The sequence below is a fragment of the Amycolatopsis sp. genome, assembly GCF_025464955.1.
GTDB lineage: Bacteria > Actinomycetota > Actinomycetes > Mycobacteriales > Pseudonocardiaceae > Amycolatopsis.
Genome location: NZ_JAODNM010000052.1, coordinates 1 through 56,536 on the forward strand (window position 1 = coordinate 1; position 56,536 = coordinate 56,536).

Here is a 56,536-nt window from a genome sequence, read left to right on the forward strand (position 1 = left end):
GCAAAGCCGTCCAGCAGGCCTGGGCCCGCGTCTGGCTCAACGAACTGCGCGACCGCAAGATCCGGGTCAACGTCCTGACCCCCGGCCAGGTCGCCACCGCCAAACAGGAAGAACTGTTCGACGAGGCCACCAAGGCCGCATTCGAATCCCTGATCCCCCGCGGAAAGATGGGCCGCCCCGAAGAAATCGCCACCGTCGCCCTGTTCCTCGCCTCCGACGACTCCAGCTACGTCAACGGCCTGGAACTGGTCACCGACGGCGGCACCACCGCCATCTGACCACACACCGGAATACCGCGGGTACCCCCCCGCAACAACCCAGTCGCCACAAGGAACTGATCTCGAACGTGGACATCCGCAACACGCCGAAATGTTGCGCGGGCGCCCGAATTCGCGTGCTATCGATGATTCTTGGACACCGGTCGGTGTCTACTGGTGAAGCAGTGTCATTCGTGAAGCAAAGCTCTGGAGGAAATTCGTGATCGACCTATCGCCGGCCTGCCAACGCATGATCGATGTGCTGACTGGCATCACCGATGACCAACTGGGCGGCGCCACCCCGTGCGACGACTTCACCGTCGCCGATCGAATAACGATCATGGGATGCCCTCGTCCCGTGTCCATGGCCTGACTCTCTTTTTTGGAATAGCGGCAGGTTCACGAACCCAACCTACCGGCGGAAGATGAGCCGGAGGTGTCGGGAAAGGTGCGGCAGCTGGCCCGGTACGTCGCGGCCGACGCGCTGGGCCCGACCGGCACGAACGAGACACAGCAAAACCTCGAGAACAGGAAGAGAGCACACCTCATGGGCAACATCACCATCATCGGTACGGGGAACATGGCCCGTACCATCGGCACGCTGGCGGTAGCGGGCGGCAACACCGTCGAGGTCATGGGCCGCGATCAGTCCAAGGCCGATAACCTAGCCAAGGCTCTGGGCGGCGGCGCAACGACGGGCAGGTGGGGCGCCGTCCCGGCCGGGGACATCGTCATCACTGCCCTGTTGTACGACGCTGTCGTTCCGGTCGTCGTCGAGTACGGAGACGCCCTCTCGGACAAGGTCATCGTCGACATCAGCAACCCCTTCAACGCCACGTTCGACGGTCTGGCCCACAGCGAGGAGACCTCGATCGCGCAGGAAGTCGCCAAGGTGGCCCCGGCCAGCGCCAGCGTGGTGAAGGCATTCAACACCATCTTCCGTAATGTCCTGGAAAAGGGGCGGCCCAACGTCTTCATCGCTGGCGACAATGCGCAGGCCAAGGCGGGCGTGGCGGCATTCATCGAGAGCCTCGGGCTGCGCCCGCTGGACGTCGGCGGCCTGAAAATGGCGCACTGGCTGGAAGGAGTGGGCGTGGTCACGGTGGGCCTCGCCGGCAACGGGGTCGGCCACTGGGACTTCGCCCTCGGCGTCAACGAATTCACCGGCTGAGCCCCCGGGGCCGAGGAACCCGATTGGTCCCCGGGATGCTCCTACCGCTGTGATCGAAGTGCCCGCAACGCGGCCACCAGGCCGTGGTCCAACGCCAAGGTGCGGACGCTCGCCTCGGTCTTCGGCGGACACGCGACCACGGTCCTGGACCTGGTGTGATACCTGCAGCACTTTGGCGTCGACCGACCCGAGCGGCATGTGCTGGGGCTGGCTCCAGTGGGCATGCGACGGGGGAGGCGCTACCCTTCACTATGGATTGGACTTGATTGCCACAGTGCTTTACGGGATTTACAGCGCAGCTACTATGGTGTGAGCGGAGTGAATTGGTTCGGCAATCTATTTGGGCCCGCTGGTTGGGGAATAGGTCGTATTCTCAATCTTCCATTTGATATTCTTCAGCTGGCAGGTTGGCTCAAGGACCCCAAGGTCTATCTGCCGGGCTGTCATGATGGGAAGCTCGACTTTGTCTGGTAGGATCTGGCGGAGTTTGGGGTGACGTGTGGGCGGCGTTGGCAAATCTCGCTTCAATGAATGTGTGATACTAGGAGAAATACTTGCGGTCCAGGCTTGTGGTCAGCGCGATTCTGGTGCTTCTGTGTACTGCCATCACGTGTTCTTGTAGCGCGATTCGGAACTCTCGTTATCAGGATGGCGCAACGACTCAGATCCGCAACGATTCGCATGTTCCTGTCGTTCTCTCGCTGTGTGCAGACGATCACTGCCACGAGCAAGTTCCTGAAGTGCGTATCAACTTCGCTCCAGGTTATTCAACTGCAGTAAACGTATCCTTCGATGCCTCAGAAACATTTTTAGTTCGCACGGCGGGTTCAGCGCGTTGTTTGGCGGTTGCTGAGCATCTGTCCAATGTGCACCCGACCGTGTTGGTCTCGCAGTCGACGGACTGCGGTTAGGTCACCGCGCACGACCTGGTCGAGTCGGTTGCAGAATTTTGCTATCGGTGCTGGCGTGGTCCTTCAGGCTGAAACTCGAATTTCGTTGATCGGGCCGGTTCTTCTGTGCGCCCCCGAGTGTGCGGCAACGATGTTCGCCGAGCAGATCGATGGCCTGTCTGCTCGGTATCGCCGCCGCACGGTTGTGCTGCCGGCCATGCTGGAACAGGCACGGCGGGCCTTGGCGGGCCTTGGCGGGCCGGGCAGGCGCGCGACTGGCCGCGAAACTGGGAATCCGGGTCCACGGGAGCACCCTGTTGCGCCTGGTCCGCTCGTCGCCTGAACCTGGATTTTGTCGGTCGTGAGGTATCCGGAGAGTTCCAAGCCGGTGATGCCGTGGTGTGCGGACCAGCGGTGTCTGTTCCGGGCTGCGGGCACAGGGAAGAGCGTCGCCCCCACTGTCTATCGGGGGGACGACGCCCGGACCGCAGACGTGATCGGGTTACCAAGCGTGCACAGTGCGCCCTGCGAAATGGCCTCGGCGTCGGCACCCGCGGATCGGATGCGGAGGCAGGCCAACGGCGCACAGCCTTATCGCGGCGTACTCCGCGTGGGTGCCCGGTGCTGCTTCTGCTGGAACTCCGGCTGGGAGCCCGGACCTTATCTCCTGGTCCTGCCTTGGCCTGTCGATGCTCCTGCTCATAGGTCTACGCCGCGACACGCCGCGGCACAAGGGCAGTCGACCATCAGATGCTGCACCGTAGCGCGGTGAGCATGGACTCCCGTCATCGTTGAGGTCGCAAACGGCATCATGTCGCGCAGCGACCGTGTGTTGGTCCATGGCCGCCGCGGACTCGCCTTGTTTCGCCGAGGCACTTGCACCGCTGTATTCCACGCACCGCGACGGCATCGAAGGCTGCGCGGCCCAGATCTCCGGGCAAGACCGAGGACGTTCCCGGAACCGAACAGGAAAGTCAGACCTACTCTTCGCAGCGCTCACACCGAAACGCTGTCCAGTGCGAGTGTCGGCGTGTGGCGAAGCTGAGGTTCTGGCGCATCTCCAGCCGGATGTGGCAGCGGGCACCTAGCCGGTGCCGATTGGTGGTACGCCGTGGACAGGCATGCGCTGGCCAACCGTCGGCTCTGAAGATCGCCCGTGAGGGCAGGACGCAGCGAACGCTGGGATTTAGCGTTGCGGGGACTGGTAGTTCCTCCCCACCTCCAGGAGAACCACGCATGCCGAACTGGACACGACTCCGCCCTGCCCTCGCGCTGGCGTTACTCGGACTGCTGACCATCGCCCCCGCGACTCCGGCCGCGGCCAAGCCGCTGGAGCAGCACTGCAACTCCGACATCACCACCGGCAAGGTCGCCTGCTACCCGAGTTTCGCCGCGGAGATCGACGCGCTCAGCGGCGGCCGCGTCGCCGACGTCACTGATGCTCACACACTGACCCAGGCCCAGGTCGGCCGCATCGCGGCGGCCTCCCCGTTCATCCTCGGGGTGCTCTACGCCGACATCAACTACGGAGGCGGGACCTGGACCTTCACCTCCACCGCCGGCTGTGGGACGAACCATTTCCGGTACTTCGGCAGCGCCGAACTGAGAGGCACCTTTATCGACAACCAGACCACGTCGTTCAAAGGGTTCTCGAACTGCTCCCTGAAGATGTTCGAGGACGACACCCTGCTCATCGTCCAGTACCCCAACCTCGATCCGTCCGGCAGCTGCATGGTGTCGGCCTGCATGGGGCCGATTGGGTCGACGTCCGCGCTCACCGCGCTCAACGACCAGGTCTCCTACGTCGAGATCTACGGTCTGTGACTATCGTGATCGGCTGGTCGACGCGGTGCGCACGCTCTCGTAAATGACAGGCTGGGTCACTGCGGGTCGGGCTCGGTCGGAAGTGCGCTGACCCCTCGGACGGCGGCGATCACCGCGGCGATGCGGGGGGAGAGGTGTTCACCGTCGCGAACGATCACCACGTTGTGTCGCAAGGTGTCGAGCCCGTCGATCGGTAGCCGGACGAGCTTGGCCTCGGCGCCGGCGGGCGTCAGCTCCGGCGCGATTGTGACGCCCCAGCCGACCCCGACCAGCCCGATGGCGGTGCCGATGTCGTTCACGGTCGCTGTCACCCTTGGCTCGAAACCTGCCGTGATGCACAGACTCAGTGTGAGCTGGCCGAGTGTGCTATTCGGACACACGACCCATGACTCGTCGTGCAACTGCGCCATCGTGCAGCTGCGACGGTTCGCCAGCGGGTGGTCCGCTGGGACGCAGAGGCGCAGGGGATCGTGTCCGAGAACCCACTCGCGCAACCCCGGCGCGGTCCGGGGGTGCGCCGCGCCGTACCGGGACACGATCACCATGTCGAGTTGATCGCGGCGCACCGCGTCGGCGCCTGCCTCATCGGTGGTGGCGGCCAGTCTGATCTCCATTTCGGAGAATCGGTGACGGACCTCGGTCAGCGCGCGGCTCATGATGCGGGGGCCCTCGTGAAACGGCACGCCGACGCGCAACAGGCCGGTGAACCCCTCGGACTCAGTGGCCAGTGACGCCTCGGCGGAACGCAACTCGACGAGGATACGTTCGGCGTGTTCGACGAGGTTGTGTCCGGCGGGAGTCAGCGTGATGTGGTTCCCGGTGCGATCGACGAGCGCCGTACCCGTATCGCTTTCCAGTGCCGTGAGCTGCTGCGAGACCGCCGAACGGGTGTATTGCAGCACTCGCCCGGCCGCGGCGATGGATCCCTCGGCCGCTATCGCGCGCAACGTGATCAGCTTGCGAACATCGAGCATGTGTCAATTCCTCTAACGCTCGGGGTCATCGATCGTAACGTCAGTTTACTTGCTCCGGCCGCTCGGCGTGTCTGTACTTGTCACAGCGCGCGACCCGTTTCGGGGACCACGCCGAGTACACCGACAACGAGGTCGCCGAGGAGTTGCGCGATGAGTGACCACCGCTTGCCCCCGCACACACCCCTTCGAACGAGGTCCACCGGCCAGTCCGCCCACTTCCGCAGGAGTCGCGGCCTGGCCCGCGCGATCGCTATCGTGGCCGCGACGGCGACGACGCTCGCCGGCTGCTCCGCGACGGCGACGTCAGGCGGGTCGGGGTCCGGACCGCTCACGATCGGCATGTCATTGCCGCTCACCGGCGCGGCGGCCGACGTGGCGAAGTCCGGCTACCAGGGCTACAAACTGTGGGCGTCGCAGGTCAACGCCGCCGGCGGGCTGCTGGGCCGCAGTGTCCACCTCGACGTCCTCGACAACGGCTTCGATCCGAACCAGACGGGCACCGACTACACGCGCCTGATCAGCCAGAACAAGGACGACCTCCTCCTCGGCACGTTCTCGTCGCTGCTGAACGCGCCGGCCTCGGCGATCGCCGCGCGACAGCAGATGCTCTACGTCGAACCGTCCGGCGGTGCGGCCTCCCTGTTCACCCGGGGCTTCACGAACCTGTTCTTCGCACAACCGGGGACGACGGCGAGCCTGCCCGATCTGTTCGTCCAGTGGTTCGGTTCGTTGCCCGCGGACCAACGTCCGAAGACCGCCGCCTACCTCACCCAGGACGACCCGAGCGCGAGTCCCGCGATCGCGGTCTTCAAGACCAAGCTCCTGGCGCTCGGCGTCACCCAGGTCTACGACCAGACCTACGACCCGAGCACCTCGAACTTCGACTCCATCGCGGCCGGTGTCGCGCACGCCCAGCCGGACATGGTCATCCAGGGCGCGGTGAGCAACGACGGCGCGCCTTTCGTCCGGTCGCTGGAAAAGCTGAACTTCAGCCCGAAGATCCTCTTCCAGACCCGCGCGCCCGCCGACGACACCTACCCGGGCGCGATCGGTGCGAAGAACACCGAAGGCGTGTTCACCGCGGAGGCATGGAGCCCGAAGTCGACCTATACGGGCAATGCCGCTTTCGTCTCCGCGTACACGGGGATGTTCGGCAGCCCGCCCGACGAGGACGCGGCCAACTCCTACACCGCGGCGCAGGTGCTCGCCGCGGCCGTCAAGGCGGTGGGGCGGATCGACCAGAAGGCGCTCGCGGACTGGCTGCACACCCACACCGTCGACACCATCGTCGGGCCGTTGAAATGGGACTCCACCGGCGATCCGATCGGCACCGCGCTGCTCGCGCAATGGCAACAGGGCACGCTGCAGGTCGTCGCGCCGAAGTCGGCCGCAACCAGCACCACGGTCGTCTACCCGAAGCCGGGCTGGTCCAACTGATGAGCGAACTCGTTCAGACGCTCATCTTCGGGATCCTCATCGGCGGCGTCTACGCGCTGATGGCGACCGGGCTCACGCTCACCTTCGGCGTCATGAAGATCGTCAACATGGCGCAGGGCGCTTTCCTGATGGTGTCCACCTACCTGTGTTACGCCCTGTGGCAGCACTTCGGCCTCGACCCCATCCTCGCCGCGTTCCTGGTGATGTTCCCGATGGCCGCACTCGGGCTGGTGGTCTACAAACTCGTCATCGAGCGGCTGGAACGCATCGACCCCGGCCTGACCATCGTGGCCACGTTCGCGCTCGCGCTGATCACCGAGGCGTTCCTGGCGCTGCTGTGGGGACCCAACCAGCGGACGACCACCCCGGCGTACTTCAACCAGGCGATCCACCTGGGCACGCTGGTGGTCCCGCGCGCGCAGTTCTACGCGTGCTTGCTCGCGATCGCGATCACGGTGGTGCTGCAGGTCGCGATCAAACGGACCTGGCTGGGCCGCGCGATCACGGCCGCGTCGGAGAACCCAGAAGGCGCCCGGTTGATCGGGGTCGAACCCGCGCGGGTCGGGGCGTGGATCTTCGCCATCGCCACCGGATCGACCGCGTTCGGCGGCGCCGCGCTGAGCTTCCTCTACCAGTTCACCCCGGACACGCAAGACTTCTGGCTCGGACTGACCTTGAGCGTGGTGATCGTCGGCGGGCTGGGCAGCGTGCCTGGAGCGTTCGCCGCCGGGATGCTCCTCGGCCTCGCCGAGTCGCTGACCACGACGTACGTCTCGGTGCGCTGGGCGACCGCGGTCCCCACGGTGCTGATCCTGGTCGTACTGACCATCCGGCCGCAGGGGCTGTTCACCCGCGCGACACGACAGGACGCCGCCTCATGACTTCTCCTGTTCGGCTTCGCCACGCGTGGATCCCGGTCGCACTCGCCGCGCTGCTCGGGTTTCCCTTGGTATCGGGCGACATCTACTATCAGAACCTGCTGATCATGACGTTCCTGCTGGCCATCGGCGCGAGCGGCTGGAACATCATGGGCGGGTACGCGGGGTACCTGTCGCTGGGCAACAGCGCCTTCATCGGACTGGGTGCCTACACCACGGGCATCCTGGCCGCCAAAGCCGACGTCTCGCCGTTTCTGGGCTGCCTCGTCGGCGGCCTGACCTGTGCCATCGGCGCCGCACTGCTCAGCCTGGTCACGCGGCGCACCCGGGGCATGTACTTCGTGATCGTGACCTTCGCGACGATGCAGCTGCTCGGCGTGGTGGCCACGACCTGGTCCGGGCTGACTGGCGGTAGCCAGGGCCTGGCGTTGCCGCTGCCGATGTGGAGTCTGTCCTATCAGGACTGGCCGTTCTACTATCCGATGCTCGGCCTGCTCGTGGTGACTGTCGCCGTGTCGGCGTGGGTGCGGCGCAGCAAGCTGGGCCTCGGCCTGTTCGCGATCCGGGACGACGAGGACAAGGCCGCGGGGCTCGGGCTGCGGACCGCGGTGTACAAGATGATCGCCTTCGTACTCGGCGGGACCTTTGTCGGTATCGCGGGTGGTATCTACGCCTACTACGTGACGTTCCTGAATACGGCGGCCGTTTTCGACATCGTCACGAGCGTGCTCATCGTCCTCGCGGTGCTGCTTGGCGGCAGGGGCACCCTGTGGGGGCCTGTCCTCGGCGCGTTCATCGTCGCGCCGATCAGCAACTTCACCAGCACCGGCCTCGGCGGAGCCGACGCGGGCGCCATCCGGCTGCTGCTGTTCGGCGGTTTGCTCGGAGCCGTGGCCATCTTCCTGCCCCGTGGCGTCCTGCCGGTCATCGAGTCCTGGTTCCGCCGCCTGTTCGCGCGCGGCGTGGGGCACGCCCCGCCACACGCGCACCGTTCGCGGGTGGGCAGCGGCCCAGCGGTCGACCGCGGCGCCGACGCGTCGGAAGTGCTGGTGGTGCGCGGTCTGCGCAAATCGTTCGGCGGCCTCCGCGCGGTCGACGGTGTCGACCTGGACCTGGCGGGGGCACAGATCACCGGGCTCATCGGCCCCAACGGTTCGGGCAAGACGACGCTGTTCAATGTCATCGACGGAACCGTCCCCAGCCGGGACGGCACCATCACCGTCGGCGGTCGCCGGCTCGAACGGACGGGACGCCCCGGGCGCGCTCACGCCGGGCTCGCCCGTACCTACCAACTCCCCAGGCTGTTCGACGGGCTCACCGTGGTCGAGAACCTCGTCGTTCCCGAACGAAGGTTCGCCTTCGGCAGGCTGTGGACCAAGCGGGTCACCGCGGCCGAACGCGAACGGGCGCTGGCCGTCCTCGACGACCTCGGGCTCGCCGGTTACGCGGACGACAGTCCGGCCGGGCTGAGCTACGGACAGCGGAAACTGGTCGAGCTGGCCCAGGTCCTGTGGCTCGATCCGGTGCTGGTCATGCTGGACGAGCCCGCCGCGGGCATCAGCCCGGCCCTGTCCGCGCGGCTCGCGGACACGGTCCGGTCCCTGCGGCGGCGCGGGGTCGGCGTCCTGCTGGTCGAACACGACCTGGCGTTCATCGCCGGTCTCTGCGAACAGGTCTACGTCATGTCTCGCGGCGCCATCATCGCGCACGGCTCCGTCGCCGACGTCAGCGCGGAGCAAGCCGTTGTCGACGCCTATCTCGGCGACACACCCGTACCGGTACCAGCGGAGGGCCTCGCATGATCCACATCGAAGGACTGTGGGCAGGCTACGGCGGCCTGGACATCCTCCGCGGCGTCGACCTGCGTGTGGAGCGAGGCTCGGTCAACTGCATCGTCGGACCCAACGGGGCGGGCAAGTCGACCGTGCTGAAGACGATCAGCGGGCTGCTACGGCCTCGACGCGGATCGATCGTCATCGACGGCGCCGACCTCGGCGGCACCCCGCCGGCGACGGTCCTGCACGCCGGCGTGGTCCAGGTCCCGCAGAAGAACGCGCTGTTCGCGAAGCTGACCGTGCGGGACAACGTGTTGATGGGCGGTTACATCCACCGCCGTCGGAGTAAGGACCTCGAGCGGCGGTACGGGCAGTTGGCGGAACAGTTCCCGCTCCTGGGCGAGCGCCCGGACGCCCCGGCCGGTTCCCTGTCCGGCGGCCAGCGGCGCACGGTGGAATTCGCCCGCGCGTTGATGCTCGAGCCGAAGGTGGTGCTGCTGGACGAACCCACGCTAGGCCTCGACCCGCTGAGCCTCGGGATCGTCCGCGACAGCGTGCTTGCCCTGCACGCCGGCGGTGTCACCGTGCTGATGGTCGAACAGAACGTGCGGTTCGGGCTGGCGCTGGCCGACCGGGCCACCGTGATGAGCGCGGGCCGGGTCGTGCTCACCGGCACTGCCGCGGAGATCCGGGACAAGCCGGACCTGATGGACGTGTTCTTCGGCGCCGCGCGGCCCGGCGAGCGCGCCGTCCCCGAGCGAACCCCCTAGCCGGAATACCGGTTCACCGAACAGCCGTCCCCACTGGACTGAGGAGCACCCCGTGACCATTCGTGAAAGCCCGGAACTCGTCCGGCTGTTCACCACCTACACCGCCGATCCCGACAGCATCGGCCGGCACCTGACCCGGGCTGTCACCGCCCGTGGTCGCAACGACCCGCTGCTCGTCGCCACCGGCGCCGACATCGCGTTGTATCCCGGCGGCGGCAAACCACCGGTGGTCGAAGGGTTCCGAATCTCGACGAAGGGGTTCAAAGAGCTGAGCGGTATCTCCCACCTCGGTCCCGCGGTGGCCAGCCTGGTCAATCTCCGCGCGTTGCTCGGCGACGGCTCCTGGCGAGCCCACGCCGAGCGTCTGCTGGCCGAGGTCAAGAACACCCGCGCCGCGAACGGAGTCGAGCTCTGGCGGGACACCCTCGCGGTCGAGGCCTACCGGGGGCGCGAACAGGAGATTGCCGACCTGGTCGACTACTCCTGCGCGGTGACCGCCCGCTACCTCACCGCGGCGCTTGCCGACGAGGACTACCTCACCCCCGAGACACTCCGGTCCGACTTTCTCGCGGGCGGGGGTGATGTCGACCTTCCCGTGCCCGTGAACGACATGATGGTCGCGACGTTCTTCCTCGCCGGCCTGGACATCGGCTTCCGCATCACCCGCTGGCTGAGCGCCCAGGACATCGACTGGGAACGGGCCATGGTCGTCATCGCCGGCCAGCAGGGGCGTCCGACGGCCGGGGTCACCTGGAACACCAGCAGCGTGGCGACCTCGATCCTCGGTGCCTCGGGCGGTCGCCTTCCGCTGGAACGGATGTACCTCGCCCCGCACGCCCCGACCTTCCCCACTCCGGTCGACGGCGACCTCACCGGGGTGATCGCGCTGGAGGAGCGGTTGCGCGGCATCTGGTGTGGCACCAGGGCCACCGTCGAGCTCGGCGCGGTGATGTTCGACGGCTATCCGCGGTACACCCCGGCGGGGGTGCGCTTCCCCGATGTCAGCGATACCACCGTCACCGAGGTCAGTGAAATGCCCGTCATCCACTCGGCCGAGGACATGCGCGCCATGGTCACCAGGCTGCGAGTCGTCCTCGAAGACCCGCGGCAACTGCTGTCCGGCTGCGTCACCGACTTCGCCGTCGCGTCACTTGCGGCGGTCGGCAACGACCCGACCCGGGTGGTGGTGCCCGGGCTCACCGGCGTCCACTACCCGACCGACCTGTAGTGGGGACAAGATGGGGAATCCGTTCCTCGACCGCCTGCGCGCGCCCGACCGGCCACGACGCCGCCATGGTCGATCTGGAGCACAGCGCCATGTCGACCGATGTGGCCGCCACGCTGTGTGCCGCGGCAATGCCTGGAACTTATTAAGGGTGTCCGGCGGTTGGTCGGTTGAGGTGGTGGGTTCGGCATTACTGCAGCAAGGACCGGGGCGAGTTTGTGCACGCGCGGGGGTCTCCGAGGGCCTGTCGCGTCATGTCGGGTGACTGGCGGGGCTGATGTGGCTGATGTGCCTGGTGTGACGTGTCGTGAAGGCCACCTTCATGGCGTAAGGCGTACTCAACTAGGCCTTGACGACGTCTCTTCCCTGCCGAAAGTGCCTTCGAGTGCTGCTCTGGACCACCCCGACCCCCCTTAAGTTCCCAGGAATTGGTGCGCCGCGGCGGACAGCAGACGCTAAGGGGCCGGTGGGTGCTCGGCCAGTCGTGCGCGGAGGACGTCGGCGTCGGGGTGGTGCAGGTCGTCGAGGATGGCCAGGGCTCGCTGCCAGGAGTCGTTCGCGGCTGGGAAGTCACCCGCGGCCTGGTGGGTGTCGCCGAGGCGGGCGAGCGTGTCGGCCTGGGGATGGCGAGCACCCAGCTTCTGGAACAGCTCCAGGGCATTGCGGTAGCAGTCCTCGGCTTGCTGGTAGGCGCCGAGGTTGTGATGGGCGTAGCCGAGGCTGTCCCAAGTGTCCGCCTCGCCGTGCGTGTTGCCGACCGCTTGGTGCAGTTCGAGCGCTTGGGCGCAGTAGCGCAGCGCTTCGGTGTGTTGGCCCAGTTGGGTCTGCATCCAGCCGATCGCGTTCAGTGCTTCCGCCTGGCCCACCCGGTGCCCGGCCGCGTGGAACAACGCGTAGGCGGCTTTGCTCTGTTCCAGTGCCTCCGGGCGGGCGCCCTGCGCGTTGGACACGATGCCGAGGTTGGTGTAGCTGCGTGCCTGGCCGATCAGGTCGCCGAGCCGCTCGTCCAGCTCGAGCGCGAGCTGCAGGGTGGCCTGCGCGTCCGGATAACGACCGAGCCGGATGTACGCCCGGCCCAGTTCACGCAGGGACCATGCCTGGCCGTGCGGTTCACCCGCGCGTTCGGCTGCGGCGATCGCGGCGAGCTGGGTGGTGACCATTTGTGTCCAGTGCCCGGCCCGGATGCAGAAAGTTGCCACGCTCCAGGCGAGTTGCCAGGCGTGGGTGTCGAGGCCGGCGTCGGCGGCGCGGTCGATGGCGGCCGGGAACACCGGGCGCTCGGCCGTGAACCACTGCCGCGCCTGTTCGTCATCGGTGAGTTCGTCGATGGAGGCCCCGGGCTGGGGTCCGGCCAGTGACAGTCGGTCGTTGGTCGGGGTGAGCAGCAGCGTCGCGGCGTGCGCGGTGTGCAGGTAGTGATCGAGCATGCGGTGCAGCGCGGCGTGGCGCGCCTGCTCGGTCTCTTCACTGTGTGCCCGGTCTACCGAGTAGGCCCGCAGCAGGTCATGGTAGTTGAATCGGCCGGTGCTGGGTTCGGTGAGCAACTGCGCTTTGATCAGCTCGGACAGGGCCGCGCGGGCCGGACCGGGTGGGCTTCCGGCGAGGCTGGCGGCGGCGGACACCGAGATGACCGGGCCTGGGTGCAGGCTCAGCAGCCGGAACATGCGTGCTGCCGCGGCACTTAGCGTCTGGTAGGACCAGGAGAACACGGCACTGACGTTGACGCTGGTGTCACCGATGTCCAGGCCGTGCAGCCGATCGCGGACATCGCGTAGCTGTGTGGCCAGCTCGGTCAGCGACAGGGCAGGGGTGAGGGTGGCTCGTGCGGCGACGATACTCAGCGCCAGCGGCAGGTGTACGCACAACTCGATCAGGTCGCTGACGGCGTGCGGTTCGACGGCCAGTTGTTCCGGGCCCAGCCTGCTCGCCAGCAGGTCATGAGCTTCGGCGGTGGTCATCAGGTCCAGGGGGACGGCGCGCGCCCCCTCGTTGACGATCAGGCCGCCGAGGTGGTCACGGCTGGTGATGACGGTCAGGCACTGGGCCGAGCCCGGCAGCAGGGGCCGGACCTGGCTGGAGTCGCGGGCATTGTCCAGCACGACGAGTATCTGCCGGTCGGCCAGCTCGGATCGGTACAACGCCGCCTGCTCGGCCAGGCCGGCCGGTATCCGTTGGGCCGGTACTCCGAGCGCGTCGAGGAAACCGCGGATCGCCTCGGCGGGCTGGACAGGCTCACCGCTGGGGTCGAAACCTCGGAGGTTCACATACAGCTGCCCATCGGGAAATCGATCCGCGACCTGGTGCGACCAGTGCACTGCGAGAGCGGTCTTGCCGACGCCCGCGGTGCCGTTGATCACCACGGTGTCGTTCCGGTCCAGCAGGCCGGTGAGTTCTTTGAGCTGGAATGCCCGGCCGGTGAAGCCCGCCACCGCGCGGGGCAGCTGCCGCGGTACCGCGGCGCTCGACTGTGTGGCCGGCTGCGGGACCGGTTCTGGGGGCGGGATCAGTGCGACCGGGATGGCATCTTCGCGCGCCGCCGCGAGCAACTGTTCCCGGCGGCCCGGATCGAGTCCGAGGGCCTCGGCGAGCATGCTCACCGAGGAGAGCCGCGGCTGTCGCCGCCCCGCCTCCAGCACGCTGATCGAGTGGGCCGACACCCCTGACCGGCCGGCCAGTTCGTCCTGTGTCCAGCCGACCGAGAGCCGACAGTCGCGCAGAAGTTCCCCAAAGGCATTGCTGCCCATTCGCCCCCCTGGAAACGGTCGGCTGCCGAAACGGCACAGCCGGTCTGACCATTATCGGTCAGCCGGCTGTGCGGGTTCAACCGCCTTCTGGCCCAGTGGGGGCCGGGCGTGGTTCAGGGGGTGTCCTAGAGGTGGAGCATCCACTGGAAGTCGGCCTGGGCGCTGCTCACGTGGACGTGTGAGCGAGTGCCGTAGGCGAGCGGGTTGTTCCAGTTGTATTCTTCGACGTCGAACGAGCCGTCGGAGTAGACCGCGTTGACGTAGGCGACGTGGCCGACCTTGTGGACGTCGTTGACGGCGATGGCGCCGACGGTCGGGGTGGTGTTGACCGTGACGCCGACGCGGCGGGCGGCGTCGTCCCACGTGCCGGCGTTGCCCCAGGTGGTTCCGCCGTAGGAGTTGCTGAAGTTCGGGACGCCGAGCCTGCTGGCGATCCGGTATGCCGCGAAGGCGGTGCAGTTGTCCTGGGCGAAGCCGCGGGCGTTGCCGTCGTAGTCGTTGGTGGGGCTTTGTGAGCCGCCACCCCCGGTGAGGAACTGGTGGCCGGCGTTGTTGTTTTTCAGCGTGGCGTTGAGATTGCCCTTCGCGCCGGATGCGAAGTCCTGGCTCGCCCCGCTGTAGCCGCTGTTGAAGTAGACCCGCACGGTCTTCCCGGTGCGGTTCCACACCGATGCCGCGTTGTTCTTCACACACACGCCCTGGCCGGCGCCGGCGCTCTTGAAGTCGTAACAGGTCGGCTCGGTTGCTCCGAGGTCGCTGACCGAGCCGGTGAAGTCGGAGACCGAGCCGGCCTCGCCGCTGTTGTAGTAGTAGCAGAACTCTCCGCTGTCGCAGGCCCCGTCCCGGCCCGCGGCGAACGCGGGCGAGGCGGTGGCGGCCAGGACGGGGGCGACCAGGGCCAGTGTGGCCCCGGCGACGGTGAGCATCTTGCTTGCGTTTCTCACGGTTTCCCTTTTCGGTTAAGTGAAGTGTCAATGAGCGGAGGGTGGCGTCCGGGGCTTCTGGTCAGTGCGTGCGCTGGTAGGCCTCCCAGGTGACGATCGGGATCCGGGGCCCGTCGTCGGCGCCGTGGTTGGCGAGGCCGTTGAAGCCGAGGTAGTAGTCACCGGTCTGGTTCTGGGCCTGGGTGGACAGGTCGGTGTCGTTTATCGCCGCGGCGTGGATGTGCCACGGCCAGTTGCCCTGGGACGGGTTGCGGATCCAGGCGGCGAAGCCGACCTGGCGCAGTGCACGGGCGACGGCGGTGCGGGTGGCGGTGGACATGCTGTCGATGTTGATGTCCACGACGCCGCCACCGTCGTGGGTGCCGGCGGAGCTCGGGTCGCCGCCAGGGTTGTAGGAGCCCTGCGCCAGCACGAGGTGAAAGCCCAGCAGACGTTCGGTCTCGGTGAGCATCGCCTGGGTACGGTTGTTGACGGTGTACCCGTCACGCTGAACCTTCGCGCCCGGTCCGATCACGCGGGTGATGGTGAACCGGCCCTGCCCGAGCGCGGTCAACGAACTCGCGCCGGGCAGCCCGTTCGCGGCCAGACCGGTGTATCCGAGCGAGCGCTGGTAGGCCGCATACGCGGTGATGGTCGTGGTTCCGAAGTAGCCGTCGACCCAGCGGGCGTCCAGCAGACTGCGGGCCTGCAGTGCCTGCTCAACGGCCAGAACGGAGGCCTTGGCGCCCGGGGTCAGCGTGTTGTCGGCGCGCCGGGGATCGATCTGGGCGGCCAGGACGGTGGCCTCCATGTCAACGACGGGCAGCGCGGCAGAGGTCTGAGCCGGGGCCGACATCGGTCGTGGGGTTGCGGCTGAAGCCTGCGTCGCGCTCAACGCCAGGCAGCCCAGGACAGCGACGGTCGCGAGCAACCCCGTAAAGGCGCCCCGGGTCCTCATCATGGTCTTCATGCGGTGTTTCTTTCCGTTCGGTCGAAGATCTGGCCAGGGGTCAGCGGGTCAGCCACAGCGCTTGTCGGTTTTGCCGTCGGTCTCGTAAGAGCCGTAGAGCAGGGCGCCCTCGGCGTACGTGCACCTGCCACTGCCGGCGAAGCCGGGCGACCAGATCTCCGCCTGCCGGGTGTCGACGGCGCTATTGGCGACGGGGTTCGTCTCCACGCCGGAGGACTGAACCCAGATCTCGCCGATCGTCATGCTCCACGTTCCAGGGTGGCTGGTGCGGAAGGACTGCCACACGAAGGCGTACGCGAAGTTCTCGTGACAGCTCGGCGACCAGTACTGCTTGACGGACATGGCCGGTTGCTGGTGCTCGTCGTTCAGCACCTTGGTGCTGCCCACCTGGTACGCGTCGGAGCAGGACTTGATCGTGGACGCGGAGGCCGGTGCGGCCGCCACGATCATCGGGGTCACGGCGAGGGCGAGCGCGGTCAATGTGGCGGCGACGGACGGAATCGAACGCTGCATGGCTTCCTTCTGGTGGCGGGTGGGACAGGTGTCGGCGTGTTCTGTTCGGACGTGGCGGCTGCCCAGGCCAGGTCAGCAGCGGAGGTCGGTCAAGGCGATGGGGTCCCCGGGGTCGGGCCAGTCACCGGTGCCGTGCCATCCCAGGGCCTGGGTGCACTGCGACAGGGTGGAGGCGCCGAAAGACCAAATCTCGACGGTTTTGCTGCCGCCACAGTTCTCATCCTCGAGGGTGTGTCCGCCATTGGTGACGACGGACGTGCACGCCTGCCAGCTGCTGTGGGTGGAGCGGTAGCCGTCCCAGACGTACAGGTACGAGTAGTTCTTGCTGCAGCCCTTGTACTGCTTCACCGAGGCCATGGTCTGGCCGCCGACGGTGAGGTACGCGGTGCTGCCGATCTGGGTGACGCTGGAGCAGCCGGCCGGGGTGGAGGCCTGTGCGGTTCCGGCGACGCCTACGAGGACGGGCAGGGCGAGGGCCGCGACGGTGGCGATCTGAGCCATCTTGGCGATTTTGGACATGTGGCTACCTTCTTTCTGGGGGTTGGACGGTGTTCCCGGCTGCCGGTGGGGCACTCCGGGGTGGTTTTCGGGAGGTGTGCCACGGCCGGCTTTTTGCCGATGCACAGCAGACTTCTGCCGGCAAGCGGCGAGGGGTCCCTGTTCTCCCTGCCGTTGCACAACATCCTCTCCGCCCCGGGTCGGAATCGTCTATGACGGCAGCTTGACGTTCGCCTGGCGTTCGGATCGGGACCGGTACGGCACTGCTGCGGGACCGTGGTATTCACGGTGATGATGACCCGGAAAGCGGCAAGGTTCGTGGGAAATTTGCGCACTGGACAAGCCGGCTCCTCCCGAGTAGGTCTCGGCGGTCAGGCTGGTGGGGTGCGACGAATCGCCATTCGAGTTGTCGCGCACCACGGCGTGGCACTGGTTCAAGGGTTCGGGGTTCGAGTCCCCGATGGCGCAGGCAAAGGCCCAGGTCACCTGAGAAGGTGACCTGGGCCTTGGTGATTCCTGAGTTGGTTCTTCCGTCTCCTGACTATCCATTGTGGTCTCTGGCGAGCCCGAGAGGGTTGGGCGGCATCGCCTTCAGCTTGGATTCATCGCAGGGACCAGCCCGGGCTTTTCATGGGGTGTGATGTAAGTCTTGCCCTGAAATGCTCACGGATTTGGTCGCGGAGGGCAGGCTGCGTCCGAAGATCGGCTGGGCGAGCGATTGGACCGAGACACCCGCGGCGTTCGAGGCTCTGGCCGGGCGGAAGGTCCGCGGCAAGGCCGTGCTGACAGTCGGCGCGGTGACACCATGACGGCGGCCTGTTGCTGGACAACGGCGCAGCCCGAACGCGTAGATCGTCTTCATCAGGGCGGCTCCCGCGACGCTGGCAACGATCCTTTCTTGCCCCGCCCCCGAATCTGCGCCCACCCGATCATCAGCGGCGTCGAACAGCCCGTGCAACTCGTCGTAGGTCAACGCCCGCCGCGCCGGTTGCCCCTCGAACTCCGCCGCGCGCGTCACGGTGTTCCACTCGTGACAGAGCTGCGAGGAACCATCCCGAGCCGGGTCGTCTGTTGTCATGGTGGGGGGCGAGCCCCCCAACAGCGCGGTGATCCGCACCCCGGATCGACGTGGCATGGTCAGGGCTGCGTTTTGAGCAGGGAGCCGTCCGGGCTGAGGGGGAACCAGGCGGTGTCGATGCCTGTGCCGTTGACGTCGCCGGGCACGCTATCGCCGACGTAGTAGTACAGCGGCCAACCTTTGTAGGTCACCTGGGTGAGGCTGTCGCTTTCCTTGGCCTCACCGAGCAGGGACGCGGTCACGCCGTCGCCGGCGGCGGCCTTCCCTGCCATGACCGGCCACACCGCGACACAGTCCGCGTCGCACGCGGCCGGCTTGTCCTTGTCCTTGGTGAACGCGTAAAGCGTTCGCCCGGTCTGGTCGGCGAGTACCTGACCCACGGCCGTCTGGCTTACCTTCACCGTCGGAACGGTCGTCGTGGCCCCGTTCGTCGTGGCCTGCCCTGCGGTAGCGCCGCACGCGGCGAGCACAAGTCCCAGCAGTGGCAACGCAAACAGTGTGTGTCGAATACGCATGAGAACCTCGCTTTGTCGGTTTTCCGTCAGTGCTAGCGGTGACACGGCCGCCTCCGTGAACCGGTTCATGGAAGTGGCCTGCGTCACATGGCCGAACGGGGTGAACCGTCCCAGAGCGCGAGCCGTGTCGTTGGTGTCGGAAGGCGGCAGCTTCGAATGCGGCCGACCCGGCAAGCCAGGCGGGTACCTGGCGAAGTCAGATATCCAAGCCACGAAGGGGAATTCTCATGTCTATCTTGAAGTCTATTGTGGATGGTCGACGGTTTGCGGTGGCAGTGGCGCTCGGCGCTGCGAGCATCTTCGCCGCCGGGGTCGCGGCTCCCGCCTTGGCCTCGCCGATGACCGCCGACCCGATGCCCGGGATGGACCACGGCTCGATGGCGGGTATGCCGATGACCGGCGCCGCGGCGCCGTCGACCCCGGCGAAAGGCCCGGCGGTCTTCCTCACCGCCGAACTCTCCGGTGCGCAGGAGGTCCCGGTAGCCGGCGGCCCCGCTGTGGGCGCACCGAACGGCAAGGCGGATGCGCTGGTCGAGGTCAAGGGCGACCGCGTCACGTTCGCCTTTACCTGGCAGGGCATCTCCGCGCCGACGCTCGGTCACATCCACCAGGGCGCGCCTGGAGTGAACGGCCCGGTCAAGGTGCCCCTGTTCGGTACCGCGATGCCCGACACCGTCAGCGCGGCCGCCGGCCAGGTCACGGTGAGCGATCCGGCGCTCGCGACGACGCTGCGTACCGACCCGGCCGGGTTCTACGTCAACCTGCACACCAAGGAGTTCCCCGGCGGCGCGGTCCGCGGCCAGCTCAAGCCCTCGCACAAGCGCGGCAACGTGCTGTCGTTCATCCACGGCTCCGGTCTGCGGTCGCTCGACAGCGGCGGCCAGGAGGTTCCCGTCGCGAACGGTCCCAAGGTCGGCGATCCTGACGGCGCTGCTGCCGCGTTCGTCAACCCCCACGGCAGCACGGTCGGCTACTCATTCGCCTGGGTCAACATCGCCCCGCCCACTCTCGGGCACATCCACGAAGGACGCTTCGGCCAGAACGGCGCGGTCAAGGTCCCTCTGTTCGCCACGCCGATCCCGGCGAACATCTTCGCGATCTCCGGAGCCGCACAGCACGTCGACCCGGCACTGGTCACCCAGATCCGCCGCAACCCGCTCGGGTTCTACACCAACCTGCACACCACCGAGTTCCCCGGCGGCGCGGTCCGCGGCCAGCTCTTCTGACCCGTCGAAGAACCACCACAACGCCAATATCCTCTCAAGATCGCCAGAGCTGTCCGGTCGTCACGGTGCTGACGGCCGGACAGCTCTGCTTCGACCGGGCCCATGGTGAGCGACAACGAGAACTCGGCGAGCTGACGGTTGTCGATCGGCTCCAGCATGTACATCGCCCACGACACTAACGACATTCTTCGGTTGGATCCGTGGGTCCCCTGCGGCCGCCGGGGACCCACGGATACGACACAAGAGCCACTAACGAGATCACCCAGGTCCCGGGATTGCTCAACAGTGCGGATCTGACCGGTGTGGTGTGGTCACCGGCGTCGCACAAACACCACCGCGGCCGACCTGACGTGGCGACCGCGGCGGTCGTTGGTCGTTAACGGAGAAGGCGATCCAGGCCGGCTTGCCGGCCTGGATCGCCGTGGCGCTGCGTGCGCCGGGTAGTGAACATGGCTGAGGCGAGCCGCGCGAGGTGGACGCGCGGCTCGCCTCACGCATCCGCGGTGACGAATGTGTGGCCGGTGTCGGTCTGTACCTGGATGGAGCCGACCTGGTCAGGGTCGATCAGCGCCGACCCATCGAGGTTCACCCCGTTGGTGGCGAGATTGGGCGATACCAGCCAACTGCCGGCCACGACCTGCTGACCGGACCGGGACACCACGATGAGCTGGCAGCGCTGGCCGGCGGGAATACCCGCTACGGACGCGTTCACCCGAACCCAGCCCGCGGCCGGAGTGAGCGTCGCGGTCAGCCGTACTCCGTCCGAAATGCCTGAGATGGTCTTTGTGCCCGGCACGAATGTGGGTCCGCCCGTTGGCGCGGTCGGGGCCGGCTGAGGTGCTGCCGTGTTCTGGCCGGCACTGTCGTTCTCGCCCAGCAACACCCCGCCACCGATGGCGAGTACCACGGCGACGGCCGCGGCCGCGGTGCCGATCGCCCGACGGCCGCGGCCGGCTGAGCGCCTTTCTTCCCGCGCCCCGCGCAGGGTGCGCTGTAACAACAGGTCACCACCGTCCGGGGGCCCATCCAGGAATGCCTCGGGCGGAATCTCGCCGATGGTTTCCCGCATAGCGTTCACCGCCTCCAGTTCGCTGCTGCACTGGGCGCACTGCCCCAAGTGCTCGCGTACGTCGGCAGTCTCCTGCTCATCGAGTGCGCCGAGTGCGTAGGCGCCAAGAGCCTCGGTCTGATGTGGATCCAGCGCATTCATTCGGCCACCCCTTCCAGAACGGCCTGCCCAGGGCTGAGCAGTTCTCGCAGCCCTTTGATCGCATGGTGTGATCGCGATTTGACTGTGCCCGCCGGTATGCCCAGTTTCATCGCTGCCTCGGTCACCGTAGCCCCTCGGAAGTACAGCTCCACCAGGACTTCTCGGTGTGAGCCGGATAGTTTGTCCATCGCTCCCAAGACCACGGTCGTGTTGACGACCCGGTCGGAGTGATCACGTTCGATCGGCGGGCGGCCCGGTTGCTCGGCAACTTCAGCTGGTCGAGCCCCGCGCGCCCTCGCCTTGTCGATGACGATGTTGCGCGCGACAGTCAACAACCAGCCCCTCGTCGAGCCCTTGCCATTGACCAACACCTCTGGATGCTTCCAGGCTCGGAGCAGAGTCTCCTGCACCACATCCTCGGCAGCGGCACGATCATTGGTCAGCCTGGTCGCATAGGTGAGCAGCGCCCGGCCGTGCTCTTCGTATACTCCGCGGATGAGCGCCTCGTCGGCGTCCGCCTGTCGTCGGCGGGTCAACAGCGATGCCATCACGGTTCTCCGTCTTCCGCCACCATGGCTCCTTACAGTCGGCGCAGCATTTCGGAATCACCCGCTACACGGCTGGTCGCTGGGTTCGGTTCACATCCGAGTGCCGGGCCTGCAGATTGTATTGTTGATGCGATCGTTCGCGACGGCCGAAAGCAGGCCGTACCGTCCAGACACGCAAAATGCTAGCCGACACACGTCCGGTGCCCGAAGTCAACGTCAGCCGGGGAGGTCTGCGGGGGCACCGGAAGCGATCGGGGATGAGCCGTTGCTGCGATTGGCAATGGGATTGCGTGTACAACAATGAGCGTCGGCAGTCAGCGGTATCCGGCAACTCCAGAGCGAATCAGCAGTTACGACCGCTGTTGACGCACGCGACGATCTGCGCCTGCTCTTCGTCGGTCATCACGTCGATGTAGTCGGCGTGGTCGACCAACGGGCTGCGCAACTGATCCGGGAAGGTGTCGTTCGCGTACCGGGCGCCGAACGGCACGTCGTAAGTCAGCGTGATGCGCAGTTGCGCGATAGGGAACGTGCCCTGCTGACAGACCCCGCCGACGGTGGCCGGCACGACATGGGTGTAGTGATCGGCGCTGGACAGCGACGTCCCGTTCCAGCAGTTCGGAAACTCGAATATCCGCACTACCTGGCTGCCTTGAGGGCATACCGGATAGAGATCGGTGATTCGGTCGGTGTAGCCGGTGCAGGTCCATCGCGGCAGGGACGGTGCCCGCGGCTCGGTCAACTCCTTGGCATCACCCACGGTGGCCCGCAGAAACTCCGGCATTTCCACGACGTGCGTGACCGGGCTGCCGACGAACCGAATATCGACCTTTGCCGGCTCCAGAATGCGGCCCATGTTGCCGAACACCATGTCCTGGCCTTGCCCGTCCAGTATTCGCAGCACCGGCCAGTAAAACGTGGACCGGTCACCATTGGCACAGGTGGTACCAGCAGCAGCGAGACTGTCGTCGGTGGAGAACGCGTTCGTGGAAAGGTTGCCCACGTAGTCGTGCACATGCATGGCACCGTCGGAGATCCGAGGAGTGAAGATCACGTTGTCCGCGTTGCGATGGATCGTGCCGGGACCACCGCAGTGCTCGGTGTAGCTGCCGGTCGACGCGCCCGCTGTTCTCGTCGCCGCTGAGTGCGAGAGCGCCACCGTCGTGATGTCCACGTAATCCCTATTGCTTGGCCCCGAGCCGTCCGCTTGGTTGCCACTGGCCACCCGGTTGACCACGAAGGTCAGCACCGACACGCACACCAACACGGCGATGACGACCGCCAGCACGACTGAGCCTCGCCCGCCTCGTCCGGGCAAACTGGGCAATGAGATAACGAAAGGCATTCAAAAAATCCTTGTCATTCTGCCGGTTCGACTTTGAGTGGCAGCCACCAGACGAGCCACGGGAAGCTTGACACCCATTGCCGCACGAATTCAAGGCGGATGACACTTTTACTCAAGAATCCTGCCCGGAGCCACCCTATGTTGTGTGATGTTCATCTCACCTGCTCGCTGAACCGTTTTGCGGAGGCGCCCGTGTTTGCAGCGTCCGAAGCCACCGAGGCTTCGGAATACCACGTACTAGGAGCCTTCCCATGCTGCGTAAGACTTTGCTTTCCCTCGCTGCTCTCAGCGCCATCGCCGGTGGAGTGCTGGGCGGCGCCGGCGCTGCCGTCGCGGCGACGTCGCCCGTCGGCGCGAGTGGCATCCTCGATTCGGGTGTCAATTTCTCCGAGCCCGACGGTTCGCAAGGTATCAACGGCGACGCTGGGCAGTGCATCGCGGTAAGCCTGAGTAAGACCGGGTCGTTCGAGTTCGTTTCCGGCACCATGACCCTGTGGACCGGAGCCAACTGCAACACCGGTCAGGCGACGGTCATCAGCAGTGATGTCGCCGACCTGCCGGTGATCGGCTTCGGACAGACGCGATCCATCTTCGTCGGTGACAACGCCCCCAAGGTGTCGGCTGTCGGCGCGAGCGCGATCCTCGACTCTGGCATCAACTTCTCGGAGCCGGACGGTTCGCAGGGCATCGGTGGCAACGTCGGCGACGTCATCAACGTCGGAATCCCGGAAACCGGCTCCATCCAGTTCGTGTCGGGGACGCTGACGCTGTTCACGGGACAGAACGCGACCGGAAAATCCATCGTGATCAAGGCCGATGTAGCAAACCTCGGTACTCTCGGATTCGGTAACACAAAGTCCATCCGCATTGGGGCAGTCGCCTGACGCTCGCCCTTCCAACCGCATTCCAGTCCGACGACGACTCTCTGCGAGAGCGGCGTCGGACTGGAACGCCGAGGTATGTCCAGGGCGCCATCGTTGCGCCATTTCACGGGGAACAAGATTCAGAACCTGTTCCCGGGCCAGGTCGCGATTCAGAACGACTCATCGACCACGTTCAAGATCACCGGTTGAATCTCCAAACGCTGAGATCGGCTGACCTCCAACGGTAGCCTGCTGAATCACCGACGCCCCGTACCGAAACCGGTACGTGGCGCCAGTAGGCCGTGGTTATTGCGGTGGGGTCTCTGTCGCTGCCGGCGGGATGGACTTCATCATGTCGATGATGATTTTTCCGGCCATGCCCGGTGCGCCGTAAGTCGGGTCGCTCATGAGCTTGACGGCCTTCTCGAGCACTTCGGCATTTTTGCCGAACGTCTTGACCAACTCGGGCATCGGCATGCTGAACCAATAGTCGAATTTCTTCATCAGTTCCGGGGTCGCATCGGGCATCTGCCGGTATACGGTTTGGGTTTGGGCACCTTGATTTTGTCGAGGTTGCCATTGAGCGTCAGTTTGACGACCTCGTCGGCTTTTCCGCGCGTCTTGGCCAGAATTTTGAGCATCTCGACGAGCTTCTTGGCGACGTCGGCGATCTTTGTGGCGATCTTGCCGATCGCCACGCCGACCTCGACTATGGTGGAGGTGTCCGCCGCGATGATCGAGCCGCCGAAGGTGACGGGCGCCAGTGCTACCGCGACGATCGCGGCCTTGATGATGCCGGCCAAGGTCATGGCGATGATGTCGCGGACGATGTCGCGGACGGTGCCGATCAGGGCACCCGCGATCCCCATCTGCTTGCCGGCGAAGTCGACGTAGTCGGACAGTGCGTCGATCTGGGCGGTGACGCCCTCCATGTCGGCCCGGAACTGGTCGGTGGCCGAGCCGCTTTGGTGGGATCTCTCAGTTTCCAAGAGACCGCAAGTCGACGGCGAGTTGCGGTGGTCGAGTCCCCGACTTTTATCCGGTGTGCTCGCGCATTGCTTGCTCTACGCCGCGGAACAGCAGGACCGCGTGGCTGACGAGTTGCTCGCGGCTGACGTCGAATGACTTGGTCAGCCACTCCTCGAGCAGGCCATTGATGCCGGCGACGACCGCCGCGGCCAGTGCCTCGCGATTCAGGGACGCGTCGGGAGGCAACGGCGGTAGCAGTGCCGCCGTGGCGTCGGTGTACTGGTGAAGGGCCCGCCGTCGGTGCGTCTCGACAAGCGGTCCGGCACCGACAACCTCGATGAGCTTGACGCGCCCGGCACGCGGATCACGTTCCAGCTCCCGTGCGATCGTGTCGACCATCTGGCGCATCTGTTCGGCAGGCTCGGCCGTCCGGTCGACTGCCGCGGCCACGGCGGAGAACGTCGCGTTGTGGATCTCGTCATGCACTTCCGCCAGGAGTTCTTCCATCCCGGCGAAACTTTCCGTGAAATACCGATCGATCAGACCGGCCTGACGCAGGACCGCGCGAGCGGACGTCGCGGCGAACCCTTGGGCACCGAACAGTTCCAGGGCAGCCTCGATCAGCCGCGCACGCCGGTCGGCCCGGCGTTCCTCGGAGGTTTTGCCGCCATAGGTTCTCATTGATAGCTACGGTATGGCACCACCTCAGTGCGCAGCCAGGGAGTCCGGTCCGCCGATGGTGCCAAGCGTGGCCGGCGTTCCGTCCTGGTTGAACGGGTGGCGGAAGGTGAATGCCTGCGGCGCGGGCTCGTGGTCCTGGAGGTATTCCAGTTTCGGAACCGCGTCCTGCCAGGTCGGGACCGTGCCGTCGGCGACCCACCAGAACACGAGACCAGGGCGACCGGTCTTCTCGAACCAGTCATAACGCCTGTTCAATGCCGCGCGATGGAGACCGGTGTAAACGAAGTCGTAGGCGGATTGCAGGTCCGTCCAGAGGGAGAGGGTCGCCGCGAGAGCCGTGGTTTCGGCAGTGCGACCACTTTGGTACCAGGCTGGGGCGACGAACTCGCCCCAGCCTGCCCAGTCGCAGTCGAAGTGTGCACCTTTGCTGAGGTCTACCGGTGCGGCGTGGGCGACATACCCGGGGCACTGGTCGATCCTGTCGTAGATGGCTGTGACGCTTTGATGGAATTCCTGCGTGGGAAGCCCGGGATCGGCCAAGGGCATTTTCAAGACACCGAAGGTGTACAGAGCGAGGCGAGGCATGCGTTTCTCCGTGACTCGTTTCCTCGGAAGGGTGCTGAGCCGGCCGAGGAGTGTGCCGCTGGTCGTGGTGCCTGATGATCTGATGGTGACTGCCATCAGATGGCACTGTACCTCCCACAGCGTGGCTGTGTATACCGAATCCGCCAGGCGGCCGGTGCTGTGTGGTTGATGCCGGAACCGTTGTGGCCGGCCAGTTGGCGGTTCAGGTCCTCAAGCGTTAGGTACTGCCCAGTCGTGCGGCCGCTGTCCAGCCCGGCGATGTCTACGTCCGTGAACGTTGCGACGGCAGGCGGGGATGGCGAGTTTTCGGCTGGAACGGGATGTCGGCGAACTGCAGCGTCGCCTGCAGGGCCCGGACGGCACGGTCCAGCCTCAGCAGGGCTACTTGCGACAGGGTGAACAACTCGTCGACGTTCCATGCCCGGCCCGCGGCCGCGAGAACCACCGTGCGCGGGGTCGAGGTGATCTTCCGATCCGGTGCCGCTTTTTGTGCCAGCTGCTGCAGGGCCTCGGGTTCGTACGCCAAGGCGTCGGCGGAGACGAGGGCTTGGGTGTACAGGTGACTCGCCGCTGTAGCCCGGCCGAGCCATTTGACGTGAATGAGTTCGTTGTCCGGCCCGAGAAGGTCGCAGAGTTCGAACCGGGGGTGCATGGGCGTAGTGGCGAAGTTCCGGTCGAGACAGAGGTAGTCGTGCTTCGCCGCAACCTGCTTGCAGTAACGGTTTTCGTCGTCGGGGGTGCCGGTGGGTGTCCACGTCTCGGCGGGCCAGGTGAACCGCCGCGCCAGCAGTGCGGTGACCTGCTCGCGCATCTGCCGGACGTAGGTCTCGCCGATCCGGTACCAGCGGCCCTGATGGAACACGTACCGCGCATGGTCGATCGTGGTTTCGAACACGATCCACCGGGCGGCGGTGATCTGCGCGCCGAGTTCCTCCTCCCCAGCGTCGTCGGCGCATGCCGTGACTCGCCCGGATCGCAGTGCCTTCAGGCGCTTGTCGACGTCGATGGTGGCCAGCCGGTGCGTCAGATGTTCGAGTTCCAGCCGGGATTCCGCGACGAACGGGCCTCCCGGCCCCAGCCCGCTGATCCGGAACGATCCGGCGTGTTCGGCATCGTGGACGGCGGTGCCCGGCCAAGCCAGGCCGAGCGGGCCGTGCTCGGCGCCGCCGAGGGTGTCTGCCAGCCGTCGCTCGAGTTCGGGTACCAGGCGGTCGCGGTTGTCCAACGGCCGTGTCTGGGCGATGAAGCGCAACGCCGATGCGGAGTCCGACTCGTCGACCACCGCACCGATGGCGTCGAGGTCGGCGAGGAAGGCCTGCGGCTCGTCCGCCAGCGGCAGCCACACCGAGTTCCCGGCCCGGATCCGATGCCGCCGCCCGGTCACCCGGCCATAGGTGAGGTCGGTCAGGTCGGCGGTGCCGGCCAGCCGGTTGACGAGGTCGCCGTAGGGCTCGAGCCGGAACGCCGAAAGGTCGCCGCCACCGGGGATCGACGTCTGTGTCGCGCGTGCCGAGGCGTCCAGCGCCGCGCTGGCGATCAGCCCGAGTTCGAGCGGGTCGAGACGCCGGATTCCGAACAGCAGACCGAATCCCTGCTCGACGTGGTCGTCGTTCAGCACGAGATGTCCGGCGCCCCAACTGACCGCGTAGGTCCACGGCGGCCGCGGCACCAGCAGTACCGCGAACGGGAGCTCCGAGGACAAGGCCAGCTCGGTGCCCGTGAGTGACGAGGCGTGGGCGACCCACAAGGGAACTTCATTGCGGAAGCGGCCCGCGACGAGCCGTGCCCGCGTCCCGGCCAGTTCGACTTCGGTGTCCACCGTGACCTGCCCGGCGTTCAGCGGTACTAGCAGGTCTTCAGCGGCGGCGCGCCCGGCTAGGCGGAACAGGGACACCGGCTTGCTTGGAACGGATGCTGCGGCCATGCGATCACCAGCCTGGGAAACGGCGGAAAGCTTCATTGTTCGCCTTGGTCATGACGAGTAGGCCACGGATTGTTTTCGCGCCTGTGAAGCTCCGTTGAACAATGCCGTCAAGTGATGCGCAAGCACGTTAACGAGCTTCCCGAGACTCGCGCTATTCGGTACCGTACTACGGTGTCGTCGACCCCGCTATCGGGTATCCGGCCTGATCAGGAGTCCGGCAGGTGATCAGGTGGTGTCGCGGCGGATTACGGCTGACAACCGGTACAAGAATTGTCCAACGCCACTCCAATGGTCGAATTGCCGCGGTTTTCTGGTCTGATCGTGAGCGCGTGCGGTTATCTCCGAACTCTTGGTAACTGCCGTCCCAGCAGCGGCCGCCGAGGAATACTCTGGTCGGGGATGACGCTCGCATTCGGCAGGGTCGCGCTGCAGCGCGTGCGGGACTACCCTGGCCTGGTTGATTCCTGTCCCGCCGATGCTGGGAGCACCATGGAGGCAGTCCCGACGTTCGCACACGGAGACCGCCTCACCCGTTGGGACCTGGAGTCGATCACCGATGTACACCGTCGATATGAACTGGTGGACGGGACACTCCTAGTGAGCCCGTCACCGCGCCCACTGCATCAGCGGGTGGTCGCGCGCCTCCTGGCCGCGCTCACGCCGGTCTGCCCTGCCGACTGCGAGGTCCTTCCCGCGCCGGTCGATGTCGTGCTCGACGAGCACACCGTGATGATTCCGGACGTCGTGGTCGGCCGTCGGGACACCTTCACAGAGCGGGCACTCGTCGGGGTCCCGGTACTCGCCATCGAAGTGGTTTCGCCGTCGAGCCAGCATATCGACCTGCACCTGAAGCCCGCTCGGCTCGCCGCGGCCGGCTGTCCTTTCTACTGGGTCATCGATCCGCGAGTGCCGAGCGTCAAGTGTTTCCGGCTCGTCGGCGAGGCCTACGAACTTGTTGCCTCAGGACGTGATGACGAGCTGGTCGTACTCGACGAGCCGTTCGCGCTGACGTTGAGTGCCGAGGCTTTGATCTCGCACTACTGAGGCGGTTCAGCCGAGCTTCTTCGCCATCTCGTCGATCGCGTTGACCACGACGTCCGGGCGATCCAAGGGGATGTCATGCGAGCTGTTGGCGGCGACGACGAGAGTCCGGTTCGGCGCGGCACCGGCGAACTGGGCCTGGGCATCCCGCCACAGCTGCGCGTCATCGGGAGTGTCGAACGGAGTTTTCGCCGACACGATGACGGTCGCCGGCACGTCGTCCGGCCAGGAGATCTGGTGGTAGGCGCGGTGCATCGCTGTGTAGCCGGCGGCGACAGCGAGCAGTTGACGAGTCTGTTTCGTGGACGGCTGCTTCCGCAGTTCGGCCACCTGCTCCTTGTTCGCGGCTTCGATCCTCGTGATTTCGCCGTCGGTGTAGAAGTTCGGGAGGCTGGCGTCGACGAGGACGGAACCGGTGACCCACTGCGGATTCCTGTCGGCGAAATAGGTGGCGATCTCGCCGGCGAGGGAATGCGATACCAGCAGCACGTTGTGAGTGGCTCCCAATTGGGTCAACCCGGCTTCCAAGTCCGACACCGCGTCGTCGACCTTCCACGGTCCGGGCACTTCGTCACTGGCACCCATTCCGGCGCGATCGTAGGTGACGATCGTCGATCCGGTGTTCTTGAGCAGGGTGGGGACAATGTCCTTCCAATAGGACGAGTCCGCGCCGCCTCCGGCATCCAGCACGATGGTGGGACCGTGGCCGGGGGTGAGGTGGAAGGCCAGTGTGTGCCCGCCGTTCTTGACCATCCGGAGGGTCGGATCCGCGGCCGTCGGGGGAGAAGTCGCTGCGGCTGGGGCGGGTGTGGCTCCGGAGGCACCGGAAGTCCCGCAGGCGGTGAGGGCACCCAGGAGAAGCATTCCGGTGGCCAAGGCGACTGCGGTGCGTCGAGTGCGCCCAGGACTTCTTGTGTTGTCGGTCATGCGGAAAATCTAGGGTTGCGTCGGCGGATGATCGATCCTGCTGCCCGGTCAGTCCGAGGTAGGGCTCGCCCTACTCGCGAACAACCCCGCCGGGTCAGCGCGGCGGACCGAGTCGCCGCCATAGCCCATTGGACGCCGGAGCGGATACAGGCGCTGAGCGCGAACGACCGGCTGTCGCCGGCCGAGACCGTCGCCAAGGTGCGGGACGGCCCGGTGCCCGCGGGCGTCGGACGGCTTTTCCTCACCATGGAGCCCGGTGGCGACGAGTCGTGCACGGCGACCGTGGTGCCCAGTTCCAGCAAGGACGTGGCGTTCACCGCCGGTCACTGCGTCGACGGCGGCCTCGACCGGCAGGACAACCCGATCAAGGTGGCCAAGGTCGTGTTCGCCCCCGGCTACGAGAACGGCAAGCTGCCCTATGGGCTGTTTCCGGCGAGGGCGTTCGCCTGGTCCGACACCTACAACGGCCCCTTTAGTTCGGGGGATGACGACGCGGTGATCGCGTTGGACCCGGTCGCGGGCCGCCACGTCTCCGACGTGGCGGGAACCCAGCACATCTCGTTCGACAAGGTGCCGTGTGTCCTTCCTGCCACCTTTCAGGACACCTCCGTCTACTCGTCCTGGGATACGAAGTGCGACATGGCAGGCGGTTCGAGCGGCGGGCCGTGGTTGCGGGACTTCAACCCCGCGACAGGCACGGGGACCATCTTCTCCGCCACCAGCAAGGGCGCGGTCAATGAGGACGGCACCACGGCGAACCTCAGCGGGGCGGCCTTCACTGACGCCGTGCGGGCCCTGTACGAGCATGCCGGCAACCTCTGAGCCGGAAGATCGAAATCACACCGACATCAGGAATAGTCGCTGTGTGTTCGTGGTTGGCTACCGTTATGGCCGATGAAACTGTGGAGTTCAGCCCGGAGGGCTGGGTCCAAGACCAGACGAAGACGATCCTCGAGACCGGCACGACGGAGGGCATCGAGGTGTACGGGTCGCCGATCGTGCTCCTGACTTTGCGGGGCGCGAAGTCGGGCAAGCTCCGGTACACGCCGGTGATGCGCGTCGAGAACGACGGCAGCTACGCCGTGGTCGCCTCGAAGGGCGGTGCCCCTGAGCACCCCGTTTGGTACTACAACATCAAGGCGTACCCGGAGTTCCCGCTCCAGGACGGCACTGTCACGAAGGACTATGTCGCCCGTGAGGTCGAGGGCGACGAGCGTGCGGAGTGGTGGGAGCGCTCAGTCAAGGCGTACCCGTCGTACGCCGAGTACCAGAAGAAGACGGACCGGCAGATCCCCGTTTTCGTCCTCGACCCCAAGTCCTGATCTCGTTTTTTCGCAACTCGCCGTCGACTTGCGGTCGTTGACTTCTGCAACGACCGCAACTCGCCGTCGAGTTGCGGTCGCCGGCTTCGCACTTTTGCGCTTTTGTGGGGTCGTTAAGTACTAAGGCAGTGTCACTCGGCGCCGTAAGGCACGGTCGGCCAGCGCCTCGAGGATCCGTCGCCACGCCGGTGCTGCGTCGACGATCCGGGAGAAGACCAGCCCCAGGCTTCCCGGCCGGCTGCTGTCGTGTTCATGGTTGATTTCCCAGGCGTCCAAGTCGTCGATGAGCCGGTCCAGGCGCGGATCCTGCGGATCCCAGTCGACTGCCTGATCACAGGCGAGAATCAGGCGTGTCGTCTCGGGGTCGTCGAAGTCGGCGTTCTTGTCCCGGATCCGCTGCGGCATGATGCCGGGGTCCAGTGCCTGCATCAGGATCCACGAGTCGCGCTCGAGTCGTACCCTCAGTTCGCTGACCCCGAGTCTGCGCATCCGGTTCAGGATGGCGACCACCTCGGGAGGCAAGATAAGCCTTTCGCCGCTTGCCAGTTCGGCGATCCGGCGGCGGTATTCGCTGAGCTCGTCGATCTTCCGCCGCAATTCTGCGTCGATGTCGGTGATGGCCGAAGCGAATTCGGTCGGCTGTGCGTGCAGCAGCGCGTCGATACGGGACAGCGGAACACCGGCATCGGCAAGGGTCCTGATCTGGATGAGATCCACGGCCGTTTGCGCGCTGTACCGGCGGTAGCCGGAGGCATCGCGCTCGGGCTCGGGCAACAGGCCGACGTGGTGGTAGTGGCGAACGGTGCGCACAGTCACCCCGGCGGTCGCCGCTAGCTGGCTGATCGTCAGCACCGTTCACCTTTCGCTCATCGAGCCTGGCCATGCCGAGCCTAGTGTCGGACTCGCGTGCTGGTGGCGAGTCCCGTGCGCCTCTTCGCTCTCATCCGTGGGTTGTTGCCCATCGCAACTCGCCGTCGAGTTGCGACGGAACGGTCCTCGCGACGCTATGGGCGAGCTCGGTCGACGACGTCGCGGATGGCCTGGACCACGGCGTCGGGGCGGTCGAAACAGAGCCGGTGGTGGTGGGTGTCGGAGAGGAAACGTTGTTCCCCGCGCGAGACCGCGCTCACCAGGGCCGCATCCAATCTCGTCTTGCCGTCATGTAGCTCTTGCGAGGTCCGCGCCTCCTGCGTGGGGTCGGCGCCTACCACGGTGAGAGCGACTACCGGGACGTCGGGGACGTTCGGCCCGGCTCGCAGTTCGGTGGCGAGTTCGGCTAATTTGCTGCGCTCGGCGATGCCGACGTGAAACCATTCGTCACTCATCTTTGCCTCGATCAGCGGTTGCCGCATGTACTCCGGATAGTTCGCGAGCAACTCGGTCCTCATTTCGCGCAGGGCTGGGCGCATTTGTTCGAGCTGTTCCAGATCGGGTGCCCTCCGCTCGGTCGCGGCCAAACTCGCCGAGGGCGGCATGAAATCGTCCCAGTCACGGTGGAAGGCGTCCAGCCAGACCAGCCCGGCCACATCCTGCGGGTAGAGCTGAGTGAACCGATGCGCATAGGCACCGCCGAGGGAGTGCGCTGCCAGGACGTACGGAGCGTCGATGTCCTGGGCGTGCAGCAGGTTGCGCAGCTCCGTGGCGACTGCGGCGGCGGTGCGCGGCAGCGTGAGGGGATCGCTGTAGCCCGTGCCGCCGCGGTCGTACACCACGGCGGTGGTGAACTGCGAAACCCCTTGCTGGACACCGAAATAGTCCAGGCCGACCGCGCCGGCACCCGGCAGGAAGACGACAGCCGGTCCGCCGCTGCCCGACCGATGCACAAAAAGTCGGCGGCCGTCGATCTCTTGGAATCCCCCGATCGGCGGAGTGAGCCGATCTGTGGACGTGATCTTCTTCGTCATGCGGCAAGGCTCCAACCCTGACGTAGGGTCAAGGTCAAGCCTTTCCGTCAAGGGGTACCCGTCGTCGACCGTCCCGAGGTGTTCGGGCCACGGCAGATGGGCGCGTCCTGCTGGGCGCGGCGAGGTTTGAGGGGTGTTGCGAGTGTTTGCCACACGTATCGCTGAACTTGTGATCGACCTCTCCAACCTCCGGGCGGGGCGATGACCGCGGTGAATGACCCGTACGCCGTGCTCGGCCGGGGCTACGCCTCGCGTCGGCAGCCTGACCTGCGGGTTCTCGCCGCCATCACCGGCGCGCTGGCCGATGCCCGGAGTGTGGTCAATGTCGGTGCGGGCGCCGGGGCGTACGAACCCACCGATCGCGAAGTCGTTGCCGTCGAGCCGTCGCGGCGGATGATCGGTCAGCGTCCGGCGGGAGCCGCGCCGGTCATCGAGGGCTACGCCGAGCACTTGCCGTTCGCCGACCAGCGGTTCGACGTCGGCATGGCCGTGCTCACCGCGCATCACTGGGCCGATCCGGCGGCCGGGTTCGCCGAGCTTCGGCGGGTGTCCCGGCGGCAGGTCGTGCTCACCTGGGATCCCGCGATCACGGCGAAGTTCTGGCTGGTCGCCGACTACTTCCCCGAGGTCGCCGAGCACGAGCGGACGTTGTTCTGCCTGGCCGAGGTCCGCGCAGCGCTGGCCATTGGCGGCGATCGTGTCGAGGAATACCCGGTGCCTGTTCCACACGATTGCAGCGACGGCTTCCTCGGCGCTTACTGGCGGCGGCCCGAGCTGTACCTCGATCCGGTGGCGCGGGCGGCCATGTCCGGGCTCGCGTTGATCGACCATCGCGCCGGTATCGCCCGGTTGTCCGCCGATCTCGCCGACGGAAGCTGGCTGCGGAGAAACCGTCGGCTGCTGGGGCTGGACAGGCTGGATCTGGGCTATCGGCTGGTGGTCACCGGGCCGTGACCGCGGGCCCGATCTCCGGTCGAGAACTGTTCGCCGTCGTCGGCCGCCGTTGCTGCTGGCGGCCCGTAAACCCGATGCGGCCGGGAATGGGCGGATAATTTCCGAATGGGCGCCACCGCGGGCGGCCGTGTTACGATTCGTTACAGGACAAGGGGATCTGGGGCCCGCGGCTCATATACATCGATTGCATGGCCTGTCGCGTTACCGATTTTTGGCGGTTGATTTCGCACGTATTCCGGGTTATCTTTTCGGCTCAGAGCCGGGCATGATCGTCGCCATCACTTGTTCGCGGGTTTTTGTTGTGCATTGCCGTATTGGGGAGCCGTTGTGAACAAGCCTTTGGGTCGTCTCGCGGGTGCCGTGCTCGCGGGGGTCGCGATCACCTTTGCCGTCACTCCGGCCGCGCTGGCGCAGGACGAGCCCAGCTCCACGACCACCACCACCTCGGACACCTCGGTGACGACGTCCGGCACACCGACCCCGAGCGAGACGCCGACCAGCTCCACGGCTGGGATCACTGGGACTTCATCGGACGTCGTGACAACGTCCGACGCCCCGCCGTCGGCGCCTGCCGCGATCAACGGGCGGGCCAAGGCCGCCGACCAGACGGCGAAGGCCACCGAACCGTCCGACACGTCGACGTCGACCGTGCCGCCGAAGAAGTACACCGACAACGTCGGCCACGGCTTCATCGGCTTGACCGGTGAAGGCGTCCTCGTGATCGCCTGCGCGGAAGGTGCGCCGGGCAACGTCTCGACGGCGAACCTGACCGTGACAGCCGGTCCGGACCAGGACGAGGCGGACGGCCGCTACTGGAACTACGACGTGCGGGTCGCCGGCGAGTTCCAGGGCACCACGAGCACCTTCAGCTGGACCTGCGCCGGCCAGCCTGGTCAGGGCTCGGTCGAGTTCCAGCAGGCGCCGCCCACCACCACCCCGACCACCCCGACCACGTCGAGCAGCGGCACGGCCGCGCCGAGTTCCACGGTCGTGTCGAGCACCTCCGCCGCTCCGGGCCTCACCAGGCCCAAGGCGCAGGTCAGGTACGCGCCCCAGGGCGGGATCGAAACCGGCTTCGGCGGCATGGCCGGGGCTTGAGGGCTATGACGATGACGATGCGGCGGGTCGGCGGCGGGATCGCCGCGGTCCTGGCCATCTCGCTGGCGGTCGCCGGCTGCGGTTCTTCGGCCGCGCCGACGTCTCCCGCCGCCGCTGCGCCGGCGTCGGCGAGCACCAGCGTTCCGATCACCAAGCCGTTCAAAGGCCTCCGGCCGACGTCGGTATCGATCCCGAAGATCGGTGCCGAGTCCAGCCTGCTCGCCGTCGCGGTCACCGTCGACGGGAAGATCTCGGTCCCGTCGGTCGACACCCCGATGCAGGCGGCCTGGTACCGGCTTTCCCCGGTCCCGGGCGAGGTCGGGCCGGCGGTCGTGCTCGGCCACGTCGACGGGAACAAGAAGCCGGGCATCTTCTCCAAGCTGAAGGATCTCGTGCCGGGCGACGAGGTCGACATCGACCGCAGTGACGGCAAGAAGCTGAAGTTCTCCGTCGACCACCTCGTCAAGGTGCCCAAGGACCAGTTCCCGCAGGACGCCGTCTACGGCAACAGCAGCAAGCCGGAGCTGCGGCTGATCACCTGCGGCGGAGTGTTCGACCATGCCGAGCACAGCTACGTCGACAACATCGTCGTCTACGCCAACCTCGTAAGTTGATTGTTCAGTCGAGTACACGAAAGCGTGCCCCTTCAGTCGCCGAGGTTGACTGAATACCCGCAGCCCGTGCTTACTGATCACATGCTGCCCTGGGACGTCGAACTCGCCGGCCGGCTGGACCGGCACACCGTGAACTCCGTGCTGCTCCGGGACAACCCGCTGGGCGATCCGCACGAGAGGCCGCTGTGGGTGTACGTCCCGCCGGGTTACGACGACAGCCCGACGGTCCGGTACCCGGTCGTCTACATGATCCAGGGGTACACGGGACACCTCTCGATGTGGGCCAACCGGACGCCGTTCCGCCAGCCGTTCATCGAGACGGCCGATGCCGTCTTCGCCGACGGCAGCACCCCGGGCTGCGTCGTGGTCTACGTCGACGCGTGGACGGGGTATGGCGGGTCGCAGTTCGTGGACTCGCCGGGCACCGGCAAGTACCACTCGTACCTGTGCGAGGAGATCGTGCCCTGGGTGGACGGGCACTACCGCACGATCGCCGACCGGGAGTCGCGGGCGATCGCCGGCAAGTCCTCGGGCGGGTTCGGTGCGATGATCACGCCGATGCTGCGGCCGGACCTGTTCGGCGCGCTCGCCACCCACGCCGGGGACAGCCTTTACGAACTGTGCTATGTCCCCGAGTTCGGCAATGCTGTCCGGACGCTGCGGGGATACGACCACGACATCACGCGGTGGTGGGACGACTTCCGCTCGCGCACCGCGTTCACCAAGCCCGGTGACGAGATGCTGATGATGCTGCTCGGGGTGTCGGCGTGCTTCTCCGCGCGTGAGGACGGCACTCCGGAACTGCCGTTCGACCCGGTGTCCGGCGTGTTGCGACCCGAACAGTGGCAGCGTTGGCTGGACTGGGACCCAGTACGGATGGTGGAGCGCCACGCGGACGCGGTGCGCTCCCTGCGGGCGGTGTGGATCGACGCCGGCACCCACGACGAGGCGTTCCTCGACCTCGGCGCCGAAGCGTTCCGCGCCGAGATCGTGAAGGCCGGCCTGCCGGACGAGCGGCTGCAGTTCGAGCTGTTCGACGCCGGCCACTTCGGGATCGACTACCGCTATCCGCTCTCACTGGCTTGGCTGGCCCAGCGACTCGCGCGGTAGGACTCGTGAGTGTTCCGGCCGCTAACTGTGCCCTGCGGGACACCCGCACCCGGGCGGGACGGAACACTCACGAGACCTGGTCGCCAGCTCAGCCGACGACCTGCCAGTGGTCGTATTTCTCGATCATCTGGTAGCTCCGGTCGGCGCAGTCGAACTCCGAGGCCGGGCGGTCGAAGCGCGCGTCGGAGTTGCTTGTCGAGGCCGCTTGCCAGGAGCCGTTCAGGTTGACCTGGATACCGCTCGAGGAGAACGTCTTGCCGGACATGTCCGCGCAGGCGTAGCTCCGCCCGTTTCCGTCCACATCGGAGTAAAGCTCGTTGATGTCCCAGCCGACAGTGCCGGCTTGAGTGCTGCCCGACGACGTGTACAGGGTGTCGTAGGTTTTGGTCTGGTAGTTGTACAGCGACGCTGTCCACGTGTTCTGGCTCGTGTTCGTCTGCGAGATCTGGACGGCGTAGGCGCTGGAACCGTTGGTATAGCGGCTAAGGAAGTTGGAGTCGATCGGGACCGAGGCCTCGAAGTCGATGTTGTTGCACCAGTCCCAAGCTTCGACGGCCTGTTCGGAGGCGGCGTACACCGTGGTGACCTCGATGCACGAACCGCCCGCCGGGTACATCGTCGGCGTGTAGATCACGGTGCCGCTGTTCGTCGGGTGCAAACTCGTCGTGACGCTCTGGTTGGCGAACGCGCCCCGGTTGGTGCCGGCGTCTTTGAACGCCGTGCCTGCCGTCGGATGGATCTGCTGCGCCGCCGCCCGCGCCGTAGCCTGGTGACCGGTCAAGCCCTCGTGCGCGGCGAGGAAGGGCGTCACCTGGTCGGCGGTCTTTGCCCGGACGACAGCACCGCGGCTCACGTTGTGTACCTCGGCGGAATGGGGTGTCGCGTGTGCCACCGCGGGTGCGGCGATGAGGGACAACGCCGCCGCGGCGGCACCGGCCAATACCGTCAACGAGCTACCGAAGGCCATGACGCGCTCCAGGAATAAACCGGGAAGCGAATTCATTCGCCCCGGCGAGGCTTTCACTGTTGGTATGGACCACAGTGAGGCCGCGCCCGATCACGCACTACCCACTAAAGTCGTCCACTCGGAAAGTGCGTACGAATGGCTACTTTTCCGGCTCGCTCGACGTCCGTTTTAGGCCGAGTCAAGACGTCCGTAGGGTCACGGCGCCAGGGCACTTTGTACTTTTGTGACCTATGTGTGGGTCCGCGACGCCTCAGTGGCTGGTGAGGTTCTTGAGGTCAGCGGGTGTGGGCGGCTGGTGGTGACTGTGGGACTCGTCGGTTTGAACGTGGGACTCGCCGGGCCGGAGTGTGGGACTCGCCGATGTGCTGTGCGAGTCCCACGTTCAGCGAGGGCGAGTTCCACAGTCAGCTCCGGACACCGACACGACCCGGCCCTTGCTGCGGTAAAACGCAGCCAGTCCACAGCAACCAGCACCCACACATACGACACAAGAGCCACTTTTGTGCCCTGCTTGAGCGTTCAACGAGGGCACTCTTGTCCAAAAGTGCCCTGTCTTGCGCGCGAGAGAGGGCACTCTTGTGGAAAAGTGCCGTCAGGTGGGTGGGGCGGGGAGGATGACGTAGCGCGGGGGCGGGTCGGCGTAGAGGTGGGTGACGAGGGTTTCCCTCGCGGCGAGGACTCGGCGCTGGTTCACGTAGCCCTTGTCGGTGATCTCGCCGGCGTCGAGGTCGGCAGGCCGGGACATGACCAGCAGCCGCTCGATTCGCCCGGACGAGCCGACGCCGGCGTTGAGCGCGGTGAGGATCGGCGCGAGGTGCACAGCCAACGCCTCCGAGTACCTGACCTCGCAGCCGGAACCCGGTTGGTCGCCCAGTAGCCGATCGACCTCCGCGGCGTTGAGCCAGGCCAGCGCGCACACCATGTCCCGGTTCTCCCCGGCGATGACGGCGTCGGCGAGCACCGGCGCGGCCGAGAGCAGCGCTGTCCGCACCGCGCCGACCTGCACGAACGTGCCGGTGGACAGCTTGAAGTCCTCAGCGATCCGACCGCGGAACAGCAGCCCGGCGGCCGGGTCGCCAGGGTCGGCGAAACTGACGGCGTCCCCGGGGCAGTAGTAGCCCTCGTCGTCGAAGGCCGCCTCGGTGAGGTCCACCCGCCGGTGGTAGCCGGGCGTCACGAGCGGACCGCGGATGCGGATCTCGTACGTGTCTTCGTTGGCTGGCACCAGTTTGAGTCGCACACCCGGCAGCGGCACGCCGATGCACCGGGCGTCGGTGAAGGCGAAATGCGCGGTGGTGGCCGCAGGCGCCGTCTCGGTGGCTCCCCAGGACCCGGTCACCGGGATGTCCCGGCCGGTCACCGTCCGGCCCAGGGTTTCGAGCCGTTCGCGCAGGCTGGGGGACAGCGCCGCCGCGGCGTTGAACACCAGCCGAAGTCGTGAGAAGAACTGTTCGGCCAAGCCGTGGTCGCGTTCCAGCGCCGGGACCAGCTGCGCGTAGCCGGCCGGCACGTTGACCGACAGCGTCGGCGAGACGTCGCGGTAGTTGGCGAGGGTTTTGGCGAACAGGCTCGGCGTCGGCCTGCCGTCGTCGATGTACAACGTGCCGCCGTTGGCCAGCACCAGAAACACGTTGTGGTTGCCGCCGAAAGTATGGCTCCACGGTAGCCAGTCGAGGAGTACCGGCCGTTCGCCGCGGAGGAAAGGCCACGCCTGCCGCATCATCTGCTGGTTCGAGCACAGCATTCCGTGCGTGGTGATGACGCCTTTGGGAGCGCCGGTCGAGCCCGAGGTGAACAGAATCTTGGCGACGGTGTCGGGCGTGATCGACGCCAGCGCGGTTTCGACCTCTTCACTCGGGCTCGTCGCCAGCAGGGTTTCCAGGGAATGCTCGTCGGGGCCGCCCGACGCCGCGATCACCAACGCTCCGTTGCCGAGGGCCGCCAGAGCCGCGCCGAACGTGACGGCGTCCTCGACGTAAACCGCGCCCGGCCGCACGAGCTGGTCGATCATCTTGACCCTGGCGTGGTCGGTGCTCTGCAGCGAGTAGGCCACGCTGATCGGCACCACGGGGACACCGACAGTCAACGCCCCGAGGGTCATCAGCAGGTGACCGATGGAGTTGCCCGACAGGATCATCAGCGGCCGCGTCGCGGACAGCCCCCGATCGAGCAGGGCCTGCCCGATCGCGCCGGCCGCCGCCAGCACTTCGCCGTAGGTTCGTTGCCGCCACGCACCTTCATCGCCGCGTTCGGCGATCAGCGGGTGGCCTGGATCGGTTCGGGCCCACTCCCGGAGCAGCTGGCCGACGCTGACGGCGTAGGGCTCCAGCGACTCGGCCGACTCGAGTGACACGGAGCCGTCCGCGTGGTCCCGGCGAACTATGTTCGGCGTGGCGAAGAGCGTGGACATGATCACCTTCACAGTGCGTCGGGGACCGGGAAGCATTCTCAGAGTAGTGAAAGCGCCTGCGTGAGCAAGAAATCGGCCTGCTCGGGGTTGAGCCGCGGGTCGCAGGCCGACTCGTACCTGGGCAGGGGCCGCGTCCGCACCAGGTCCTCGGGGCGGTCGACACATTCGGTGACCGCGTCCGGGGTGAGCTCGAGGTGGAGCCCGCCGGGACGCACCCCGGCCGCGCGCAGCGCGACGAAGAACCCGGCCACTTCGCGCACGATTTCGGTGACCACGCGGGTCTTTTCCCCGGACGCGGTGAGACAGGTGTTGCCGTGCATGGGATCGCACAGCCACACGATGCGGTCGGCGTAGGAACCGGCCGCTTCGAGCAGCGCCGGCAGCCGGTCGGCGACGGCGTCGGCACCCATCCGGGAGATCAGCGTGAGCCGTCCGGGGGCGTGGTCTCCGGCGAGGCGCCGGGTGATCGTGGCGATGTCCGCCGGGGTGGTCTTCGGCCCGATCTTGACGCCGACCGGGTTGCTGATCCGCTCGGCGAACGCCAGGTGCGCGCCGTCCAGCTGGCGGGTGCGTTCGCCGATCCACAGTAGATGCGCCGACGACGCGTATTCGCTCGCATAGGCGTCATCCGGGCGAACCAGCGCCTCTTCGAAGTCGAGTAGCAATGCTTCGTGGCTGGTGTAGGTGGAGCGGGGCCGCAACGCGGACAGCGCGGTCGCGGCGTGGTCGTAGGCGAGCAGCAGCCGGCGCGGGTCGGACCGCCGGCCGAAGACGGTCTGCTCCGGCTCGTTGACGGCGTCACCGCGGTACACCGCAAGGCGTCGGCCGTCCGCCACCGTCTCGATCTCCGATGACCGCGGCTTGCTGTACTGCCCGGCCAAGCGTCCGATGTGGACTGTGCGGAGCCCGGTCGACGCCGTGACACGGTCGCCCAGCGAAGTCAGGTGCGCGGCTTTGGCCTCGACACGGTGGGCCGCCGAGTCGGCGAACCGTTCCGCGCAGTCACCGCCCTGGACGACGAAGGCTTCTCCCGCGGCCACGTCCGCCAGATCGGCGCGCAGGGCATGGCAGTCGGTGGAATCCACCAGTGGCGGACGGGAACGGAGATTGTCGCAGACATCGTAGAGTTCCTCCAGCGAGGTCCAAGGGGGTTGCTGGGCGGCGCGAAGCGCAACGCTCGCATAGACGTTAGGCATTGGTCTACCTCCGAGAGAATTGGTTTCCCATTCGGTGAACATGTGGTTCAGCTCAAAGAACGTTCAGCTCAAGAACGCTCAGTTAAAAGAACACAGCGGGGTCGACGCGCCGGAGAAGTTTTCTGCAGTTTCCAGAGAATTCCAGCGAATTACGCCTGGCGGAGTACGTTCCGGCGGATTTCACCGCTGCGCAGCAGGGTCGCGATGGCGTCGATCTCGCTGTCCATTGGCCGGTCTTCGGCGAGGAAGGCGACGTGCTTGCGGATGTAGGCCTGGGCGGTGCGCGTGGTGCTGCCGAGCTTGTCCGTGCCGGTCAGGTCGGCGGCCTGGCACAGCGCGAGCAGGTGGATGGCCGTGACCTGGCTGGCCAACTGCACGACGGTGTAGGAATGCCGGGCGGCGATCGTGCCCATGCTGACCTTGTCCTGGTTGTGGGCCTCGGTCGAGCGGGAGAAGGAGCTCATCGGCATGGTCAGGTGCAGGGCTTCGGCCGTCAGCGCGGACGCGGCGATCTGCGCGCCCTTGAAGCCGTGGTGGAGCCCGGCTTCGAAGTCTTCGGGCTCGGTCGGGGCGATGAGGTTCGGCGTCAGGCCGAGGCTGAACTTCTCGTCGACCATCAGTGCGAGCTGGCGGTCGAGCAGGTCGGCGAGACTGGCGACGGCCGAGGAGATCGCCTGGGTCGCCTGGGCGACATGGCCGCCGTAGAAGTTTCCGCTGTAGTGCACGGTGTCGGTGTCCGCGTCGAACAGCGGGTTGTCGTTCGAGGAGTTGATTTCGTTGGACAGCCACGGATCGGCCCAGGCCACGGTGTCGCGCAGGACGCCGACGACGTGCGGGGCGCAGCGGATGGAATAGGGGTCCTGGATCTTGCGCTCGAGCTCGATGTACTCGCGTCCCTCGCCGGAACCGGGGCCGACCAGGTCGGTGTCGCTCACGACCGACGGGGAGTCCGACAGCATCTGGTAGATGTTCGCGGCGCTGGCCACCTGGCCCGGGTGCGGCTTGTGCTCGTGCGGGAAGGCGTGGAACTGGTCGCGGCTGCTGCGGCGGATCTCGGTCGCCAGTGCGGTGCAGAGTTCGGCCGCCCAGGCCAGTTCGGTGGCTTCGGCCAGCGCCAACGTCGCGTAGCCCGCCATGAACGACGTGCCGTTGACCAGTGCGAGGCCTTCCTTCGCCACCAGCGAGACGGGCTTCAGGCCGGTACTGCGGATCGCCGAGGCGGCCGGCAGCTCCTGACCCTGGTGCCGCAGGGTGCCTTCGCCGGTCAGCGCGGCGGCGAGGTAGCTCAGCGGGGCGAGGTCACCACTGGCGCCGACAGAGCCGCGCTCGGGGATCGACGGCAGGAGGTCGTTTTCCAGCAGGGTGAGGATGAGCTGGATAGGCTCCTGGCTGATCCCGGAGTTGCCGCGGGCGGCGCTATTGGCGCGGATCAGCATCGTCGCGCGGATGACCTCGTCCGGGGCGATCGGACCCTGGCCGACCCGCAGGAAGCGCAGCAGGTTGCGCTGCAGCGCGATGGCCTTGTCCGGGCTGATCTGGCGGCCGCTGCTGTCGCCGAAGCCGGTGGTGACGCCGTAGATGGGGATCCCGGACTCGACGATCCGGTCCTTCGACTCCTGCGACGCCACCATGCGGATGACCGAGGCGGGCGAAATGCTCAAGCCCACCTTGCCTGGCTGGGTGGCGACGTTCCGGACGTCTTCGAGGGTGAGGCCGTAACCGTCGAGTGCGATTTCCGAGGTCTCTGTGGCCTTGGCATTCGAAACAGTGGCGTTCTGGCGATCAATTACGGAGGTCATGATCTTCCTTCAGCTGGTTTCCGATGTCGGGTTGTCGGCTAGCGGTTTACGGCGTGCGCGTCGATGGCCGCGTAGTACTCCTCGCGGGTGGCAGTGCAGAGGTAGGCGCGTTTGTCGGGGAGGTCGATTTCCTTTTCGATCTTGAAGCCGACCGAGCAGACGAGCTTGAGCATCGCCCGGTGGCGGACGTCGGGCTCGCCGACCACCCGCAGCACCGCGGGGTCGTCGAGCAGGAACTCGACCATGGTCTTGATACCGGCGATGGTGAACCCGGGCACGGGCTCGTCGGTCGGCGCCGCGAGGAAGTGGATCGACTTGTCGCCAGCCTGCGGGGTGTAGACGTCCGGGCCCAGTTCGCTGGCGGGTTCGTACCGCTCGAACAGGCAGGCCGGCTTTCCGTCGTGCATCCCGATGAAGTCCTCGTGGGTCGACCCGGCCGCGATCTCGGAGAACCGCCGTCGCACGTCGTCGAGGCTGTAGTCGAGCATGCCCCAGAACGAGCACTTGGGATTGGTGAGCCAGGAATGCAGCAGCTCCGCGTCCGCGGCGGGGTCCACCGGGCGCAGCGAGACCTCGCCGACCTTTTCGTCTGTGCGCGTGAAGACAAAGTTGCTCATCGGATTGCTGCTTCCATTGGCATGGTCAGGTCGGAAAGGTCGGTGGAGTCGGTGAGCGCGCTGAAGTCCTGGAAGGCGACTCGGCGCTCGATGGGGTAGTACTCGCGGCCCAGCAGCTCGCGGATGATGCAGGAGTTGCGGTAGGCCGCCATGCCGAGGTCCGGGGTGACGAAGCCGTGGGTGTGCAACTCGGCGTTCTGGACGTAGATCTCGTCACCGGCGACGTCGGTGGCGTAGTTGCGGCGCACCGCGAAGCGGCCCTTCGCGTCGAAGGCGACACGGTCGCTGATCGGCGCGAGGAACTCGGGGAGCCGGTTGCTGTAGCCCGTCGCGAGTACCAGTCCGTCGGTGGTGAGCGAGTAGTCCTTGCCCTGTTCCTGCTGGCGAAGGGAAAGCGTGTACTGGCCGGTGGAATCGTTGTGGCCGGCGCCGAGCAACGCGCTATTGGTCAGCAGCCGCGTCGGGCACGGGCCGGTGCGGCTCTTGACGTACAGGAGGTCGAAGATCGCGTCGATCAGCGGCGCGCTGATTCCCTTGTACAGACCCTTTTGCCTTGCCAGCAAGCCCTCGCGGGTGTTCTCCGGCAGGGCGTGGAAGTAGTCCACGTATTCCGGAGAAGTCAGTTCGAGCGTGAGTTTGCTGTAGTCCAGCGGGAAGAACCGCGCTGACCGGGTGACCCAGTTCAACGTGTACGGCTTGGTGTCGATGTCCTGCAGCAGGTCGTAGTACACCTCGGCTGCGCTCTGTCCACTGCCGACGATCGTGATGCTTCGCTTGCGCTGCAACACCTCTTTCGACTGCAGGTAACCCGAGGTGTGCACGGCGTCGCCGCCGACCCCGGCCATTGCCTCGGGGATGTGCGGCGGGGTACCGGTGCCCAGCACGAGCCGCTTGCCGCGGAACTCCCGGTGTGCGCCGGTGGCGGTGACCACCGCGTGCACGACGTACGTCCGGTCCTTGTCGTCGTACTCGACCGCGGTGACGCAGTGTCCGAAGCGGACGTTGTCGAGCTTCGACACCGCCCAGCGGCAGTAGTCGCTGTATTCAGCGCGCAAGGGGAACAGGCTTGTGCGGATGTAGAACGAGTAGAGCCGGCCGGTTTCCTTGAGATAGTTCAAGAACGAGTACGGCGACGTCGGGTCGGCCAGGGTGACCAGGTCGGACATGAACGGCGTCTGCAGCTCGGCAGTCTCCAGCAGCATCCCGGGGTGCCACTCGAACTCCGGCTTGCTGTCGAGGAAGACGCCGTTGAGGTCCTCGATCGGCGCGGTCAGCGCGGCGAGTCCCAGGTTGAACGGGCCGACGCCGATGGCGATGAAATCGTGTGTGGTGCTCAAGATTATCGACTCCTTCTTCGAGTTCGTCAGCTCGCGCGGGATCCGCTGAGTTCGTAGGCATCGGCCAGTTCGGCGGCGTGGGCGGCGAGCAGGTCGAGCACCGTGGCGATGTCGTGCAAGGTGGTACGCGGGTTCAGCAGGGTGAACTTGAGGTAGTGGTGTCCGTCCACTTTGGTGCCGGCCACCATGGCCTCGCCCGAGGCGAACAGCGCAGACCTGGCGTGCAGGTTCGCCCGGTCGCACAGCTCGGGGCTGGCGCCTTCCCACGGGATGTAGCGGAACACCAGGGTGCTGAGCTCCGGTTCGGTGACGACCTCGAAGCGGCTGTCGCTCTGCAGCATCAGCCAGGCGTCGTAGGCGCGGTCGATGACTTCGTCGAACAGCTCGCCGACCGCGTCCGCGCCCATGATCCGCAGTGTCAGCCACAGCTTGAGCGCGTCGAACCGGCGGGTCGTCTGGATGCTCTTGTCGACCTGGTTCGGCGCACCGGTTTTCGCCGAGTGCTTCGGGTTGAGGTAGTCCGCGTGGTAAGTGACGTAGCCGAGCGTCGTGCCGTCGGCGACGAGCAGGGCGCTGGAGCTGACCGGCTGGAAGAACGACTTGTGGAAGTCGACGGTCACCGAGTTCGCGTACTCGATGCCGTCGAGCTTGTGGCGGCGGCGCGAGACCAGCAGTCCGCAGCCGTACGCCGCGTCGACGTGCATCCACACGCCGTACCGCTCGCACAGGTTCGCGATTTCGGGCAGCGGGTCGATGCTGCCGAAGTCGGTGGTTCCGGCGGTGGCCACGACGGCCATCGGGATCAGGCCGTCGGCCAGGCAGTGCGCCAATTCCTGCTGCAGCGCGAGCGGCTGCATCCGGCGTTCGGCATCCGATGCCACCGCGATGACGGCGCCGTCGCCCAGCCCGAGCATCCGAGCCGCCTTGATGACGCTGAAGTGGCTGTTCTCCGAGGCGAAGATCCGCAGTTTCGGCAGGATCGCGATGTCCGGCTCGGTCTCACCGGGCTGCAGGCGTACCCGGCGCAAGGTGTCCTCGCGGGCCACCAGCATCGCCTGCAGGTTGGACTGCGTGCCGCCGCTGGTGAACACGCCGTCGGCGTCCGAGCCGAACCCGATGCGGTCGGTCGTCCAGTCGATGAGGCGCCGCTCGATCAGCGTCCCGCCGACGCTCTGGTCCCAGGTGTCGAGCGAGGAGTTGATCGAGGAAAGGACGGTCTCGCCCAGCAGGGCGGGGATGACGATCGGGCAGTTCAGGTGGGCGAGATAGCGCGGGTGGTGGAAGTACACGGCGTCACGCAGGTAGATGCGCTCCAGCTCGTCCAGTGCCGCGGCCGAGTCGCTCAGCGGCCGCTCGAGGTCGATGCCGCGGATCTCGGGCTCCAGCGCGGCCACGCTGATCCCGGTGGCCGGCCGGTCGACCTTGGCGATTTTGGCGGCCACCCGCTCGGCACCTTCGGCCACGGTGCGGCGATAGTCCTCCGCGGTGACCTCACTGAGCAGATACCGCCTCGGGTCACCGGGCAGCGCTGACTGGCTCAGTTCTTGGGCTCCTTGCTCAAGGAAAGTCATAGCCTTGTCGTCCTCCGAACAGGGTCGACCGCGCCACCGAAACGAATCGGGAAGCGGAAATGGACAATGCGTTAACCGGAAACAGAAGATTCTCTCGGCCGCCCCGAGGCTTTTCCCTTGCGGGGCCTTTCGGTGCCGGTCTCGTTTGTTGCTAAGACCACTAGACACCCGTCTTGAACCCCGGTCAACCATCGTCAACACTGATTCCGGCGGGCGTTCCACGGCGAAATACGGAGGCCGACACGGAGGACTACGGAGACGCGATCGGGGTTACGGAGGTGACAGTGGGTCACTGACACAGTCACTTAAAGTCATAGAAACGGACGTACCTGTTGCTTTGTTTGTTGTTTTACCCGTTTACTGAAAGGTAATATGGGTGCTATGTCGGTTTGTGCCAACGTGCCCGTAGTGAGGGTGCCGAACCGCCGACGAGACTTTCAGTGCTCCGGCGTCACTCGTGGAATTGCGGGAAAATCCGCTTGAATTCCGGGTGGAGGTGAATCGCATTCGGGCGCGCTGCGGCTTTCGAGCCCTCGGGGCCACCCTTGTGGCTTCTAACGCCACAAGGGTGGCCCCGAGGGAACGCCACGACGCCACCAAAGCCCCGCGGATCAGGGGTTCGCGACGCCGCCGGTTTCGAAGAGGCGCGCGAGTTCACGGCGGGAGCGGACGCCGAGTTTGCGGTACGCGGCGGCAAGGTGGCTTTCGACAGTGCGTGTCCCGACGTGCAGGGACTCTGCGGCTTCCCGATTGCTCGCGCCAGCCGCGACGGCTTCCACCACCCGGCGTTCTGCGGCCGTCAGTACTTCGGCCGAGCCGGCGGCACTGATCCGGTCCAGCTCTGCCCGCGCCGCGTCGCGCCAGACGGTCAGGCCACCACTGGCGAAGATCGCCGCGGCACGTTCGATGTCGTCCCTGGTGGACCGCCGGGACCGCCGTTTCAGGTTCACCCGCGCCAGCGCGAGCAGACTGCGGCCCAGTTCGGGGCGCAGCTGACTGAACTCGTGCTCGTCGACGGCCGAAGACAGTAGTTCGGCGGCGCGGTCCAGGTCGCCGGCTTCGGCCGCGCACAGGCCGAGGATCCGCTGCCCGGTGCCACGCAAAGTGCAGCGCTTGCCCCGTTTTCCGGCGGCGACCAACTGTTCGCCGATGGCGATGGCTTCCTCGAGCCTGCCCGCGTAGACCAGTTGCTCGCCCAGGTCGGTGTCCATCCGGTACCGCGCGCCGGTGTCGCGGCTGCCGAACGACTCGGCAGCGTCCCGTGCGCGGGAAAGCAGTTCGACAGCGCGGCCGTGCTCACCGCGTTGCGCGGCCACCAACCCGAGCATGTGGTCGGCGGCCATCCGCCTGGTCCGGTGGGTGGTCGTCGCCCACCCGAGTTTCTCGACCAGGTTCATGACGTCGTCACAACGCCCGGTCGCGAGGAACAGCCGCGCCTTCAGCTGCGCGCGGTGGGTGGGTTCGCAAAACCGCCAGTCCATCGACTCGTCGCTCTCGGCGAGCGCCATCATCGCGGACTCGGCGTCGCCGCCGAGCAGCTGTACCTCGCCCAGCAGCATGCTGAGCAACGAGATGGCGAGGTCGTCGGCGACGGTGCGGGCCTGGTCCAGCCCGGCCGCCAGGATGGCCGTCGCGTCGGCCAGCTCGTCGGTGATGACCAGCCCCTGCGCCCAATGGACGCCGACTGTGGCCGGTGCTCCCGCCTTGCCGGGCGCGGACTCCAGTGCTGTGGCTCGCGCCAGCAGGTCAGCGTCGAGCCCGTCCCCGGAATCGACTTTGACGTCCATCAGCTGGAGGTATGCCTGGTGCGTGCAGTACCCCTCCGGGTCGACCTGCTCGGCGTAGCGGACGGCCAGATGGGCGTGCTCTTCGCGGCGAGTGAAGTCGCCGTAGAACCGGCCGGCGGACTGGGTGTGCAGCAGCGCGAGCCGGCGCGGGTCCCGCTCGTCCGGCCGCTGCGCGCTGGCCAGCACCTGTGAAGCCACGTCCGGGCCGGACAGTAGATAGACCAGACCGGCCAGGATCGGCAGTGCGACCTCCAGCAGCGGGGTTTCCAGCGTCGCGAGGTCGACCGGTCTCAGCAGCTCCGCGGCCCGTTCGAAGTTCGCGACGTCCCGCTGCAGCCGCGCGGCGACGATCCGGCGGCGGTCGATCGCACCGTCCTCGGGACGGGTGAACCGCAGTGCCTGTTCGGCCAGCACCACAGCGTGCGCGGCGGCACCCCGGTTGCGTGCGTGCTCCACGGCCTCGTCGAACGCCGCCGCGACCTCGTGCCGCACCGAGCCGGGGTCGGCTTCGTCGACGGTCAGCGCCATGTGGTGCGCCTTGGCTTCCGGCGAGTCGGCGACTTCGACGAGCCGCCGGTGCAGTTCGAGCTGGCGGCCGGGTGGGAGCGACTTCATGGCCGCGGCCGAGAGCAGCGGATGGCCGGCGACTAGCTTGCCGTCGACCTCGTTGACCACGCCGTCGGCGACGGCCAGATCCAGTGTCCGCACCGGGTCGTCGACCATGTCCGCCAACGCCTTCGCCGCGACTTGGATCGTCGGGCTGCCGAGCGCGGACACCACGCACAGCGCGTCGATCACCTCGGTCCCCAGCGCGCTGACCCGTTCGAACATCATCACCTGGAGGGTGTCCGGGATCGGCATCGGATCGCCGTGCTGGTGGTGCCCGCGCACCCAGGTACCGGCCAGTTCCAAGGCCCAGAACGGATTGCCGAGCGTCGCCGCGCAGATGAGCTCGCTGTCCCCGCGGCTGACCGGCAGGCCGATCCTGGCCTTGACCAAGGTGCGGACTTCCGCGGGTGTCAGCGGCGGCAGCGGAAAGTGCTGTCGTAACAAGAAGATGTCGAGCAGGGCGAGTGGCATCTCGGGCGTTTCGGTGCCGGTGTCGAACGGGCCGCCGGTCCGCATCGACATCAGCAGCCGGACGGGAAGGTCGGACAGTCGCCGCAGCGCGAAAGCAAGCGTTTCCTGGGATGCCGCGTCGGCCCAGCGCAGGTCGTCGATGGCTACCAGCACACTCGACCGTTCCGCGCACCAAATCAGGACGCTCTGCACGGCCATCGCGATGAGCCGGACCGACGGCGGACGCCTCGTCGGGGAGGCTCGCAGCAATGCGACTTCCAGTGCTTCGCGTTGCGGCTCCGGCAAATCGGGGAGAACCTCGTCGATGACGTCGGCGAGCAGATCTCCCAGTACTACATAGGGCATGGACGATTCGGCCTCCACCGCGGCAGCCGCCAGCACGCGGATTCCCGATGAGCGGGCCAGTTTCACTCCCTCAGCCCACAGCGTCGACTTGCCGATACCGGCTTCGCCGGTGAGCAACACCGCGTCGGACGAACCTCCTCGCACAGTGGCCGCCCAGTGAACCCGAGCGCGTACTTCTTCCCGATCACGCGAAGCCGAGACCTGTCCCAGGTCAGTCGGTTTCATGCGCACCCCTCCCCGAGCCGGTGGATTGATCCTACGACCGAACGATCGGTGCGCGACCCCGCTGTTGTCGTCAATGGGCCAAAAAATTGCCCCTTAATACCTTCCTGCCACTTTCAGGTGAACGGTCGCGGAGAACCATTCGTGTAGTCGTCTGCCGATGGCCAGCAACGACGGGAAGGCCCCCTCGGCGACGTCTCGTGCCGCCGAGGGGGCCTCCCGATTGGTGAATTCACTCAGTGTTCAGCGGGGGCTTTTCCCGGTGTGGCACTGGTTCTGCGTACGACGGTGGCCAAGATCAGGGCGATGGAACCCGCCGCGAGAAGCCCGAGCGTCACTACGTTGAGCAGTTTGTCGACGGTGTCGTACATGTCGAGATGCTGGAAGTGATAGGTCATGTGTAGAACGTTGAAGGTCAGCCAGCCGAACCCGGCCGTGCGGACGAGGACGTCGTTGTGCACGTAGCGCAACGCGATCAGGCTCAACACGGTCAGCGCCAGGAACATGGCGCCCGCGTCCTTGGCGAGGTGCTCGTTGTACGGGCCGAGCGGGGGCAGCCAACTGCGGCCGAACCCGGGAAAGTGTTCGTACCACGGCTGCGGCGCGAAGTATGCCCAGAAGCCCGTGTAGGCGCCCGCGAGGGCGAGGCCGGTTAGTAGTAAGCGGCGGAGTGTGGCATTCATACCCGTCAGACGAGGCAGCGTCCGCCGATGTGACAACCCCGGAGCGTGACATTTCGGCGGGCCTTTTCGACCGGCAGCCGTCAAGAAATCAGAAATACGAAAGGACTCAACCACCGCAACTCGCCGTCGAGTTGCGATCGTGGGTTACACCAACCACCGCAACTCGCCGTCGAGTTGCGGGCTGAAGGTCGGTCGGGGTGGCTGGGTGGTGTCGGTGTGGCTGGTGGGGTTCTTGAGGTCAGCGGGTGTGGTCGGCTGGTGGTGACTGTGGGACTCGTCGGCTTGAACGTGGGACTCGCCGGGCCGGAGTGTGGGACTCGCCGACGTGCTGTGCGAGTCCCACGTTCAGCGAGGGCGAGCCCCACAGTCAGACCGGCGAGTCCCACACCCAGCTCCGGACACCGGCTTCCGCCGTACACCGACACGACTCGGCCGGCCTTCGCGCCCGCCAGGGACTCCCCGTCCGCCCCAGTCCTTGCTGCGGTAAAACGCAGCCAGTGCACATTAACCAGCACCCACACATACGACCGAAGAGCCACAAAAGTGCCAGTCCTGGGCGGGAGGCCGCGCTAGCTCGCGCGGTGCCAGGTGAGGGTGACGATCGTGCCCGGGGTGTGTGCGTGTTCTGCGGCCAGGACGAGGTGTCCGTTCTCCTCGAACCGGGCGTCGCGGGTCTGTGTGGACCCCGTCGGATACCCGGGCGTCCCGGCTTCGACGTCGTGCAGCACCTGGGTGCCGATGATCCGGACGCGTCCGGCGTAGGCGACCATGGCCCGCCCTTCGACGGGCTCGATCGTGGCGGACACGAACCCGCCGGCGGTGTAGAACAGCAGTCCGCGCGGGTCGGGCCCGTAGGGCCGGGCCACCGTGCCGTCGGGCGCGGCGGCGGTCACCTCGTGGAGGCGCCATACGCCGACCAAGTCGTCCAGTTTGATCACAGTCACCCGTCCTTCTTACCGGACCGGGGCGAAAGCGACTTCACCAGTCAGGAACGCCGACCGGACGGCGGACGCCAGGGTGGGGCAGCCGCTCGGGCGCCTCACCCTCGCAGTCGGGGCGGAACTCGAAATGCCACCACTCGTTGTCGTACCTGCGATAGAGGTCGTGCCGGTCGCCGTGCACCTCGAGCCACCGCGCGCCTTCTGTCGGTCGAACGTCCATAGCGATACCCCTTACGTGGGTGGATTCCTCGGCCGGCAGGACATGAGTCCGGGCGGCGTCGACCGAACCGGTCCGGCGGACTTCGTCGGCGAACATCCGGTGCTGCTCGGCGGCGTCCCGGTGCCCCGACGTGAGCCCGATCAACTGGCCGTCCCGCCAGAACGCCTCGGCGCGCGCTTCGGTGAACGCGATCCGGGCCGCCCGGTCGAGCCCGCTGAGGTTCTCGGCCGGGAACCGCAGACCCAACGCCCACTGGCAGGCGAAAAAGCGGGCGCGGCCGGGTTCGTGCAGGAAGGCGATCGGCAGCAGCACTACGGCGAGCACCCGGGTGAGAAGTTCGAAGACGTGGTCGCGCGGCCGGTCCGTCGAGACAGCGAGTTCGTTCATGAAGTCCACTGTCGACAGTGCGTGTTCCGGCCGGTGCCCCGCTCGGTCATCGGCGCGCGCTGACTGTGTAACAGCTCTGTAAGCAGAGCCCCGGTCCGCGGACTGTGACACAACGATGACATTCCGCGGACGGGCCCGGTACGCGCGCGGCGGATGATCGATCAAGTGCCTTCGGAACCCTTGTCCTCGACCGCCGACCCCGCCGACCCCGCCGACCCCATGGTGAACAGGCGGACCGCGCCCCGCGCTGCGATAGTTGGCGGCATGGCGCGGGTATTGCTGATCGAAGACGACCAGGCCGTGCGCGACGGCCTGCAGATGGCGTTGACCCGCCAGGGGTACGCGGTGGACGCCGAGGAAACCGGTGAGCAGGGCTTGGCCCGGCTGGCCGTCGAGCCTGCCGACGTCGTGGTGCTCGACCTCATGCTGCCCGGGATCGACGGCTTCGAGGTCTGCCGCCGGATCCGGGCCGGCGGTGACCTGCCCATCATCATGCTCACCGCCCGTAACGACGACATCGACGTCGTCGCCGGGCTCGAAGCGGGCGCGGACGACTACGTGGTCAAGCCTGTGCGGGCCAGGGTGCTGGAAGCGCGTATTCGTGCCGTGCTGCGCCGCACCGGCGGTGAGTCGCGGACGAGTGCCGGGCAGCAGCCCGGGCCGGAGCGACACGGTGAGCTGGCCATCGACCGGTCCGGTCTCGCGGTCACGATGGGCGGGAAGCCGATCAGCCTCGCTCCGACCGAGCTGCGGCTGCTCCTCGAACTGTCCAGCGCGCCCGGCCGCGTGATGAGCCGCCAGCACCTGCTCGAAGCGGTCTGGGAGCACGGCTACCTCGGCGACTCGCGGCTCGTGGACGCGTGCGTCCAGCGGCTTCGCTCGAAGCTCGGCGACGATTCGGCCGCGCCGGTTTATGTGCAGACGGTGCGAGGGTTCGGCTACCGGTTCGGGCCCTTATGACGTCGGCCCCGAGGGGATGGCGGCGGGTTTTCGGGTGGGTGTGGGGGCTGCGTGCCCGGCTGATGCTTGCCTTTGTGCTGCTTGGCGTGGTCACCGCGGTGGCTGTCGCCGGGTACATCTACATCGACGCGCGGACCGTCATTCTGAAGAAGGCCCAGGACTCGGCGGTCGTGACGCTGACCGACAAGGTCAAGCGCATGTTCCCGATCGGGGAGCTGCCGCCGTCGCAAGCGAAGCTCGACGAGATCGCGGGCGAGTTGAGCGACCGCGACGACGACCCCGTCGTCCTCTACGGCACGAGGAAGTCCGCGTACGGCCCCGACCCTGCGATCTTCCCCCAGACTCTGCGAAACGCCGTCCGCGGCGGCCATGTCGCGTGGCAGCGCATTTCCTTGCGCGGCTCGCCGTTCCTGGTCATCGGCACGGAAATGGTGTTCACCGGAGCCGACGGCACCACGCAGGCGGACGCGCTGGAGATCTATTCGGTGCGCAGCCTGCTCCCCGAACAGGACAGCATCGACGAACTTGCCCGCAGGGCAGCGGTAGCGGGCGGAGCAGCCCTGGTGTTTGCCGTGCTATTGGCGCTGTTGGCGGCCAGAGGCGTGCTGCGGCCCGTGCGTGAGCTCGACAAGGCGGCTCACCGGCTGGGCGAAGGGGACCTCTCGACACGACTGCGTGTCCGAGGTTCCGATGAGCTGGCCAGGGTGTCCGGGACGTTCAACAACACGGCCGACGCGCTGGAGCGGCAGGTCAGCGAGCTGCGCCGGATGGAGTCCGACGCCAGGCGGTTCGTGGCGGACGTGTCGCACGAGCTGCGCACCCCGCTGGCCGCGATGACCGCGGTCGCCGACGTCCTCGAGGAGGAAGCCGCCGGCCTGCCCGGGGACGCCGGCCAGGCCGCGCGGCAGGTCAGCCAGGAGACGCACAACCTGAACCGGCTGGTGAACGACCTCATCGAGGTCTCGCGGTTCGACTCCGGAACGGCCGGGCTTCTGCTCGACGAGGTCGACGTCGCCGACGCCGTCAGCGCGAGTTTGCACGCGCGGGGCTGGTCGGAGTCGGTGGCCGCCGACCTGCCGGCCGGGGTCATGGCACGCCTGGATCCGAGACGGTTGGACGTCGTCGTCGCGAACCTGGTCGGCAATGCCCTGCGTCACGGCGCTCCGCCGGTGTCGTTGCGGCTGCGGGGCGAGCCGGACTGGGTCACGATCGAAGTCTCTGACGAGGGCACAGGGCTCGATCCGCATGTGCTGCCAAGGGTGTTCGACCGGTTCTACAAGGCGGACACGGCCAGGACACGGTCCGAGGGCAGCGGGCTCGGCCTCGCGATCGCGTGGGAGAACGCGCGGTTGCACAGCGATGGCGAGCGCACCGGAAGCTTGGTTGCCGCCAACCGTGACAGCGGGGGAGCGATGTTCACGCTTCGCCTACCGCGCCAGGCGAGGTCGCACGACGGCCCAGGAGGAGGACAGTGACCGCGAAAAGAATGCTGGTCGCCGGATTTATGCTGCTCGCGGCCCTGCTCGCCGGCTGTGGGGTCCAGCCCAGCGGGGTCATCAAAGGTGATCTCGCGCCGCAAGGACCGGCTGAAGGGGCGAGGCTCTACTTCGTGCAGAACATGCGGTTGACCATGGTGTTGCGGCCGACCAACCAGGAGCTGTCGCCGTCCGCCGCACTTGACCTGCTGGCCGGGGGCCCGGACTCCGACGAACAGAATCTGGGCTTCAGCACCGACATCCCGGCGGGGGTCGGGCTGCGGGGCATCTTCGCGGACGGGCCTGGGCAGGTGATGATCTTGCTGTCCACGGACGTCGCCGCGCTGTCCGCCACCGCCGTCGACCAGCTTGTCTGCACCGTGCGAGGGGCCGGTGGGTCACAGTCTCAGCCCCCGGGCCCCGCCACCGTCGTCCTCTCCGACGGCGGCCGGACGCGCGGCCCCCAAAGCTGCCCGCTGTTCAGCTGAGCTAGAGCGCGAGGGAGGCGGCGACGGGGAGGTGGTCGCTGCCGGTGGCGGGCAGGGTCCAAGCCGCGAGCGGACGCACACCGTGGACGAAGATCTGGTCGATTCGGGTCATCGGGAAAGCGGACGGCCAGGTGAAGCCGAAACCGTCGCCTGCCTCATCTTGGGCGGACCGCATGCGCGAGGTGATCGGGGCCAGCGCCCGGTCGTCGGTGCTGCCGTTGAAGTCGCCGACCACGACGGTGCGGCCGGCCGGGCCCGCGCTGATCGCGTCCGCGAGCAGGCCGAGCGCGGTGTTCCGCTCGTCCGTGGTGAACCCGCTGTCGACCCGGACCCGCACGGACGGCAGATGCGCGACGAACACCGTCAGCGGCCCCTTCGGTGTGTCCACAGTGGTCCGCAGCGCGCGGGTCCACGGCATGATGTGGACCGGCCGGGTGTCGTGGATCGGGTAGGTACTCCAGATTCCGACGGTCCCCTGCACGGAGTGGTACGCGTACGACCCGGCCAGTGCGTCCTCGTACGACCGCACCGCCGAGCCGCTCAACTCCTCCAGCGCGACCACCTGCGCGCCGGACGCCGCGAGTGACCGGGCGGTGCCGGCCGGGTCGGGGTTCGCGTCGTTGACGTTGTGGCTGACGATGGTGAGATCGCCGTGGCCCGGCGACCGTGTGTCGGCGAGGTGCCCGCCGAACAGCACGATCCAGACGATCGTGGGGACCAGCAGTACGACGAGTGCGAGCGCGGATCGGCGGAACAGCGCGAGAACCAGGAGCAGCGGCACGAAAACCCCGACCCATGGCAGGATCGTCTCCAGGAGGCTGCCGAGGTTGCCGACCCAATTCGGCACCAGACCGTGGCCGGCGAGCACGAGCGCGGTCAGCACGGCGAACCCGGCCAACACCTTGCCGCGCCGCCAGATTCCGGCTTGCCAGGCTTCAGTCTGTCGCTGTTCGGCGGTCGTGGTCATCGGACTCCCGTCGACGACTGCAACGCCTGCTGGATTCCGTCGATCAGCTTCTGGCTGGCGTTGAGCGCGACATCGAGGCCTTCGCCGGGCGACTGCCCCGAGTTCTGGTGCAGGACGACGCCGAGGATCAGCCGCGTGCCGGTACCGGTCTGGGCCTCCGCCGCCCACATCAGCGCGCCGCCGGCGGCCGTGGTGGAACCGGTTTTGATGCCGATCACCCCGGAGCGTCCGAGCAGGGTGTTCGTGTTGGTGACCGTGCCGGGAACGCCGTCGATCTTGACGCGCTGGGTGGCGACGATCGTGCGGAAGACGTCGTTCTTC

General features: G+C 66.8%; 54 protein-coding genes (1 of these 54 cut by a window edge). 22 read left to right on the forward strand and 32 right to left on the reverse strand.

Annotation, left to right across the window (positions count from 1 at the left end; genetic code table 11):
• The 4 genes from JWQ81_RS10990 to JWQ81_RS11005 form a co-directional block, all read left to right on the forward strand.
• The coding region (locus tag JWQ81_RS10990; RefSeq protein WP_297540279.1) for an SDR family oxidoreductase at positions 1-278 on the forward strand (278 nt) is incomplete at its 5' end.
• A gap of 199 nt (positions 279-477) precedes the next feature.
• Entirely contained in the window at positions 478-630 is a 153-nt protein-coding gene (locus JWQ81_RS10995) for a hypothetical protein (RefSeq protein WP_297540281.1), read from the forward strand.
• Between the two features lie 75 nt (positions 631-705).
• A complete protein-coding gene (locus JWQ81_RS11000; protein ID WP_297540283.1) occupies positions 706-1,428 on the forward strand; it encodes an NAD(P)-binding domain-containing protein in 723 nt (240 codons plus the stop codon).
• A 2,126-nt stretch (positions 1,429-3,554) separates the two neighbouring features.
• Positions 3,555-4,142, forward strand: coding sequence for a hypothetical protein (locus tag JWQ81_RS11005; protein WP_297540285.1), 588 nt, complete (start codon positions 3,555-3,557; stop codon positions 4,140-4,142).
• 56 nt (positions 4,143-4,198) lie between these two features.
• On the opposite strand, the gene JWQ81_RS11010 is transcribed toward JWQ81_RS11005, so the two are convergent.
• Entirely contained in the window at positions 4,199-5,116 is a 918-nt protein-coding gene (locus JWQ81_RS11010; RefSeq protein WP_297540287.1) for a LysR family transcriptional regulator, read from the reverse strand.
• An 80-nt stretch (positions 5,117-5,196) separates the two neighbouring features.
• Positions 5,197-5,448, reverse strand: coding sequence for a hypothetical protein (locus JWQ81_RS11015; RefSeq protein WP_297540289.1), 252 nt, complete (start codon positions 5,446-5,448; stop codon positions 5,197-5,199).
• A 7-nt stretch (positions 5,449-5,455) separates the two neighbouring features.
• Here JWQ81_RS11015 and JWQ81_RS11020 point away from each other — a divergent pair, with 7 nt between their 5' ends.
• Genes JWQ81_RS11020 through JWQ81_RS11040 form a run of 5 tightly spaced genes read left to right on the forward strand, consistent with a single transcriptional unit; the run spans position 5,456 to position 11,204 of the window.
• Complete coding sequence (locus tag JWQ81_RS11020) at positions 5,456-6,553, forward strand: amino acid ABC transporter substrate-binding protein (protein ID WP_297540291.1); 1,098 nt, start codon at positions 5,456-5,458, stop codon at positions 6,551-6,553.
• Complete coding sequence (locus JWQ81_RS11025) at positions 6,553-7,434, forward strand: branched-chain amino acid ABC transporter permease (protein WP_297540293.1); 882 nt, start codon at positions 6,553-6,555, stop codon at positions 7,432-7,434. The genes JWQ81_RS11020 and JWQ81_RS11025 overlap by 1 nt, the downstream gene beginning before the upstream one ends.
• The gene (locus tag JWQ81_RS11030; protein WP_297540295.1) at positions 7,431-9,233 is read left to right on the forward strand and encodes a branched-chain amino acid ABC transporter ATP-binding protein/permease; all 1,803 of its coding nucleotides are present in this window, start codon (positions 7,431-7,433) and stop codon (positions 9,231-9,233) included. The genes JWQ81_RS11025 and JWQ81_RS11030 overlap by 4 nt, the downstream gene beginning before the upstream one ends.
• Positions 9,230-9,976, forward strand: a complete 747-nt coding sequence (locus tag JWQ81_RS11035; RefSeq protein WP_297540297.1) for an ABC transporter ATP-binding protein — start codon at positions 9,230-9,232, stop codon at positions 9,974-9,976. The genes JWQ81_RS11030 and JWQ81_RS11035 overlap by 4 nt, the downstream gene beginning before the upstream one ends.
• Before the next feature lie 52 nt (positions 9,977-10,028).
• Positions 10,029-11,204 (forward strand): DUF5624 domain-containing protein, encoded by a 1,176-nt coding sequence (locus JWQ81_RS11040; protein WP_297540300.1) that lies wholly within the window; start codon positions 10,029-10,031, stop codon positions 11,202-11,204.
• 452 nt (positions 11,205-11,656) lie between these two features.
• Here JWQ81_RS11040 and JWQ81_RS11045 read toward each other — a convergent pair whose 3' ends face one another.
• From JWQ81_RS11045 to JWQ81_RS11065, 5 genes are all read right to left on the reverse strand, one after another.
• Positions 11,657-13,945, reverse strand: coding sequence for a tetratricopeptide repeat protein (locus JWQ81_RS11045; RefSeq protein WP_297540303.1), 2,289 nt, complete (start codon positions 13,943-13,945; stop codon positions 11,657-11,659).
• Between the two features lie 125 nt (positions 13,946-14,070).
• Positions 14,071-14,889 (reverse strand): CHAP domain-containing protein, encoded by an 819-nt coding sequence (locus JWQ81_RS11050; protein ID WP_297540305.1) that lies wholly within the window; start codon positions 14,887-14,889, stop codon positions 14,071-14,073.
• A 61-nt stretch (positions 14,890-14,950) separates the two neighbouring features.
• Complete coding sequence (locus JWQ81_RS11055; RefSeq protein ID WP_297540429.1) at positions 14,951-15,724, reverse strand: peptidoglycan-binding protein; 774 nt, start codon at positions 15,722-15,724, stop codon at positions 14,951-14,953.
• A 162-nt stretch (positions 15,725-15,886) separates the two neighbouring features.
• Positions 15,887-16,351 (reverse strand): hypothetical protein, encoded by a 465-nt coding sequence (locus JWQ81_RS11060; RefSeq protein ID WP_297540307.1) that lies wholly within the window; start codon positions 16,349-16,351, stop codon positions 15,887-15,889.
• A gap of 72 nt (positions 16,352-16,423) precedes the next feature.
• Positions 16,424-16,870 (reverse strand): hypothetical protein, encoded by a 447-nt coding sequence (locus tag JWQ81_RS11065; protein ID WP_297540309.1) that lies wholly within the window; start codon positions 16,868-16,870, stop codon positions 16,424-16,426.
• A gap of 638 nt (positions 16,871-17,508) precedes the next feature.
• Here JWQ81_RS11065 and JWQ81_RS44865 point away from each other — a divergent pair.
• Entirely contained in the window at positions 17,509-17,658 is a 150-nt protein-coding gene (locus JWQ81_RS44865; RefSeq protein WP_366942281.1) for a zinc-binding dehydrogenase, read from the forward strand.
• Positions 17,659-17,986: 328 nt separating this feature from the next.
• Here JWQ81_RS44865 and JWQ81_RS11075 read toward each other — a convergent pair whose 3' ends face one another.
• Positions 17,987-18,328, reverse strand: coding sequence for a hypothetical protein (locus JWQ81_RS11075; RefSeq protein ID WP_297540313.1), 342 nt, complete (start codon positions 18,326-18,328; stop codon positions 17,987-17,989).
• A 341-nt stretch (positions 18,329-18,669) separates the two neighbouring features.
• Here JWQ81_RS11075 and JWQ81_RS11080 point away from each other — a divergent pair, with 341 nt between their 5' ends.
• Positions 18,670-19,668 (forward strand): CHRD domain-containing protein, encoded by a 999-nt coding sequence (locus JWQ81_RS11080; protein ID WP_297540315.1) that lies wholly within the window; start codon positions 18,670-18,672, stop codon positions 19,666-19,668.
• 490 nt (positions 19,669-20,158) lie between these two features.
• On the opposite strand, the gene JWQ81_RS11085 is transcribed toward JWQ81_RS11080, so the two are convergent.
• The 3 genes from JWQ81_RS11085 to JWQ81_RS11095 all read right to left on the reverse strand — a co-directional run bounded on the left by JWQ81_RS11085 (position 20,159) and on the right by JWQ81_RS11095 (position 22,714).
• Positions 20,159-20,878, reverse strand: coding sequence for an anti-sigma factor (locus JWQ81_RS11085; RefSeq protein WP_297540317.1), 720 nt, complete (start codon positions 20,876-20,878; stop codon positions 20,159-20,161).
• Positions 20,875-21,426, reverse strand: a complete 552-nt coding sequence (locus JWQ81_RS11090) for a sigma-70 family RNA polymerase sigma factor (protein WP_297540319.1) — start codon at positions 21,424-21,426, stop codon at positions 20,875-20,877. The genes JWQ81_RS11085 and JWQ81_RS11090 overlap by 4 nt, the downstream gene beginning before the upstream one ends.
• 343 nt (positions 21,427-21,769) lie before the next feature.
• Positions 21,770-22,714: a DUF1996 domain-containing protein gene (locus JWQ81_RS11095; protein WP_297540321.1), complete on the reverse strand. Its 945-nt coding sequence runs from the start codon at positions 22,712-22,714 to the stop codon at positions 21,770-21,772.
• A 308-nt stretch (positions 22,715-23,022) separates the two neighbouring features.
• Here JWQ81_RS11095 and JWQ81_RS11100 point away from each other — a divergent pair, with 308 nt between their 5' ends.
• Positions 23,023-23,655, forward strand: a complete 633-nt coding sequence (locus JWQ81_RS11100; RefSeq protein ID WP_297540323.1) for a hypothetical protein — start codon at positions 23,023-23,025, stop codon at positions 23,653-23,655.
• A 285-nt stretch (positions 23,656-23,940) separates the two neighbouring features.
• Here JWQ81_RS11100 and JWQ81_RS11105 read toward each other — a convergent pair whose 3' ends face one another.
• The 5 genes from JWQ81_RS11105 to JWQ81_RS11125 form a co-directional block, all read right to left on the reverse strand.
• Positions 23,941-24,138, reverse strand: coding sequence for a hypothetical protein (locus tag JWQ81_RS11105; protein ID WP_297540325.1), 198 nt, complete (start codon positions 24,136-24,138; stop codon positions 23,941-23,943).
• Positions 24,138-24,623 (reverse strand): hypothetical protein, encoded by a 486-nt coding sequence (locus JWQ81_RS11110; protein ID WP_297540326.1) that lies wholly within the window; start codon positions 24,621-24,623, stop codon positions 24,138-24,140. Before JWQ81_RS11110 ends, JWQ81_RS11105 begins: the two co-directional genes overlap by 1 nt.
• Before the next feature lie 46 nt (positions 24,624-24,669).
• Positions 24,670-25,284 carry a TetR/AcrR family transcriptional regulator gene (locus tag JWQ81_RS11115; RefSeq protein WP_297540327.1) on the reverse strand — a complete coding sequence of 205 codons (615 nt, stop codon included), beginning with the start codon at positions 25,282-25,284 and terminating at the stop codon, positions 24,670-24,672.
• A gap of 24 nt (positions 25,285-25,308) precedes the next feature.
• Positions 25,309-25,869, reverse strand: coding sequence for a DUF3291 domain-containing protein (locus JWQ81_RS11120; protein ID WP_297540329.1), 561 nt, complete (start codon positions 25,867-25,869; stop codon positions 25,309-25,311).
• Between the two features lie 262 nt (positions 25,870-26,131).
• Positions 26,132-27,793, reverse strand: a complete 1,662-nt coding sequence (locus JWQ81_RS11125; protein WP_297540331.1) for a TIGR04141 family sporadically distributed protein — start codon at positions 27,791-27,793, stop codon at positions 26,132-26,134.
• A 489-nt stretch (positions 27,794-28,282) separates the two neighbouring features.
• Here JWQ81_RS11125 and JWQ81_RS11130 point away from each other — a divergent pair, with 489 nt between their 5' ends.
• Positions 28,283-28,837 (forward strand): Uma2 family endonuclease, encoded by a 555-nt coding sequence (locus tag JWQ81_RS11130; RefSeq protein WP_297540431.1) that lies wholly within the window; start codon positions 28,283-28,285, stop codon positions 28,835-28,837.
• 6 nt (positions 28,838-28,843) lie between these two features.
• On the opposite strand, the gene JWQ81_RS11135 is transcribed toward JWQ81_RS11130, so the two are convergent.
• Complete coding sequence (locus JWQ81_RS11135; RefSeq protein WP_297540334.1) at positions 28,844-29,761, reverse strand: alpha/beta hydrolase; 918 nt, start codon at positions 29,759-29,761, stop codon at positions 28,844-28,846.
• 27 nt (positions 29,762-29,788) lie between these two features.
• On the opposite strand from JWQ81_RS11135, the gene JWQ81_RS11140 reads away from it, so the two are divergent.
• Together JWQ81_RS11140 and JWQ81_RS11145 are read left to right on the forward strand one after the other, a co-directional pair.
• The gene (locus JWQ81_RS11140) at positions 29,789-30,583 is read left to right on the forward strand and encodes a hypothetical protein (RefSeq protein ID WP_297540336.1); all 795 of its coding nucleotides are present in this window, start codon (positions 29,789-29,791) and stop codon (positions 30,581-30,583) included.
• Positions 30,584-30,648: 65 nt separating this feature from the next.
• Complete coding sequence (locus tag JWQ81_RS11145; protein WP_297540338.1) at positions 30,649-31,083, forward strand: nitroreductase family deazaflavin-dependent oxidoreductase; 435 nt, start codon at positions 30,649-30,651, stop codon at positions 31,081-31,083.
• A gap of 120 nt (positions 31,084-31,203) precedes the next feature.
• Here the strand turns inward: JWQ81_RS11145 and JWQ81_RS11150 are convergent, their stop codons facing one another.
• Together JWQ81_RS11150 and JWQ81_RS11155 are read right to left on the reverse strand one after the other, a co-directional pair.
• On the reverse strand, positions 31,204-31,935 hold the full coding sequence (locus JWQ81_RS11150) for a MerR family transcriptional regulator (protein ID WP_297540340.1): 732 nt from the start codon (positions 31,933-31,935) through the stop codon (positions 31,204-31,206).
• Positions 31,936-32,087: 152 nt separating this feature from the next.
• A complete protein-coding gene (locus tag JWQ81_RS11155) occupies positions 32,088-32,987 on the reverse strand; it encodes an alpha/beta hydrolase (RefSeq protein ID WP_297540342.1) in 900 nt (299 codons plus the stop codon).
• 201 nt (positions 32,988-33,188) lie between these two features.
• Between JWQ81_RS11155 and JWQ81_RS11160 the strand changes: the two genes are divergently transcribed.
• The 4 genes from JWQ81_RS11160 (at position 33,189) to JWQ81_RS11175 (ending at position 36,763) form a co-directional block, all read left to right on the forward strand.
• Positions 33,189-33,941 carry a class I SAM-dependent methyltransferase gene (locus tag JWQ81_RS11160; RefSeq protein ID WP_297540344.1) on the forward strand — a complete coding sequence of 251 codons (753 nt, stop codon included), beginning with the start codon at positions 33,189-33,191 and terminating at the stop codon, positions 33,939-33,941.
• A 327-nt stretch (positions 33,942-34,268) separates the two neighbouring features.
• On the forward strand, positions 34,269-35,039 hold the full coding sequence (locus JWQ81_RS11165; protein ID WP_297540357.1) for a hypothetical protein: 771 nt from the start codon (positions 34,269-34,271) through the stop codon (positions 35,037-35,039).
• Positions 35,040-35,050: 11 nt separating this feature from the next.
• The gene (locus JWQ81_RS11170; RefSeq protein ID WP_297540433.1) at positions 35,051-35,653 is read left to right on the forward strand and encodes a class F sortase; all 603 of its coding nucleotides are present in this window, start codon (positions 35,051-35,053) and stop codon (positions 35,651-35,653) included.
• 66 nt (positions 35,654-35,719) lie between these two features.
• On the forward strand, positions 35,720-36,763 hold the full coding sequence (locus JWQ81_RS11175; RefSeq protein WP_297540360.1) for an alpha/beta hydrolase-fold protein: 1,044 nt from the start codon (positions 35,720-35,722) through the stop codon (positions 36,761-36,763).
• A gap of 88 nt (positions 36,764-36,851) precedes the next feature.
• Here the strand turns inward: JWQ81_RS11175 and JWQ81_RS11180 are convergent, their stop codons facing one another.
• From JWQ81_RS11180 to vanY-N, 11 genes are all read right to left on the reverse strand, one after another.
• Positions 36,852-37,730 (reverse strand): hypothetical protein, encoded by an 879-nt coding sequence (locus JWQ81_RS11180; RefSeq protein ID WP_297540362.1) that lies wholly within the window; start codon positions 37,728-37,730, stop codon positions 36,852-36,854.
• A 592-nt stretch (positions 37,731-38,322) separates the two neighbouring features.
• On the reverse strand, positions 38,323-40,140 hold the full coding sequence (locus tag JWQ81_RS11185; RefSeq protein ID WP_297540364.1) for a feruloyl-CoA synthase: 1,818 nt from the start codon (positions 40,138-40,140) through the stop codon (positions 38,323-38,325).
• Between the two features lie 38 nt (positions 40,141-40,178).
• Complete coding sequence (locus tag JWQ81_RS11190; RefSeq protein ID WP_297540365.1) at positions 40,179-41,336, reverse strand: 3-deoxy-7-phosphoheptulonate synthase; 1,158 nt, start codon at positions 41,334-41,336, stop codon at positions 40,179-40,181.
• A 149-nt stretch (positions 41,337-41,485) separates the two neighbouring features.
• Positions 41,486-43,135 (reverse strand): histidine ammonia-lyase, encoded by a 1,650-nt coding sequence (locus JWQ81_RS11195; RefSeq protein WP_297540366.1) that lies wholly within the window; start codon positions 43,133-43,135, stop codon positions 41,486-41,488.
• Between the two features lie 38 nt (positions 43,136-43,173).
• Complete coding sequence (locus JWQ81_RS11200) at positions 43,174-43,752, reverse strand: GNAT family N-acetyltransferase (RefSeq protein WP_297540367.1); 579 nt, start codon at positions 43,750-43,752, stop codon at positions 43,174-43,176.
• Entirely contained in the window at positions 43,749-45,089 is a 1,341-nt protein-coding gene (locus tag JWQ81_RS11205) for a lysine N(6)-hydroxylase/L-ornithine N(5)-oxygenase family protein (RefSeq protein WP_297540368.1), read from the reverse strand. Before JWQ81_RS11205 ends, JWQ81_RS11200 begins: the two co-directional genes overlap by 4 nt.
• Before the next feature lie 26 nt (positions 45,090-45,115).
• Positions 45,116-46,660 carry an aspartate aminotransferase family protein gene (locus JWQ81_RS11210; RefSeq protein WP_297540369.1) on the reverse strand — a complete coding sequence of 515 codons (1,545 nt, stop codon included), beginning with the start codon at positions 46,658-46,660 and terminating at the stop codon, positions 45,116-45,118.
• Positions 46,661-47,271: 611 nt separating this feature from the next.
• Positions 47,272-50,097: an AAA family ATPase gene (locus JWQ81_RS11215; protein ID WP_297540370.1), complete on the reverse strand. Its 2,826-nt coding sequence runs from the start codon at positions 50,095-50,097 to the stop codon at positions 47,272-47,274.
• A 233-nt stretch (positions 50,098-50,330) separates the two neighbouring features.
• Positions 50,331-50,777 (reverse strand): hypothetical protein, encoded by a 447-nt coding sequence (locus JWQ81_RS11220; RefSeq protein ID WP_297540371.1) that lies wholly within the window; start codon positions 50,775-50,777, stop codon positions 50,331-50,333.
• A gap of 569 nt (positions 50,778-51,346) precedes the next feature.
• Positions 51,347-51,721, reverse strand: a complete 375-nt coding sequence (locus tag JWQ81_RS11225) for a lipocalin-like domain-containing protein (RefSeq protein WP_297540372.1) — start codon at positions 51,719-51,721, stop codon at positions 51,347-51,349.
• 34 nt (positions 51,722-51,755) lie between these two features.
• Positions 51,756-52,325 carry a D,D-peptidase/D,D-carboxypeptidase VanY-N gene (gene vanY-N, locus JWQ81_RS11230; protein ID WP_297540373.1) on the reverse strand — a complete coding sequence of 190 codons (570 nt, stop codon included), beginning with the start codon at positions 52,323-52,325 and terminating at the stop codon, positions 51,756-51,758.
• 264 nt (positions 52,326-52,589) lie between these two features.
• On the opposite strand from vanY-N, the gene JWQ81_RS11235 reads away from it, so the two are divergent.
• The 3 genes from JWQ81_RS11235 to JWQ81_RS11245 are packed head-to-tail and all read left to right on the forward strand — an operon-like array spanning position 52,590 to position 55,248.
• Positions 52,590-53,285 (forward strand): response regulator transcription factor, encoded by a 696-nt coding sequence (locus tag JWQ81_RS11235; RefSeq protein WP_297540435.1) that lies wholly within the window; start codon positions 52,590-52,592, stop codon positions 53,283-53,285.
• Between the two features lie 38 nt (positions 53,286-53,323).
• Positions 53,324-54,760, forward strand: coding sequence for a HAMP domain-containing sensor histidine kinase (locus JWQ81_RS11240; protein WP_297540374.1), 1,437 nt, complete (start codon positions 53,324-53,326; stop codon positions 54,758-54,760).
• A complete protein-coding gene (locus JWQ81_RS11245) occupies positions 54,757-55,248 on the forward strand; it encodes a hypothetical protein (RefSeq protein ID WP_297540375.1) in 492 nt (163 codons plus the stop codon). Before JWQ81_RS11240 ends, JWQ81_RS11245 begins: the two co-directional genes overlap by 4 nt.
• Before the next feature lies 1 nt (position 55,249).
• On the opposite strand, the gene JWQ81_RS11250 is transcribed toward JWQ81_RS11245, so the two are convergent.
• Complete coding sequence (locus tag JWQ81_RS11250) at positions 55,250-56,215, reverse strand: endonuclease/exonuclease/phosphatase family protein (protein ID WP_297540376.1); 966 nt, start codon at positions 56,213-56,215, stop codon at positions 55,250-55,252.
• Positions 56,212-56,536, reverse strand: partial view of a D-alanyl-D-alanine carboxypeptidase family protein gene (locus tag JWQ81_RS11255; protein WP_297540377.1) — the 3' portion only. 647 nt of this gene lie beyond the right edge of the window; the window shows 325 of its 972 coding nt (coding positions 648-972); its start codon lies beyond the right edge, outside the window; it ends in the stop codon at positions 56,212-56,214. The genes JWQ81_RS11250 and JWQ81_RS11255 overlap by 4 nt, the downstream gene beginning before the upstream one ends.

Coding starts and splice junctions, on each gene's coding strand:
- JWQ81_RS11235 (WP_297540435.1), top strand. CDS start 52,590: ATGGCGCGGGTATTGCTGATCGAAGACGACCAGGCCGTGCGCGACGGC.
- JWQ81_RS11160 (WP_297540344.1), top strand. CDS start 33,189: ATGACCGCGGTGAATGACCCGTACGCCGTGCTCGGCCGGGGCTACGCC.
- JWQ81_RS11135 (WP_297540334.1), bottom strand. CDS start 29,761: ATGACCGACAACACAAGAAGTCCTGGGCGCACTCGACGCACCGCAGTC.
- JWQ81_RS11130 (WP_297540431.1), top strand. CDS start 28,283: ATGGAGGCAGTCCCGACGTTCGCACACGGAGACCGCCTCACCCGTTGG.
- JWQ81_RS11010 (WP_297540287.1), bottom strand. CDS start 5,116: ATGCTCGATGTTCGCAAGCTGATCACGTTGCGCGCGATAGCGGCCGAG.
- JWQ81_RS11115 (WP_297540327.1), bottom strand. CDS start 25,284: ATGAGAACCTATGGCGGCAAAACCTCCGAGGAACGCCGGGCCGACCGG.
- JWQ81_RS11055 (WP_297540429.1), bottom strand. CDS start 15,724: ATGTCGGCCCCGGCTCAGACCTCTGCCGCGCTGCCCGTCGTTGACATG.
- JWQ81_RS11030 (WP_297540295.1), top strand. CDS start 7,431: ATGACTTCTCCTGTTCGGCTTCGCCACGCGTGGATCCCGGTCGCACTC.
- JWQ81_RS11005 (WP_297540285.1), top strand. CDS start 3,555: ATGCCGAACTGGACACGACTCCGCCCTGCCCTCGCGCTGGCGTTACTC.
- JWQ81_RS11120 (WP_297540329.1), bottom strand. CDS start 25,869: ATGCCTCGCCTCGCTCTGTACACCTTCGGTGTCTTGAAAATGCCCTTG.
- JWQ81_RS11220 (WP_297540371.1), bottom strand. CDS start 50,777: ATGAATGCCACACTCCGCCGCTTACTACTAACCGGCCTCGCCCTCGCG.
- JWQ81_RS11185 (WP_297540364.1), bottom strand. CDS start 40,140: ATGTCCACGCTCTTCGCCACGCCGAACATAGTTCGCCGGGACCACGCG.
- JWQ81_RS11085 (WP_297540317.1), bottom strand. CDS start 20,878: ATGAATGCGCTGGATCCACATCAGACCGAGGCTCTTGGCGCCTACGCA.
- JWQ81_RS11155 (WP_297540342.1), bottom strand. CDS start 32,987: ATGACGAAGAAGATCACGTCCACAGATCGGCTCACTCCGCCGATCGGG.
- JWQ81_RS44865 (WP_366942281.1), top strand. CDS start 17,509: ATGCTCACGGATTTGGTCGCGGAGGGCAGGCTGCGTCCGAAGATCGGC.
- JWQ81_RS11125 (WP_297540331.1), bottom strand. CDS start 27,793: ATGGCCGCAGCATCCGTTCCAAGCAAGCCGGTGTCCCTGTTCCGCCTA.
- JWQ81_RS11145 (WP_297540338.1), top strand. CDS start 30,649: ATGGCCGATGAAACTGTGGAGTTCAGCCCGGAGGGCTGGGTCCAAGAC.
- JWQ81_RS11215 (WP_297540370.1), bottom strand. CDS start 50,097: ATGAAACCGACTGACCTGGGACAGGTCTCGGCTTCGCGTGATCGGGAA.
- JWQ81_RS11250 (WP_297540376.1), bottom strand. CDS start 56,215: ATGACCACGACCGCCGAACAGCGACAGACTGAAGCCTGGCAAGCCGGA.
- JWQ81_RS11140 (WP_297540336.1), top strand. CDS start 29,789: ATGATCGATCCTGCTGCCCGGTCAGTCCGAGGTAGGGCTCGCCCTACT.
- JWQ81_RS11200 (WP_297540367.1), bottom strand. CDS start 43,752: ATGAGCAACTTTGTCTTCACGCGCACAGACGAAAAGGTCGGCGAGGTC.
- JWQ81_RS11045 (WP_297540303.1), bottom strand. CDS start 13,945: ATGGGCAGCAATGCCTTTGGGGAACTTCTGCGCGACTGTCGGCTCTCG.
- JWQ81_RS11195 (WP_297540366.1), bottom strand. CDS start 43,135: ATGACCTCCGTAATTGATCGCCAGAACGCCACTGTTTCGAATGCCAAG.
- JWQ81_RS11180 (WP_297540362.1), bottom strand. CDS start 37,730: ATGGCCTTCGGTAGCTCGTTGACGGTATTGGCCGGTGCCGCCGCGGCG.
- JWQ81_RS11100 (WP_297540323.1), top strand. CDS start 23,023: ATGCTGCGTAAGACTTTGCTTTCCCTCGCTGCTCTCAGCGCCATCGCC.
- JWQ81_RS11190 (WP_297540365.1), bottom strand. CDS start 41,336: ATGCCTAACGTCTATGCGAGCGTTGCGCTTCGCGCCGCCCAGCAACCC.
- JWQ81_RS11105 (WP_297540325.1), bottom strand. CDS start 24,138: ATGAAGAAATTCGACTATTGGTTCAGCATGCCGATGCCCGAGTTGGTC.
- JWQ81_RS11170 (WP_297540433.1), top strand. CDS start 35,051: ATGACGATGCGGCGGGTCGGCGGCGGGATCGCCGCGGTCCTGGCCATC.
- JWQ81_RS11020 (WP_297540291.1), top strand. CDS start 5,456: ATGTCATTGCCGCTCACCGGCGCGGCGGCCGACGTGGCGAAGTCCGGC.
- JWQ81_RS11210 (WP_297540369.1), bottom strand. CDS start 46,660: ATGACTTTCCTTGAGCAAGGAGCCCAAGAACTGAGCCAGTCAGCGCTG.
- JWQ81_RS11090 (WP_297540319.1), bottom strand. CDS start 21,426: ATGGCATCGCTGTTGACCCGCCGACGACAGGCGGACGCCGACGAGGCG.
- JWQ81_RS11080 (WP_297540315.1), top strand. CDS start 18,670: ATGTCTATCTTGAAGTCTATTGTGGATGGTCGACGGTTTGCGGTGGCA.
- JWQ81_RS11060 (WP_297540307.1), bottom strand. CDS start 16,351: ATGCAGCGTTCGATTCCGTCCGTCGCCGCCACATTGACCGCGCTCGCC.
- JWQ81_RS11065 (WP_297540309.1), bottom strand. CDS start 16,870: ATGTCCAAAATCGCCAAGATGGCTCAGATCGCCACCGTCGCGGCCCTC.
- vanY-N (WP_297540373.1), bottom strand. CDS start 52,325: ATGAACGAACTCGCTGTCTCGACGGACCGGCCGCGCGACCACGTCTTC.
- JWQ81_RS11025 (WP_297540293.1), top strand. CDS start 6,553: ATGAGCGAACTCGTTCAGACGCTCATCTTCGGGATCCTCATCGGCGGC.
- JWQ81_RS11035 (WP_297540297.1), top strand. CDS start 9,230: ATGATCCACATCGAAGGACTGTGGGCAGGCTACGGCGGCCTGGACATC.